This window comes from Flavobacterium sp. FlaQc-30, assembly GCF_044005885.1.
Taxonomy (GTDB): Bacteria; Bacteroidota; Bacteroidia; order Flavobacteriales; family Flavobacteriaceae; genus Flavobacterium.
The window spans coordinates 980,415-1,038,085 of sequence record NZ_JBIPCO010000001.1 but is presented as its reverse complement, the minus strand read 5'-3'; the positions used below and the strand labels follow the sequence as shown (position 1 = coordinate 1,038,085).

The window sequence follows — 57,671 nt, the reverse complement described above, 5'->3', positions numbered from 1 at the left end:
TCTTGAAAATGCTATTGCGGAAGAAAACATTGCAGATATTCGAGCAATCTCTCATCGAATTGCGCCTATGTTCAAACAGATCGAAGCACGAGAAATTGGAGTTATTCTAAAAATACTGGAACAAAATGATCTTGAAATTGAACAAGTAAAAGACATTTATCAGGATCTAAAAATCAAAAGGGATTTGCTGTTTAACGCCTTACAACAAGAAATAGTCTAATCTATATTGTATTGCTTTAATTTATTATAAAGTGTTTTTCTGGTAATTTTAAGCAGTTTTGCGGCTTCTGATTTATTGTTTTGAGTTCTATTCAGCGCCTGAATAATGGCTTCTTTTTCGTTATCTGATAATGAAAAAGAACCTCCCGTATTTTGCTGTTTTTGAGTCTGAAAGAATTCAGCCGGCAATACATCGCTTTTTATAAAATCTCCTTGAGATAAAAGTGTAGCTCGTTTAACGCAATTTTGCAATTCGCGTAAATTACCCGGCCAGTTGTAATTTTGAAATATAGTAACAACTTCTGGAGAAAATCCTATAATATCTTTGTTTAACTGCTGATTGGCTTTTTCAAGAAAATAATCAGCAAAAACCATTAAATCTTCATCACGATCTTTTAAAGAGGGAGACTGAATAGAGAATTCATTGATTCTATGGTATAAATCTTCTCTAAAATCGCCGTTTTTTACTGCTTCGCGTAAATCTTCATTTGTAGCGGTAATGATTCGGATATCGACGTTTATTTCTTTATTGCTTCCAACGGGTTTTATTTTTCGCTCTTGAAGCGCACGTAATAATTGAATTTGATTTTCATAAGAAAGATTTCCTATTTCATCCAAGAAAAGTGTACCTCCGTTTGCGGCTTCAAAATACCCCATTTTATCACTAATCGCTCCTGTAAAAGATCCTTTTAGATGTCCAAAAAATTCACTCGCTGCTAACTCTTTGGGAATAGCTCCGCAATCTACTGCAATAAAATTATTATTCTTTCGATGACTTTGCTGGTGAATACTTTTGGCAATAATTTCCTTTCCGGTACCGCTTTCGCCGATAATTAAAACAGACATATCTGTAGGACTTACTAATTGAATGTGATCCAATAGTTTTTTTGAAGCAACTGAAATTCCTTTTACAAATTCGTTTTCAGTTGATACTGACTTTTTTACTCGCTTTTTTTCTTTAACTGGTGCTTCATCTTCAAATTCAGATTCAGGAACCTGCAGTGCATTTGTAATTACAAGGAGAACCTCATCTGGATTAAATGGTTTTGAGATATAATCGGCAGCGCCATTTTTTATCGCTTTTACAGCTGTATTTACATCAGAATATCCAGTCATTAATACAACTGGAATTTGAGGATGGGAATTTTTAAATTCAGACATAAGCCCTATGCCGTCAGAATCAGGCAGGCGAAGATCTGTCAAAATTAAATCAAACGATTCAGTTTTAATTGCTGATCTTGCTTCTGCAGCAGAGAATGCTATACTTACTTCGTATTGTTTTTTTACTAGAAATTTCTCCAGCAGTTTACAAAACGAAATATCATCTTCTATCAATAAAATCTTTGGCATTTGTTTTTAGGGACTTTTTTGCTAAAATAAGACTATTAAAATTGTATTTTCACAAAGTTATGCAAAAAAAAAGAGATTGCACGCTGCAATCTCTTTTCACCAAAAACATAAATCTAATTTCACCTAATTATATTTTCAACCAGTTGCCATTGACATCTGAAAAAACAGTAGCCTTCTGGTCACCAACCGATATTTCTAGTTTGTATTCTTTTTTATCATTAACAAAAGCTTTCTCCAGTTTTGCATTTGGATAAGCGGTTTGCAGAGCAGTTTTTACAGCTGCCGGAACAGCATCTGAAGTAATCTCGGTATATTCTGTTTGTACCGAAATTGACATTTGTACTTTATTTGAAGTTGTCTCTGCTAAAGCGGGAAGTGACAAACTCGCTAAAATAATAGTTACTGCTAGGGCTGACTTTTTCATAGTGCTCTGTTTTTAATTATTTCTTAATGATATTTCCTGAAGCATCAGTGAAAAAAGTATATTTCTTACCTTCTTTTGAGATTTCAAGCTTGTACTCATTTTTATCGTTTTTGTACGCTTTTTCAAGTTTAGTACCTGGAAAAGATTTCTCGATTGTTGACTTCACTGCTGCTGGAACAGCATCTGCTGTAACTTCAGTATATCCATCTTGAATGTTTACTGTTGCAATAACAGAAACTGACTGAGTCGAAATTGCCGCCTGAGATGTCAAACCTCCTAAAATAAGTGCTGCAGATAAGATTAACTTTTTCATAATGCTTAGTTTTTATGGTTACTTTTTAATAATTTTTCCTATCGCATCTGTGTACACAGTTGATTTTTCACCTCTAACAGTGATTTCAATTTTGTACTCTTTTTTGTCGTTTACAAATGCTTTCTCCAATTTTACACCTGGATAAGCTTCGTCTAAAGATGTTTTGATTGCTGCCGGAACGGCATCAATTTCTTTATACTCGTCTTGATAATTTACTGATTGTACAGCTGATTTTGCTGCAACAGTATTTTCTGCCTGAATTGACAAACTTCCTAAAAGGATAGCTGCCGATAAGATTAACTTTTTCATAATTATATTTTTTTAAAGTTGACTTGACTTATTTTTTGATCCAAGATCCATCAGCGTTAGCATAAAGAGAACCTACTTTGTCTCCCACAGTAACATCTAATTTATACTCTGATTTTGTGTTTTTAAAAGCTTTCGAAAGTATTGCATCTGGATATGCTTTTTTAAGAGCGTCTGTTACTGCAGATGGAACTTCTTCAAGTTTAATTTCAGTGTATTCGTCTTGAATTGAAATTGTTTTTACGATTGTATTTGAAATTGGCGAAGTTGAAGCAAATGATGTTAAACCTCCCAAAACGATTGCGGCTGATAAAAATAAATTTTTCATGGTAGTGATATTTTAATATTGTTAATTTAATCTTAGTATTACTAATTCGAATTTTCAAGAGAATACTCTTTAGGGATTATTTTTTAATCCAAGTTCCGTCAGCGTTAGCGAAAAGATTCCCTACTTTTTCTCCAACTGTAACGTCTAATTTGTATTCAGATTTCTCGTTTTTGTATGCTTTTGTAATTACTGCATCTGGATATGCTTTTTTCAAAGCTTCTGTAATAGGAGCTGGAAGCTCTTCTAGTTTAATCTCTGTGTATTCGTCTTCAATTGAGATAACTTTTACAGTAGTGTTTGTAACTGGACTAGTTGAAGCAAATGAAGTTAAACTTCCTAAAACAATTGCGGCTGATAAAAATAAATTTTTCATAATGTATATATTTAGTAATTAATAGTTGTTTACACTTTAGATAAAGAAACTATCGTGCCGTAAACCAAATACCAAACCCCAAAGCACCAAAACCACTTATTATCAACAGGTTAACACTGAATATACAAAAATACAAAAAATACGAATAGTGTGTAAATCAATTATATAGTGTGTAAAAAGTAAACACTTTTTGTGTTTACTTAGCCCTATAACACAACAAAACCCGACAAGTAAACTTGTCGGGTTTATGATATAGATTAAAAAAAGCTGTCGAAATCGACAGCTTTACTTATTTATTCTTGAATTGGATTCATTTTGAAAGTATCCATAAAGGCAGTTGTGTAATCTCCTGCAATATATTTAGGATCATCCATCAATTGTCTATGGAAAGGTATTGTAGTTTTTACACCTTCAATAACAAATTCATCCAAAGCTCTTCTCATTTTACTGATCGCTTCTTCACGAGATTGTGCAGTTGTAATTAACTTAGCAATCATTGAATCGTAATTTGGCGGAATGCTGTAGCCTGAATAAACGTGAGTATCTAAACGAACTCCGTGTCCTCCTGGCATATGAAGCGTAGTAATTTTTCCTGGTGAAGGACGAAAATCATTATAAGGATCTTCGGCATTAATACGACATTCGATAGCATGTAATTGTGGTAAATAGTTTTTTCCTGAAATTGGAATTCCAGCAGCAACCATAATTTGCTCACGAATCAAATCGTAATCAATTACTTGTTCTGTAATTGGATGCTCTACCTGAATACGTGTATTCATTTCCATGAAATAGAAATTTCTGTGTTTGTCAACCAAAAATTCTACAGTTCCAGCTCCTTCATATTTAATGAATTCAGCAGCTTTTACAGCAGCTTCTCCCATTGCAGCACGTAATTCGTCTGTCATGAAAGGCGAAGGTGTTTCTTCAGTCAATTTTTGGTGACGACGTTGTACAGAACAATCTCTTTCAGAAAGGTGACATGCTTTTCCGTAAGAATCTCCAACAACTTGAATTTCGATATGACGTGGTTCTTCAATAAGTTTTTCCATGTACATTCCGTCATTTCCAAAAGCTGCCGCAGCTTCCTGACGTGCACTTTCCCAAGCTTTTAAAAGCTCATCTTCTTTCCAGATAGCACGCATTCCTTTTCCACCACCACCAGCAGTAGCTTTCATCATAACTGGATAACCAATTTCTTTAGCTATTTTGAGTGCATGTTCGTAAGATTCTAATAATCCGTCTGAACCTGGCACACATGGTACTCCTGCCGCTTTCATTGTAGCTTTTGCAGAAGCTTTATCTCCCATTCTGTCGATCATTTCAGGAGCCGCACCAATAAATTTGATTCCGTGCTCTTGACAAATTTTTGAGAATTTAGCATTCTCAGAAAGAAAACCGTATCCTGGGTGTATTGCATCTGCATTTGTAATTTCTGCAGCAGCAATAATATTTGACATTTTTAAATACGATAAGTTACTTGGAGGAGGTCCAATACAAACCGCTTCATCAGCAAATTTAACGTGCAAGCTTTCTGCATCTGCTGTAGAGTAAACTGCAACAGTTTTGATTCCCATTTCCTTGCAAGTACGAATTACACGAAGTGCAATTTCTCCTCTATTCGCAATTAATATTTTTTTAAACATCTTATTTTAATTAGATAATTAGACAATTTGATAATTAGATAATTTTAGATGTCTGTATTAATTCTGTCAGATCAATCTAAAATCTAAAATCTAAAATCTAAATTTATTTATGATGGATCTACTAAGAATAAAGGTTGATCAAATTCAACTGGAGACATATCGTCAACAAGAATCTTAACAATTTTTCCTGAAACTTCTGATTCGATTTCGTTGAATAATTTCATTGCTTCAATTACACAAAGAACATCTCCTTTTGCGATAGTGCTTCCTACTTCAGTAAAAACTGGTTTGTCTGGAGATGGTTTTCTATAAAATGTTCCAATAATTGGAGATTTTATCGTTATGAATTTAGAATTTTCAGCTGGAGCTTGTGGCTCAGCCGCTACATTTACAACTACTGGCGCTGTTACTTGCGGTGCAGCTGCTTGTGGTAATGCTGCCTGAGCTGGCAATTGCTGTACATAAGTAGTTTCTGTTACATTTCCTTCTAAAGTTGTTCTGATCGTGATTTTTACATCATCCATTTCTAACTTCACTTCTGCAACTCCCGAATTTGCTACAAATTTGATTAGGTTTTGAATTTCTTTTAAATCCATAATGACTCGTTTTTAGTTTTGATTTATTTTTTATCGTAAGCCCATTTTAGGTAAATAGATCCCCAAGTGAATCCACCGCCAAATGCAGCTAAAATAATATTGTCTCCTTTTTTGAGTTGTTTCTCAAAATCATAAAGTACCAAAGGTAATGTTCCTGAAGTTGTATTACCATATTTTTCAATATTAACTAATACTTTAGACTCTTCTAGTTCAAGTCTTCCTGCAGTTGCATCAATGATGCGTTTGTTTGCTTGATGCGGTACTAACCAATCAACATCTTGATTTGTTAGATTGTTTCTTTTCAAGATCAGCTCGCTTGCGTCTGCCATATTGGTTACAGCATATTTAAATACTGTTTTACCATCTTGCATAATATTGTGTTGTCTGTTTTTTACAGTATCTTCTGAAGCCGGGATTAAAGATCCTCCAGCTGGTATTTTAAGAAAATCACGACCTACTCCATCGCTTCTTAAATACTCATCTTGTAAACCTAAGCCTTCATAATTTGGCTCAAATAAAACAGCACCGCCTCCATCACCAAAAATAATGCAAGTTGCTCTGTCTGTATAATCTACAATTGATGACATTTTATCTGCACCAATTAATAGTACTTTTTTATATCTTCCAGATTGTACATAAGCCGCAGCAGTTGACATTCCGTATAAGAAACTTGAACAAGCTGCTTGCAAATCATAAGCAAATGCATTAGTTGCTCCAATTTCTGTTGCAACATAAACTCCTGTAGAAGCCACCATCATATCTGGTGTTGCTGTTGCCATAATAACCATATCAATTTCTAAAGGATCGATATTAGCTTTTTCGATCAAATCTTGTGCTGCTTTTATAGCAAGGTACGATGTTCCTTTGTCAGCATCTTTAAGAATCCTTCTTTCTTTAATTCCGGTACGAGTGGTAATCCATTCGTCATTGGTTTCTACCATTGTTTCCAACACTTTGTTAGAAAGTACAAAGTCTGGAACGTATCCTCCAACAGCGGTAATTGCGGCTGTGATTGTATTCATTATATTCTATTATTTCCTTTCAAATATTGTTATTTGAAAAATTTTTAAAAGACTTGAAAATTACAAAAAAAATCAAAACGAATTTGCCTGTATTTTCTTAAAAAACGAAAATTATAACCAACAAAAAAAACTCTCACTATGTGAGAGTTCTAGTATAATTTACAAAAACGTATTAAGCAACCGCTTCAGATTTATCGATAACAACTTGCCCTCTGTAGTACATTTTACCTTCATGCCAGTAAGCTCTGTGGTATAAATGTGCTTCTCCAGTAATAGGACATGTAGCGATTTGAGCTACAGTAGCTTTATAATGTGTTCTTCTCTTATCTCTTCTTGTTTTCGAGGTCTTTCTCTTAGGATGTGCCATTTTACTATATTATTTATCCGTTAATAGTTTCTTTAATTTTTCCCAACGCGGGTCAATATCTTCTTCTTGTTTACTCTCTTCCTTTTGTTCTTTTACACTTAATTCATTCAACTTTGTTAAAGCTTCGGTCTGTAAAGTCCCGTCTTTAACCCCTGGATGAATTCGTTTTTGAGGCACTGAAAGCGCTATCATTTCATAAATGTACTGTGCTACATTCAATTCATGCTCTCCATGCGGTAAAATCAACAACTCTTCATTATCATCATTGAATTCATCTCCAAAGCGAACAATCAATTTCATTTTCCCTTTTAAAGGAAGATCAAAATCTTCACTTGTTAGATCACAAGGCACATTTACGGTTCCTTTATGTTTGAATTCTAACTCTAACATGTTGCTTTTCTTTTCGAAAACCAAACTCACTTTAATTTCAGAACTTTGAAACTCTTCATAGTCAAAGTCTTTAAAGAACGTGTTATTTATTTGATACTCAAAATGGTGTTTTCCCAGCTTTAACCCTATAAAAGGAATTAAAAATTCTTTTGTTTTGCTCATTTCAACATCAATTTGTACAATTCGAATATAAAACTACATATCTGAATTGGGGTGCAAAGATATAAAATTATTATAAATCTAATAATCTTATTCACCTTTTTTTGTTTATAACTGTTTTTCTTTTATTTTAAGAGGTTTTTGGCTAATCTCCTCATACTGATTACGCGAGCGAAAAATATCAAGCGCAAGATAAACAGCCTCTTTAAACGAGTTGAAATCTGCCATGTCTTTTCCAGCAATATCATAACCAGTTCCATGATCCGGCGATGTTCTAATTTTATTTAAACCTGCTGTATAATTAACTCCTTTACCAAAAGACAATGTCTTGAACGGAATCAATCCTTGGTCGTGATAAGTCGCTACAACAGCATCATATTTCTCATATTGACCGCTTCCAAAAAATCCATCGGCAGAAAATGGACCGAAAACCATAGTTCCAGAATCGAATATTTTTTTCAAAACCGGTTTCAAAACCAAATCATCTTCTTTTCCAATCACGCCGCCGTCGCCGCAATGTGGATTTAATCCTAAAACTGCAATTTTTGGTTTTACTATACTAAAGTCTTGAATTAAAGATTTTCTGATTGTTTCAATCTTTCTTGTAATTAATTCTTCTGTTAAATGCGAAGAAACTTCACTTATAGGCACATGATCTGTCAACAAACCTACTCTTAAGTTATCCTGAACCATCATCATTAAAGCATTACCTTCTAACTCTTGGTCTAGATAATCGGTATGACCTGGGAATTTAAATTCTTCAGATTGAATATTGTATTTATTTATAGGAGCCGTAACAAGCACATCGACCAAACCTTCTTTTAAAGCTTTTGTTGCTGCTACAAATGATTTTATAGCATACTCTCCTATTTTTTCATCATTAGTCCCTAAGTTAATATCAACCCCTTCTCTCCAAAGATTAAACACGTTCACTTTTCCTGGAACAATCTGATCTAATTTATCTATTCCATGAAACTGAACGGTCGAAGTAAAACTTTTTTTAACAAAGGATAGAATTTTAGCGTTTGCAAAAATAACCGGTGTACACAATTCAAGCATTCGAGAATCCTCAAATGTTTTTAGTATAACTTCGCTTCCAATACCGTTTAAATCTCCAACTGAAATTCCAACAATTATATTTTCTGCTTTTTTATTCATGAGCTCAGCTTATTTATTACTAATTTTGATGTGCAAATTTAGTAAAATAAAACCACAATGTTCACAGGAATTATAGAAACCCTAGGAAGGATTCACGAAATACAAAAAGACAAAAACAACTTACATGTAACTGTCGACTCCTCTATTACAAACGAATTAAAGATTGACCAAAGTGTTTCGCACAACGGAATCTGCCTTACGGTAGTTGCCATAAAAGATTCATTTTATACGGTTACTGCAATTGAAGAAACTATTTTGAAGACCAATATTGGCGACTGGAAGGTTAATGATATTGTAAATCTAGAAAGAGGCATGAAACTTGGCGACCGTCTTGACGGACATATTGTACAAGGTCACGTTGACCAAACTGGTATATGCACAAAAATTGAAGAGGCTAACGGAAGTTGGAATTACACTTTCGATTACGATGCAAGTCTTAGCAATATTACAATCGAAAAAGGCTCTATAACGGTAAACGGAGTTAGTCTGACGGTTGTAAATTCTAAAACCAACGAATTCAGTGTTTCTATTATTCCTTATACTTTTGAAAACACTAATTTCAAAAACTTCAAGGTTGGCACTAAAATTAACTTAGAGTTTGATGTTGTTGGAAAATACATTTCAAGACTTTATTCAATAAACAAATAGTTTTAGAAAAAAATCAAAACGAAAAAGCTTCAAATTAATTTGAAGCTTTTTTTGTTTTATTTCGATATATAATTGTTATTCCCAGAATTAATCCGCTTGCAATTAAAAAAGAAAGATCCTCATTAATTGGCACTTTTGTTGGCGGCGGAGGCTTAGTATCTCCAGCACGTGGCGGAGGCGGCATCTCTTCAGCCAAAATATATAACGGGTTAGATACTATCAAAAAAAAGGCGAGCCAAACAGTTCTTACAATTCTCATAAATTCAAATTTCATTACAAAAAAGCAACTTTGATAAGCCAAAACAGTCCCACCTATCCAATAAAACAAAATGTAGTATAATTCTTATGTCAAATATATACCTATTTTATAAAAAACACAAAATTTTCCAACTGTTTTCCTTTTTTAGAACTTTTAAAACTCTTTTTAGCATCATGAAATTTAAAAACTTCCCACAGAATAAAGTTTCAAAAAATGTATCTTCTTTAAATAAGTCAGAAAGAACTGTAAAGTACGAGATTGAAAAATAAAATACGATTTCTTTTTAAGCCCTGACCATCATCAACTATACTCTAATTAATATATTTGCAGGAAATAATACAGAACAAAAAGCGCAAAACATCATTCCTTTAGCCAAACAAATAATGGAGAATAAATTTACAGTTGGAAGTTTGTACGCAGGTGTAGGCGGTATATGTCTAGGTTTTAAAAAAGCTGGTTTTAATCTAAAATGGGCCAATGAATTTGACAAACACGCATGCAAAACTTACAAGTCAAATTTCGAACACGATTTAATTGAAGGCGATGTAATGAACTTAAATTTAAGTTCTCTTGAAAAAATAGACATTTTAACGGCTGGATTTCCCTGCCAGCCTTTTTCGCTTGCTGGACACAGAAAAGGTTTTGAGGACAGAAGGGGAAATCATTTTTTTAAAATCCTTGATTTTATTGACGAAATGAGACCTAAGGTTGTTTTTCTTGAAAACGTTAAAAACTTAAGAGGACATGACAAAGGCAATACTCTTAAGGTTATCGAAAGTGAAATTAAAAAACGAAACTACACGTTTGACAGCGCTATCTTAAACACTAAAGATTTTGGAAACACGCCTCATAACAGAGAAAGACTTTTTATGGTTGCTTTTGACAAAAACTTTGTCAATAACAAAAAGTTTAGATTTGAATTTCCTAAAAAAGAAAATCTGACTACCACAGTAAAAGATTTAATCCTTACCGAAAAAGTACCAGATAAGTTTTATTATGGCGAGGATAAATATATGTACAATACACTAAAAGAATCTATTGTCGATAAAGGCAAAATTTATCAATTCAGGAGACATTATGTTAGAGAAAACAAAGCTGGCTTATGCCCAACTTTGACTGCAAACATGGGAACTGGCGGACATAACGTTCCAATTATTATAACAGATCATGGGTTTCGAAAACTAACGCCTCGCGAATGTTTTAGATTTCAAGGTTTTCCAGACAGCTTTAAACTTCCTTCTATTTCAAATTCTAACTTATACAAACAAGCGGGAAATTCGGTAAGCATGCCTGTTATTGAAAGATTGGCCAACGAGATTTCTAAAGTTATTGAAAAAGTCGAAAAGAAGAAAAACGCCTAAACTCTATTTCTCTTGGATTTTACTCTTTGAAAATTCTATTTCTCTTTGAATTTTCAGCAAACAAGTATCTAGTTCTTTCTGAATTTCTTTGCTCCAAAAACGTATTACTTTCCATTCTCTTGAAATTAAATAAGCATTAACCTCAGCATCGCGCTTCCTATTTCGTTCAATTTTAGGAATCCAATATTCACGATTCGACTTAATACGCTCTTGATTTAAGTCCCAATCTTTACCGTGAAAAAATTCACTGTCTATAAAAATGGCAATTTTATACTTTGCAAAAGTCAAATCAGGCTTACCAAATACCTTTTTATTGTTCTTTCTATACCTATAGCCAAGCTGCCACAAAGCCTTTGCAATCCTAACTTCGTCTTTGGTTGCGGTGCTCTTTATAGCCTGCATATTTTTTCTCCGTTGTTCAGGCGTTAAATTATCCATTGCCTTATCCTGATTAAATTTGTCTTTGCAGTATAAATTTAATTCATTTTTCGACAAACAATGAAATTTCAATGACTTACCTAAAAAACAAATCAATACATATTGTTGCGGAGGAGTATTAAAAACAAGAATTTACCGTAAAGAGCACAAAGAAAAACACAAAGGTTCACAAAGTTTTTCAATTAAACTTTACGAACCTTTGCGTTCACCGATATAGAGCTTATTCATCTTCTTATCAAACATAACCCGTGGTTTCAACTATGGGAAACGTGTTTTTAAATATATTGTGTTCCCGTGGTTGAAACCACGGGCTATATTTTAATACAATTAATGGCAAATTTTTATCAATCACCAGTTTTAGATTTGATCGTTAAAAAACAAAAAAGCCTTTACATTGCTGTAAAGGCTTTCTATTTCTAAATAAGTGGTCCCACCTGGGCTCGAACCAGGGACCACCTGATTATGAGTCAGGTGCTCTAACCAGCTGAGCTATAGGACCGGTTTAGAGGATGCAATATTACTACTATTTTTCATTCACTCCAAATATTTTAAGACATGATTTGCATTTAATTTTAATTCGAAGCCCATGTTTTTAAAACAAGATTGATTTTCAAGACATTATTAAGAATAAAAAAAGGAACTTTTTTTATCTAATTTCCTGACAAAGCTCAACCAAAACACCATTTGTATTCTTTGGATGCAGAAAAACTACCAATTTATTATCCGCACCTTTCTTCGGAACTTCATTTATCAATACAAAACCTTCGCTTTTCAGGCGTGAAATCTCGGCATGAATATCGTCAACATCAAAAGCGATGTGATGAATTCCTTCACCTTTTTTTTCTAAAAACTTCGCAATCGGACTTTCTGGATTGGTCGCCATCAAAAGTTCAATTTTATTTGTCCCGGTTTGAAAGAAAGAAGTTAAAACCCCTTCACTTTCTACCGTTTCTTCTTTGTATGATGGAACACCCAATAATTTCTCGAACAACACATTTGCATCATCCATATTTTTTACGGCAATTCCAATATGTTCTATTTTATTTACCATCTTATTTTAATTGAGTTACATAAGTATTAAAATAACCACATTCTGCAATTACATCCTGATAATATTTAGTATCCGAATATTCTTTTTGCAGCGTTTTAAATCCATTCCAAGCAATAAAGTTCACTTTATCGTCATTGGCATCCCACCAATATCTAACACTATTGTATTTAGTATTATAATATTCGTTTCGTTCGCATTTCGAAATTAAATATACACATTTTGCTTTTTGTTCTTTTGTAGATGCTGCCTGTAATGCTTTTTGATAATACATTTTAGAAACACTGCAATCTGTAATCATCTTTTTCATAGAATCTCTAAACGAATATGGACTTGAGCCGTAACCTACAATAGTAATTTCGTAAAAAGTTCTTCCGTTTCCAAAATGCGAAATATTATAAAATGCATTTCCTAACAATAAGCTATTGGTGTAAACATCTTCGTTTTTAGCCAGTTTATCCTGCATTTCTTTTATTGTATTTAAGAAATCCATTTGTGTATATTTTCTTTTTTGATAAGCGGCGTGATCACAATCGTGGCAGTCTTTTATACTTCCGTTAAACGGATTTCCTAAAAATTTAGAATTCTGAACTGAATCGGTTTGTTTTAAAAATTCAATTGCTTCTGGAATTTTGTTTTTGAAAGTTGCCTGAACTGCTTGAAAGTTATTAATATCTTTTAATTTCAAACTATAAATTCCTGCACCAATACTCTCAATTTCAGTTTTATTAGACTTAGACAAAAACGTTTTTATTCCCTGTAAATTCTTCTCATCATCGTAAAAAGCATTTCCATCATTCCAATAACTGTAACGAGATTCGCCAAAAATTTCAGCCATAACTAAATTCCCTTTTTCACGATAAAGAGTCGACAAATAACTTCTGCTCCACGAAGAAGCATTTTGATAACGAAACTCCTGTCCTTTATAGTTCTTTGGAAGTTCATAATACAACCAATTCAAATCGGCTAGAATTGTTTTCTCGTTTTTATCCGTCAGTTTATCAATTTTGCTTAAGTTGTTTACAAAACGCAATAAACGAAGCTGCATTCCTGCCAATTCGGTTTTAGGAAGTGTTTTTACCGCTTTATCAAAATTCTTATCTGCATTTGCATAATCCCCTTTTAAAGTCTGTAAATATCCAAGAGACAAATCCCATAAATAAGGTCTGTCTGTATTTCCTGCCGCCGAAATTTTAGCCATTAAATCCAGCGCTTTTTTATCAACCTTAGCTTGATTTTCGGTTTTATTTTCTGCAACAGTCAGCTTTTTTACAGGCTGATTTTCTCCGCCATCTTTCTGAAACGAGTTATTTATAGACTGTTCAAGTCCGTTTACCAATCTAGTAGCCAAATAATTTAAGTGCTCACTTTTTGGATCTAATTCGTAAATTTTCTCGATTGCCTGTTTTTCATCTTTATAATAGCCGTGAATAGCCCAAAGTGCTGCTTTCTCTTTATTGGTCTTTGCCATTGTCAGCGCTTTATTCCAATCTGTTTCATTTTTCGGAGCAAAACTATACGCTGTTACCACTCTTAATTCAGGACATTTATCAAAAACCTGCGCATACAAATAGTTCGAAACCGCATATTTCCCTTGTTTATGATTGATTCCAGCAACGTATGAAAGTGCGCGGTAATACAACGTGTTTTTAGGAACTGAGCTTTCTGTTTTATTAAAAAACTCAATTGCTTTTTGCTTATTATTACTGTAAAAACGAGCTTTCATAGTAAGAAACCAATATCTATTTTTTAAGAACGGATCAGACAAAGTATTGTAAACATTCTCGATTGACTGAATCATTTTAGCATCATTGAACGTTTTTGCCACAACGGGATCGTAACTCCAATGATCTTCACTAATTGAAACGGTTTCTATTTTTTGTGCCAAATACAAAAACTCAACAAAGTTCTTTACCTTCTCCTCTTTCAATGGCATCTTTTTTCCCCATTTTAAAGACGAAGCATTCTCTTTTTTTGCTTTATAATACACATGAAGATCTGTGATTTCTTCTTTATTCTTAATCTTATTTTTATTATCTGAATAATAATCTGGCTTCTCATCACCAATTAAAAAATAATTTACTGTTGTAGTATCGATTTTTCCTTTAAGATAAGCTGCCCAATCTGATTTTATGTCTTTATTGAAACGTGAATTATGCTGCGTATCGTAACCAATTCCGTAGAAAATACCGCCTGACAAAAAAAGCGGCGAATACGATTTATCTGCAAAAGTTTCTGGAGTAAAATTGGAGTTATAACCAAAAAAATCCCAATCGTCTCCACCTGCACAAGCATAAATTATTCCGTATGCAAAAAGGAAAGCCGCACTAAAACCAAGAAATAACTTGCTTAAAAATATTCTTCTCATAATTATTTAAATTGAATTCGTCTAAATCGTAAAATATAATTTCTTTTGGAGCCTGCGCTTTATTATCGTCTAAATCTTCAGCCATTTCTTTTAAATCTTCTGGAGAAATTGTCTCTGTTTTAAGCAGATCATTCTCTTCGTAGTAAACACCGTTTTTGTAATTAGATTGTTTTACTTTAAAAAATATTGAACTAATCTGCTCGAAGTTTTTATCTTTTTTGAGTTCGCTGCTATTCAATTTCGAACGCAAACCTAAAACCTTTTGATTCCTGATATGAATTGCCCATGAATAAATAGGAAGTGCATAATCAAGATGCAGCGGATATTTCTTTAAACTTTTAAGATATTTCTCTGAGATTTTTCTGCTGTAAATAGAGTTTAATGAATCTGGCGCTATACTTCCCATATTATAAAACATCAAAACACCGTTATCTACATTCGGAATTTTAGTTTTCTTAAAGTACTTAACTTGATGAAGTCTAATTGTGGCGGAGAGTTTTTTCTTTGAAAGCTTTTTAATCTGCTCAACAAACTTCAGATAATTGTCTTTGCTGTTTAATGTCCAATCGCAGTCAACTTGAATTTCGGTACAATTAATTTTATTCTTGCTGTTGATTTCGGTAATTAAATGAATCGTCTTTTTTGCAAGATCTTCAACATCTAAATACTTCTCAAGCATTACTTTATTTTGAATAAAAACAACTGGAACAATTTCAAATTCCTGCACATTTTCATAAAAATGAACTGGACTTACAGGAAATGGTTGTTGGGTTTGAGGATCAAGTCCGATGTCAAAATACCGAACATAAAGTTTATGAACCTCATTGTCTTTGAGAGCTGCTTTTTCTGTTTCAGAAAATTTTAGATTGGTTTTCCAATAATAAAAAGAAATTATTGGCTGGTCTTTTTTGCTGCACGCAGTCAGAAAAAGAAGTAACAAAACCCAAAAAAATCTTTTAACCAAAACGAAGTGATATTATATTTAAGATCAAAAGTAAGAAATTATCTCGTATCAGAGGTTTTAAATTCTAAAAAATGCGAAAATATCTACGGTGTGAAATCCTAATAAATGGCCAAAAAATTTCAATTAAAGCAAATATAATTGTTATTTTGTGCAATCAAATTTAAAAACCGCTATGTTTAAAAGCAAACTCAAATATATTTCATTTTTACTGGTATTATTAATGGTGAGCTGCGCCAAAAGAGGCAATATTACTGGCGGATTAAAAGACACTCTAGCTCCTATTTTAATATCCAGCACTCCTAAAAACTTAACTACAGATTTTCAGGGAAACGAGATTACACTGGTATTTGATGAATATATTAAATTAAAAAACCTCAACAAACAGCTTATTATTTCTCCTCCAATGAAATATGAGCCGCAGATTACGCCTGTTGGTGTGAGTAAATTTTTAAAGATAAAACTTAGAGATACTTTACAGCCCAATACTACTTACAGCTTAAATTTTGGACAAAGTATTACTGATAATAACGAAGGAAATCCGTTGAACCAGTTTAAATACATTTTCTCAACCGGCGCTTATATTGATTCGCTTACTCTTGGCGGAAAAATTAAAGATGCTTACGCAAAAAACGTAGACAATTTTGTTTCTGTAATGCTTTATGAAGCAAACGACAAATACAAAGATTCTGTTATTTACAAAGAATTTCCGCGATACATTACCAATACTTTAGACAGTATGAGAACTTTTAAATTTGAAAATTTAAAAGCTGGAAAATACTTGTTAGTTGCTCTAAAAGATAAAGGAAGCAATAATAAATTTAATCCAAAAGACGATAAAATTGGATTTATAAAACATTTTATTACGGTACCAAATGATACTATTTTTGAGTTAGAATTATTTAAGGAAACACTGCCATTAAAGGCTTTTAAACCAATTCAAGCTTCTGGTAACAGATTACTTCTTCCGTATGAAGGAACACAGAATTTTAAAAATTCAAAACCAAAAATTGTACTTAAAAACAATGGGCAGATTCTGGAAACTATCGTAACGCAATTTCCAAAAAAAGATTCGCTGCAAGTTTGGTACAAACCTTTAAAAGCTGATTCATTGTCGTTGGAAGTGAGCAATGACAAGTACAATAAAAAATTCACTTTTAAGGTTAAGGATCAGAAAAAAGACACTTTAAATATTAAAGCAGTTCAAAACGGTGTACTTAATTTTAGAGAAAAATTCACATTAGAAACTGAAACTCCACTCGTAAAATTTGATAAAACAAAAATTAGACTTGTAAATAAAGATTCGACTGCGGTTGATTTTACTACAGAATATGACGAGTTCGAACAGAAATTGTACGTTGATTTCAAAAAAGAGCCTTTACAAAAATATAATTTTACATTTTTCCCGGGCGCGTTAACTGATTTCTATGACAAAACAAACGATACGTTATCGTATAAGTTAACCACAAAGGAATTTGAAGATTACGGCAATCTGGTTTTGAATTTACAAAACGTAAAACGCTTTCCTATAATTGTTGAAATTACCAATAAAAAAGGCGATAATGTATATGCTTCTGAATATTCTGAGGGCAAAACAAAAATTGAATTCAACTTACTGCTTCCAGAAGAATTTACGGTTCGAGTTATCTATGATGATAATAAAAATAAGATGTACGACACGGGTAGTTTCTTAAACAAAACGTATGCTGAAGAGGTGTTTTATTATCAAAAAGGCGTAGATGTTCGATCGAACTGGGATGTTGATCAATCTATCGATTTAAATATTCCTTACAATCCTGAAGTCGAGAAAAAAGACGATGATTTAAAGAGAAAGAAGGAAGAGAAAAAAAGGAAAGCTTTTTAAACCCTAATTCAATCGCATAAAATGGATAATGAATTAATTGAGCGTAAAAACTGGTTTCAATCAAACTGGAAATGGATCATTCCTTTAGTTCTTTCATTGGTTTTAATCTCTGGCTATTTACTCTCCAGCTCTGACGAAAACATAATGGATTTTGCTCAAGCGTATAATGATACTGCATTGTATGAAAAGGCAATAGAAAAAGCCAATTCAAACAAAAGAGTTTTAGGAACTGTTGGAGAAATTCAGCCTATCGACAAATTAGCAATTCTAGAAGGTAACACGATTTATACTGACAACAATACTTCGGTTGTATTATCAATCAGAATTAAAGGCACAAAAAGCAAGGGAAAATTAGATATTACGGCTAAAAAAATGGGTTCAGAATGGGAATATAAAAAGATTCTTGTTCGCTGCAAAAACCCAAAAGAAGAAATAACGGTTGTTGGTTCAAATTAAAACATCTTGTTTCTTAGGCAAATTCAGAAGTAAGCGGGCTTTTAACCAAAAATCCACTATCTAGATAAACATAGCCTGTGGTTTCAACCACGGGGATACAGATTATGATCATGATTATGTACCCGTGGTTGAAACCACAGGCTATATTTTTAATATTATGAATAGAAAATCTTTGCGGAGTCACATACGAAGTATTATGCTTAATTTTTCCAGCTCCACAGTTTTTCGTGTTGATCCTAGATTACTTACTTAAGATTGTTTATTTAAAAATTATTCTAAAAAAATAAAAAAACCGATTTCCAGTAAAAACAGCTAAAAACGGAAGAGTTATTCAGAAGTAAGGCGATCAAAAGCCACTGTTTGCAACAGAGTTTTCAATTCTGAATGCGTCTTCTTAGTCCAAATTGATTTTAAAACTGTCTTTATCGTTTAAAAAAGCAAACTTTTTTCGAGCTTCCAGCATTGCATTTTTATCTAGTTCAAGCACAAAAACATCTTCTGTTTCCTGTGGTTCTAAAATATAATTTCCTAAAAAATCTATTGCCTGCGAATGTCCAATATGCTCAAAATTATTGGCATCAAGCCCAATTCTGTTTACTCCAACAACATAACTTAAATTTTCGATAGCACGTGCTTTAAGCAAAGTGTCCCAAGCATTTGTGCGTACTTTTGGCCAATTGGCAACATACAAAAGCAAATCATAATTTTCGACATTTCGAACAAAAACAGGAAATCTCAAATCATAACAAACTTGCAGACAAATTTTCCAATCGAGATAATCAACAATTACTTTTTGAGTTCCTGCTGTATAAAATTCATCTTCACCAGCCAATGTAAACAAGTGTCGTTTGTCATAAAACTGAATTTCACCTGACGGAAAAACAAACAGCATTCGGTTATAATACTTTTCATTTTCAACAATAACCAAACTTCCTACTATTGCACTGCTTTTAGCTTTCGCCATAGCTTTCATCCACAACACGGTTTCTCCCTGCATCGTTTCGGCAACTGCAGAAGGATTCATTGTAAAACCGGTTGAAAACATTTCTGGCAGAACAATAAGATTTACTTCAGAATCGAGCGAATTTATTTTCGCTTCAAAGCATTTTCTGTTTTCAGAAGCATTTTCCCAATATAGATCGGATTGAATTAGTGCTGTTTTCATACTTCAAAAATACGAATTTTCAGCTAAAAAAAATTTGCGTATAAAAAAGTCCGCGTTGCAAAATTTTCTCAAACAGCCTTTTAAAACTGCACTTTTTTTGGAAAACAAAAATACATCAGGAAAAAAATATGCAAAAAAAATGCATTTCTTGCAAAAAAAATGCAAATGTGAAAAATAAATATATATATTTGATCGCCAATAAAAACCAAAAAAAAACGTGAAAACCAAAAAATTATGAAAACAAAGTTAATTTCATTAGTGTTTATTGGGGGGATAATCTTCTCAGCAAACGCGAAAGAGACTGCAATTAAAAAACATCTTTTTGAGCAACAAAGCAGTCAGGTTGAAATTTCAGGCCAAGTAATTGGTCAGGATGATGGAATGCCAATTGCAGGTGCAACAATTTATGCTAAAAGCAATAAAAAAAATGCATCTATTACTGATGAAACAGGAAAATTCAAATTAAATGTACCAGAAAACGAAACTCATATTATCGTTTCTTACATGGGTTACGCAACTTTAGAATATGAATTAAATGCAGCTAAAGATTTAGTTATACGTTTAAAACCTGCAGAAAATGTTTTAGATCAGGTTTTAGTAACAGCATTAGGGGTTAAAAAAAGCAGTAAAGCTGTTGCTTATGCGGTAACTGAATTAAAAGGAACTGAATTTACAAAGGCTAAAGAAACCAATATTTCAAATGCTTTAGTAGGTAAAATTGCCGGTGTAAACGTGAGCAGTACTGCAACGGGACCAAACGGTTCGACAAGGGTTGTTATTAGAGGAAATGGTTCCTTAAACGGAAACAACCAGCCAATGTATGTGGTTAACGACTTGCCTATTGACAATACGCAGCTTAATTTACCTGGAATTGGAAATGGCGCGGGACAAACCAGAATTAATGTTGACCGAGGTGACGGAACTGCTGTTATAAATCCAGACGATATTAAAACTATTACGGTTCTTAAAGGTGGAACTGCAGCAGCATTGTATGGTGCAAATGCTGCAAATGGTGTGATCTTGATTCAGACAAAAAGAGGTTCAATTCAAAAAGGAATTGGAGTTGAATACAATACTTCTTTTACTTTCGAAACGCCTTCGATCATACCCGATTGGCAATACGAATATGGTTCTGGAGATGCCAATAAAAAACCAACTACTAAAGCAGAGGCAATAAATTATGGCCGCTGGTCTTGGGGTGCAAAAATGGACGGAACTGACGTTATTCAATTTGACGGGGTAAAAAGACCATACAGCCCTCAGAAAAATAATATCAAGAATTTCTACGAAACGGGAACAACTTTTATCAATTCGATCGCTTTATCCGGCGGAACTGAAAAAGCAACAGGACGTCTTTCGTTCTCGAATATGGACAATCAATCTGTTGTACCAAACTCTGGTTTTAACCGTAAAAGTGTAAATATTGCGAGCAATGTAAACTTAACTGATTGGTTAAAATTTGATGTGGTGGCGCAATACAATTTAGAAAAAAACAATAATAGAGTTACGGTTTCAGATGCTGAAGCAAACCCTAACTGGGGAACTTATATGATTGCCAACACGGTTGACATTAGAAATCTTGCCCCAGGTTATGATGAAAACGGTATTGAAGAAGCTTGGAACCCAGTTGCAATTGCGACAAACCCTTATTTTGTTGTCAATAAAATAAAAAACAGCGATACTAAAAACCGTTTTATCGGTATGTTGAATGTAAAACTGAACTTTACTCCTGAATTATTTCTTCAAGGTAGAATTGGTCAAGATTTTACAAACTATGATTTCTTTGGATACATTCCAAAAACAACTTTAAACAATCCTGTTGGATATGCGCAAGGTTCAAAAATGAAATTATCTAATTTAAATTCAGAAGCCATTCTTAATTATACTAAGAAAAACATTTACAACAATTTCTCTTTAAATGCATTAGTGGGTGTAAACTCTCGTACTACTTTGAGAGATGAAACAAGAATTGAAGGTTCTGGTTTTGTATTGGATGATTTTTATGCACTAAGCAACTTAGGTACAATTACCTACAGCTATCCTTACGGAAAAACAAAAACAAACTCTGTTTATGGTGCTGTAGATTTAGATTATAAAAATGTTGTGTTTTTAAACTTTACAGGTCGTCAAGATTGGTTCTCAACACTTTCACCAGACAATAATTCAGTATTTTATCCATCAGTTGGAACGAGTATTATAGTATCTGATATTGTAAAAATGCCTGAATTTATTTCATTTGCAAAACTTAGAAGTTCATGGGCTCAAGTAGGAGGAGCAACACCAGATCCTTATGCATTAAACCAATCTTACTCAATGGTTCAAGGCGGACATAATGGCGAACAATTGCAAACACCTACAAGCAACAGAGTTCCAAATTCAACTTTAAGCCCTTTAACTTCAACAACAATTGAGGTTGGAACTGATTTAGGCTTTTTCAACAATCGCTTAAATCTAGATTTTGCATGGTACAATCGTTCAACTACAAATGACATTGTCGAAACTACAATTTCAACAGGTTCAGGAGCAAACAGTGCTTTATTAAACCTTGGAAAAATGAGAAATAAAGGAATTGAATTTTTACTAAGCGGTAAAATCATCAACTCTCGTAATTTTTCATGGGATGCAAGTTTCAACGGTTCTTACAATGAGAACAAAGTTGAAGCGCTTACAGATGGATTAAATTCTATAACGATGGCAACTTCTGTAAACGGTTATGCAACTATCACAAGTGATGTTGGACATCCTTACAGCACGATAAAAGGATACAGACCTCTTAAAGATGCAAACGGAAATACTGTATATACTTTAAGCGGAGGTTCAGCTGCAATTGCAAGAGGACCACTTGAAATATTAGGAGAAGGTGTGCATCCTTGGACAGCTGGTATTACGAACGAATTCAAATACAAAAACATATCATTCAGCTTTTTAATTGATGGTAAATTCGGCGGAAGCTTATACTCTGGAACTGATTTGTACGGAACACGTATGGGATTAACTAAATTGACTCTTGAAGGTCGTGAAAATGGATTGCCTATTAAAGGTGTTGACACAAACGGAAATCCTGTTGATATGGTAATCGCTCCAGAAAACTTGAGATATTACTATGATGGTTTAAAAAGCATTTCGTCAACATTTATCTATGATGCAAGCTTTATAAAACTACGTCAAATAATATTAGGCTACACATTACCAGTTGATAAAATAAGAGGTTTATCAAAACTTCAAGGAGCTTCGATCTCATTTATTGCAAGAAACTTGTTTATTCTTTACAAGAAAACACCAAACGTAGATCCTGAATCTGTATTCAGCGCAGGAAATGCACAAGGTGTAGAACAATTTGGAGTGCCAAAAACCAGAAGTTTCGGTTTAAGTTTAAATATCAAATTTTAAACTCATTTTATCTCTAATTTTTAAATTAAAAGACATGAAAAAGATAACCCTTTTATATATAGCAGGTATCCTTTTAGGAAGCATGACAGCCTGTACGGAAGATTTTGAAGAAATCAATTCGAACCCAAATGCAGTTGAAAAACCAAATCCGAATTTTATTTTCAGCAGAGCACAGCTGGATGGCTTGGCAAACAACTATTTTTTCACCAACATACTGCAATGCGGCGGAATGCTGCAACATTATGCTACCTACAAAGAAGCTTCGGGTGTTGGAGACAAATACTTAAATAATGAAGTGTATTACTCGGCTTATTTCAACCAAGCCTACCCTACGGCATTAAACGAAACAGAAATTGTAATTAATACCGTAAAAAGCAATCCGAACGACAGTAACAAACTTAATATTGCTAGAATCTGGAAAGCCTTTTTATATCATAAAATCACCGATTTGTACGGAGATGTTCCATACACAGAAGCAGCAAAAGCCAATAGTGCAAATGTTTTTCTTCCAAAATATGATTCACAAGAATTCATATACAAAGATTTGTTGAAAGAACTTGACGAAGCTGCTATTGCATTAGATCCTGCGAAACCAAGTTTTGGCAAAGCCGATTTTATTTACGCTGGAGATGTAGCAAAATGGAAAAAATTCTCTTATTCATTAATGCTTCGTTTAGGATTAAGATTATCTAAAGTTGATCCTGCATTATCTAAAACTTGGGTAACCAAAGCGATTGCCGGCGGAGTAATTTTAAATAGCGGCGACAACGCAATTATGACATATAAAGAAGGTCCAAACAACTTTAACCGAAATCCAGTTGGTTTTGACTCTAGAAGTGAAGATTACTCAGCTGGATCGTATGGAAAAACAAATCGTGAAGGCGGTAAACTGGCTAAAACATTTATCGATTTACTAAAAAACACTGCCGATCCTAGAATTAGTGTTTACTCTGGAGTATGGCAGGGAACTGTACAAAATACAAGTGCAGCGGTACAAAAAGGTTTTCCTAACGGAATAAAAACGGCTCCATCACCAGAAGAACAACAAACTTATTCTGAACCAAATCAAAATACCATTTTAAAATACGATGCACCGCTTGTACTTATAAGCAATGCCGAAACAAACTTGTATTTAGCAGAAGCAGCAGCAAGAGGATGGTATACTAGTGAAACTGACAAGGATTTATATGAAAAAGGTGTAAAAGCATCTTTCGCAAACATGGGAATTTACGGCAGCTCGTATGCAATTGCAGACGCCACACCTTACTTAACCGCAAATCCGTATAATGCTTCAGGATCATTTGACGTAAAAATGAATCAAATTCACACTCAAATTTATGTTGCTTTATTTGTAGACGAACAGGAAATTTATGCCAATTGGAGAAGAACAGGGTATCCTGTTTTGGTTCCTGTAAACTATCCAGGAAACGTTACAAATGGCACAATTCCAAGACGTATAAAATACCCAACAGGCGAATATTCAGTGAATTCGATTAACTTAGCAGAAGCGGTTAAGCGACAAGGAGCAGATACTTTCACAACAAAAATCTGGTGGGATAAATAAAAACACAATTCATAAATGAGCATTTTAATTCTTACGGCATGCATTGCATTTTTAATCATTCAAATTGCTTGGTTTAAAATCAATCCGTTTATTGCTTTTATAATAACAGCTTTATTAGCAGGTCTATTTTTAGGCCTGCCAATAAACACATTGTCACAAACAGTACAAAAAGGTTTAGGCGAAATGCTGGGTTCAATCACATTGATTATTGTGTTTGGAACCTGTATTGGAAAACTAACCGTTTCATCAGGAGCGGCTAATGTCATTGCCAAAACAGTTATGGGATGGACAGGCAAAAAATACGTACGTTTAGGCTTAATGATTACAGGTTTTATTGTTGGGATACCTCTATTTTATAGTGTTGGATTTGTTTTGTTAGTACCTCTAATCTTTTCAGTAGCCCATCAATTTAAATTGTCAAAAGTATATCTGGGAATCCCTATGCTTGCGTCGCTTTCGGTAGCACACGGTTTTTTGCCCCCACATCCTTCTCCAATGGCGTTAAGCAGTATTTTAAATGCCGATATTGGACTGGTTTTGATTTATGGAATAATAATAGCGATTCCAACTATTTTTATAGCGGGTTTATTGTTTTCTAATTTACTTAAAAACATCAAAACCGAATCTGATCACGAAATTATAAATGTTGAAGAAGTTGCCAATCAAGGCAAACTTCCAAGCTTTTCGCTTAGTTTATTTTCTGCTTTATTTCCTGTTTTCGGATTAACAGTTACTTCTTTACTGCCGTTGATTTCAACAAATGAAAATTTAGTAAACATCTGCAAAACGATAGGAGAGCCAAGCATGATTATGCTGATTTCTTTACTTCTTTGCACCTATACACTGGGAATTAGAATGAATCGAAGTCTCGTTTCTGTAATGGATGATTATGCCATTGCCATTAAAGATGTTGCTTTGATCGTTTTAATCGTAGGCGGTGCCGGAAGTTTAAAAGAAGTTATGATTGTAAGCGGCGTAAACGATACTATTGTTGCTGCTTTAACACAAATAAACATTCATCCGTATTTATTGGCTTGGATAATGGCTGCGATCATTCGCGTTTGTGTGGGCTCTGCAACCGCTGCCGGATTAATGACAGCCAGCGTTTTATTGCCTTTATTACAACTTAATGGCTTAGATCCAAACTTACTGGTTTTATCAGTTGGTGCAGGAAGTTTAATGTGCTCGCATGTAAACGATCCAAGTTTCTGGATGTTCAAAGAATATTTTAATATCAGCCTGAAAGATACTTTTAAATCATGGACAGTCATGGAATCATTAGTATCTGTTTTAGGAATCATTTTCGTTTTTATTTTAAACTCTATAATACATTAATATCATGAATTTATTACCTCAAGAAAAATTTGACACTCTTGGTTTGTCTTTACCGCCAGCACCTCAGCCTTTGGGTATTTACAAACCCTATTTAGTTGATGGTAAATATTTATACCTTTCAGGTCATGGCCCTGTTAGAGATGACAAATCCTTAATCATTGGCCGAATTGGCGATGATATGGATATCGAAGAAGGAAAATTAGCAGCAAGACAAGTCGGACTAACTATGCTTTCTACAATTATAACCAATTTTGAAAGCCTAAACAAAGTAAAAAGAGTCATAAAAGTACTTGGAATGGTGAATTGCAATGGCGATTTTTTAAGACATCCTTATGTAATAAACGGCTGCAGCGAATTGTTTGCGGAAGTTTGGGGACAAGAAAACGGAATTGGCGTAAGAAGTGCCGTAGGAATGGGTTCTTTACCAGACAACATTCCTGTAGAAGTTGAAGCTGTTTTCGAATTATATTAAAAAAAATATGCCACAGATTACATGATCAAAAAGGATTATTTTTTTGTTTGCCGCGAATTTCACGAATTCTCACGAATTATTTTTCACGCATTCAATTAGTGTAAATTCGTGAAATTCGTGGCGACAATAAACTATGACAAAATTTTCAAACACATAGAAACATAGATTTTACTTGAATACTAGAAGGAAGTAAAAAAGCTAGCTTTTACACATAGCTATGTTTGTTAATGCAAGTGAAACGCCTTTTATACAGTTTTAAAAACTATGTTTCTATGTGTTTTAAAAAAATAAACGCTACGTTTAAAATCCTTTTAATCCATATAATCTGTGGCAAAAAACAAAAAATATGAATACAACACCACAAACTAGAATTGCAACTTTTGGAGAATTATTACTCCGAATGAATGTTGCTGATGGAAACCGATTTACGCAGGCCAATGAAATAAAAATTCACGTAGGCGGCGCCGAAGCAAATGTTTGTGTTTTACTTTCTCAACTCGGAATTCAAACCGATTATATTACCCGGCTGCCGCAAAATGATCTGGCACAATTAGCCTTAAACGAACTTCAGAAATACAATGTTAACACTTCAAAATGTGTTTACGGCGGAGAACGCTTAGGTTTATATTTTGTTGAATCTGGAAATCAAATCAGACAATCTCAGGTAATTTATGACAGAAGCAATTCTTCTTTTGCAACCATTCAAAAAGATCAAATTGACTGGAATAAAGCATTAGAAGATGTTACTCATTTTCACTGGTCAGGAATAAGTCCAGGAGTTTCAAATGAAGCTGGTTTAGCCTGTAAAGAAGCAGTTCTTACCGCACATAAAAAAGGACTTCCTATTTCTTCTGATTTTAATTATCGCTCGAAATTATGGCAATACGGAAAACATCCTTCCGAAGTTATGCCCGATTTACTTCAATACAGCACAATTACAGTAGCCGATTTAGATGCTATTGAAATTTATTTTGGAATCAAAACCGATATAAAGGAATCCGATGAAAATCGATTTCAAAAAACGTTTGAGCTGCTGAAAGAAAAAATGCCCTACTTAAAAACATTGGCAATGAGTTTTAGAAAATCAGAAGGACAAGCGCATCTGTACAAAGGCTTACTGATTCATGAAGGCAATTTTTACAAAACTCAAGAACATAAAATACATGTTGTAACGGACCAAATTGGTTCTGGAGATGCTTTCAACGCGGGATTATTATACGGATTATCCAATAAATTATCTGGGCAAGAATGCATTGAATGGGCAACAGCCTGCGGCGTGATCAAACAAAGTATACACGGTGATTTTGCAATAAGCAGCAACGCCGAAATAAGTCATTTTATTAAAAACGGCTCAAGTAATAGAATTAATAGATAAAATAAGAATATGTACAGCATTTTAAAAACGCAAGGTGTACTTCCGTTAGTAACCCAAATCGACATCGAAACTGCCCAAATAATATTGCGATCAGCGGCTGATGCTGGCATTAAAATTATTGAGTTTGCTGCGCGTTCAAATGACTCTAAAGAAGTTTTCAGCCAAATGGTAAACTTTAAAAAGGCAAACAATTTAAACATTAAAATAGCCGTGGGATCTATTTTGAATATTGAAGATGCAGAAACCTATCATAAACTAGGAGCTGATTGTATTGTATGTCCGCATACCGATTTAGAAATTGGCAATTACTGTACTAAAAATAATATTTACTGGATTCCGGGAGCGGCCACATTAAACGAAATTCTATATGCCAACAAACAAGGAGCAGAAATTGTAAAACTTTTTCCTGCTGATAAAATTGGAGGGCCGGGATATGTAAAAGCAATAAAAGCACCCTTTCCAAACTTAAAAATAATGCCCACTGGAGGTGTAACTTTAGAAGAAAGTAATTTAAAATCTTGGTTTAAATCTGGTGTTGTTTGTGTTGGAATTGGTTCAAATTTATTCTCAAAAGAAATGCTGCAGCATTTAACTTATGATCAATCACTCGAAGCATTTCAAAATTTAATTGAAGTGATCGAAAAAATAAGAAACTAGATTATGCAAAAAAAATGGTGGAAAATTAATTCCGAAACTCAACTTGATACCCCATATCTAGCAGTGTACGAAGATCGTCTCCGCTGTAATATTGAATATCTGATCAGTTTGGTAAAAGGAGACACTCAAAAACTGCGTCCTCATATCAAAACACATAAAATAGGCGAAATTCTAGAGTTGTTTAAAATTTACAATATCAAGAAAGTAAAATGCGCTACAATAGCAGAGGCAGAACTTGCTGCTATACATCAAATTCCAGATGTACTTCTTGCCTATCAGCCAGTTGGACTTAAAGCTGACCGATGGATTTCGCTTATTCAAAAATATCCAGAAGTTCATTTTTCTACCATTGTCGACAATTTAGAATCTGCAAAAACATTAAATGAAACCGCTTTAGAACACGATTTAAATCTCACCATTTATCTGGATTTAAATACTGGAATGAACAGAACAGGAATCGCCATTTCTGAAAACTGGGGCGTTTTAGCTAAAAAAATTATTCAGCTAAAAAACATTAATTTGGCTGGAATTCATATTTATGATGGTCATTTGAAAGGCAGTGTCGAGCATCGAAAAGAAGAAGCTCAAGAAGCCTTTACAAAAATCACTGATGAAATCGAAAAACTACAGCAAAATCTAGATTACGAATTAAAAATTGTTGCCGGCGGATCAAATACATTCCCATTTTATGCCCTTCAGGAAAATGTAGAATGCAGTCCAGGTACTTTTGTTTTTTGGGATGCCAATTATCAAACCAATTTACCCGAACAATTATTTAAACCTGCTCTGGTTATCGTTGGAACAATTATTTCAAAACCTACTGCATCAACTTTTTGCATTGATATTGGATATAAAGCAGTTTCTTCAGAAAACCCAATTGATAAAAGAGTAGTAATCTTAAATGATGAAGATTTAATTCCTGTTTCACATTCAGAAGAACATTTGATTATAGAAAACAAAGGCCAAAATGATTATAAAATTGGCGATACGATTTACGCACTTCCATATCATGTTTGCCCAACCTGCGCTTTGTATGATACTGTTCAGGTAATAAATAAAGAAAACCGTATTTGCGACCAATGGCAGGTTGCAGCAAGAAGCAGAACAATTAATATATAAAACTAAGTCCATACAAATATGTTTATAATAGACGCCCATTTAGACCTGAGCATGAATGCAATGGAATGGAATAGAGATTTACGAAATGATGTTACAGCTTTGCGTCATTTAGAAAAAGGAATGACAGATAAACCCGATCGTGAACGCGCAACGGTTTCATTTCCCGATTTACGAAAAGGAAACATCGGAATTGTGGTTGCTACTCAAATTGCAAGATTTGTAAAACCCGACAGTATTATTCCGGGTTGGAATTCTCCTGAACAAGCTTGGGCACAAACGCAAGGACAGCTTACTTGGTACAAAACCATGGAAGAAGCGGGAGAAATGACACAAATCACAGATAAAAAATCGCTTCAAAAACAAATTGATTTGTGGAATGACGGTACTCCAAATGACAAAAAACCTATTGGATATATTTTGAGTTTAGAAGGTGCTGATTCTATTGTTGACATTTCTTATTTAGAAAAAGCATACAATTACGGATTACGTGCTATTGGTCCCGCACATTATGGACCGGGCAGATATGCAAACGGAACAGACGCAACGGGAAAAATGAATCAAAACGGACTTGATTTATTGAAAGAAATGGAGCGTTTAAACATTATTCTGGACGCAACTCATTTGTGCGACGATGCTTTCTGGCAGGCTTTAGATCATTATAATGGCCCTGTTTGGGCAAGTCATAACAACTGCCGAAGTTTAGTTGATCACAATCGTCAATACAGCGATGAAATGGTTAAAGCTTTAGTTTCTAGAGGAGCCGTTATTGGGGGCGCTTTAGATGCATGGATGTTGGTTCCGAATTGGCAAAGAGGTGTTTCGATGCCTTTGGAAATGAATTGCAATTTAGAAACCGTTTTTAAACACATGGATCACATTTGTCAATTGGCTGGAAATGCAAATCACATCGGCGTCGGTTCAGATTTAGACGGTGCTTTTGGAACAGAACAATCTCCGTATGATTTAAATACAATAGCTGATTTACAAAAATTGGTCTTGATCTTTAAAAACAACGGATATTCTGATGCAGATTTAGATAAAATCTTTCACCAGAACTGGATTAATTTTTTAATGAAGAATTGGGATTAAACAAAAACTAAACTTGGAACTGCCTTCTTATACGCTTGTAATTTTTCGTCGTTAGGATCAACTTCTGTAACAACGTAATCTACCTCAGATAAGTTGGCAATTTTCATTTTTAGAACCGTGTCTAATTTTTCAGAAATAGTAAGAATCGCTGTTTTTTCAGAAGCCTGAATCATTGCTTTTTTTACCTGAACCGTTTCCCAGTCAGAATCTGAGAAACCACCTTCGACGTCTAAAGCATTTGTACCTAATATTAACAAATCAACTTTAATATTAGCCAATTGATTGTAGACATCGCCGCTCACACACATTTGGCTGTAAGACGAAATACTGCCGCCAATCATTATAATTTTAACATTAGGTTTGTCTAGAAGTTCAACTGCAGACAAAACAGTAACAGTAAAAATGGTCAAGTTTAAGTAGTCAGGAATCAATCGGATAAACTCTCTAATTGTTGTACCGCCTCCTAATAACAAAACCATTCCATCGCGAAGTAACCCTATTGTTTTTTGCGCAATAATTTGTTTAGACTCGCCCGCATAAACTTGATTTGATGAAGAATGATGATACGCTTTTGTCATTGCGCCGCCTTTCACTTTTATCAATAACGATTCAGATTCAAGTTCATTAACATCGCGTCTAACAGTATCTTCTGAAACAAACAATTTAACCGATAGTGTTTCAAAACTTACACGGGTATGCAGATTTATCTCTTTTAAAATAAGATTTTTACGTTCTTCCTTCGTGTAATTTACCAACTCATTATCATTATTCATGCAAATTCATTTTTATAAAAACAAAGGTAAACAATAAATGCAATATTATTGCGAAACAAATTATAACAGAAAGTAACCAAAAAGTTAATTAGCCTATTACAAAGACATTTAAACAAATTTTAGTTTTGCATTTTTTTTGCAAAAAACATTTCATAAACTCTAAATTTGTTTTACAAATCAAGAAAACAATCATGCAAAAAAGTATCTTTTTATTTTTAATGTTTTACTGTTTCTTCGGAAATGCTCAAAACCCATCCAACAACAATACAATAATCCCAGAACCAAACTTTTATAAAGTTACTGGAGACAGTATTCGAATTAACGGATTGATAAAAGTCATTTTTAAAGACAACAAATTCAGCACCAAAGAAAAAAGAACAGCTTCTATTTTTGAATCTGCCGTAAACTCTAATATGCCCAATAAAAAAAGCAGTATCGAAGTTTTATTTATTGCACAAACTCCAAGTTCATCTGAAAAAAAAGAAGCTTACAAAATCAATATAACTTCAAAAAAAATAACAGTTACAGGAAATGAAGAAGGATTGTTCTATGCTGTTCAAAGTTTATTGCAACTGCTCCCAAACCAACCCAAAAATCAGGAAATAAAACTTCCTTGCGTTACTATCGAGGATGAACCAAAATATACTTATCGCGGACTACATTTAGATGTCTGTCGTCACTTTTTTACCATTGATGTTATAAAAGATTTTATAGCACAGATGTCTTATTATAAATTAAATAATTTTCATTGGCACCTAACTGACGATCAAGGCTGGAGAATCGAGATAAAAAAATATCCAAAACTAACCGAAGTAGGATCAAAAAGAGCACAGACTTTAGTAGGCAATAAGTTTGAAAGATTCCCTTATTTTTTTGATGGAAATCCATATGGAGTTTTTTACACGCAGGAAGAAATCAAAGACGTTGTAAAATTTGCCGAAGAACATTATGTTAACATCATTCCTGAAATCGAAATGCCGGGACACGCAACAGCTGCGGTTACTGCTTATCCTAATTTGTCCTGCTTTCCTGATCGCCCATATAAAGTTGTTGAATACTGGGGTGTTTTTGAAGATATTTTTTGCGCTGGAAAAGAAGAAACTTTTACATTTTTAGAAGATGTTTTAACTGAAGTTATGGCTTTGTTTCCGAGTAAATACATTCATATTGGCGGAGATGAATGTCCAAAAGCAAGATGGAAAGAATGTCCGAACTGTCAGAAAAAAATCAAAGAATTAGGCATAAAAGACGAGCATGAATTGCAAACATACTTAACAACCAGAATCGAGAAATTCCTAAATGCAAACGGCAGACAAATTTTAGGCTGGGATGAAATGCTCGAAGGCGGACTGGCTCCAAATGCGGCCGTCATGTCTTGGCGTGGAGAATCTGGCGGTATCAGCGCTGCCAAGCAAAAACATTTTGTTATCATGAATCCCGAGCAATTTTTATATCTGGATTACAATCAAGGCTACTCTCCACAAGAACCGCTTACCGTAGGAAGACTAGTAACTGTCGAAAAAATCTACAACTACAATCCAACGCCGGTAGACAGTTTAACCATTGATGAACAAAAATATATTTTGGGAGTTCAATCTAATCTTTGGTCTGAATATTTGACGAGTCCTGCCAAATTAAATTACCAAATTTATCCGCGAGTATTTGCTTTGGCTGAAATTGCTTGGACAAAATCTCAAAATAAAAACTACAATAGTTTCATTTTAAACCGAATGCCGCATCATTTAGAAAAACTAGAATCGCAAAAACGATTGTATAAAGTTCCAGTACCATTTGGAGCAGAAGAAACGGCGTTAATCACATCAAAATATGTTTTAGACTTAAAGCCTACTATTAAAAACGGGCAGATTTTTTATACAATTGACGGTTATAATCCAGACGAAACCGCAACACTTTACGAAAAGCCTGTAACGATAAACATTCCAAAAGGAGAATATAGAACCATAAAAACTGTTCAAATAAGTCCAAGCGGAAGAAAAAGTTCTATTAATAAAATAATAGTCAAAAATCCTGATTTAAAAACGGCTCTCTCTATAAAACCAACAAAACAAGGTTTAAAGTTTGATTATTATACCGGAAAATTATTCCAGCAAGTACAAGATTTAGAATTGGCAAAACCCATTAATTCTGGAATTCTTGAAGGTAAAATCAGCAGCGAGAAATGGAAAACGAAATTGGAGCGTTATATCGGCTTAAAATTTAACGGATACATCTACATTCCAGAAACAGCAAATTATACCTTCTCAACACTTTCAGACGACGGATCGAAGCTTTTTATAGATGATGAACTAATTGTCGACAACGATGGTATCCATTGGCTACATGAAGCTTACGGAGTCGTAAAATTGGAGAAAGGTTTCCACAAAATAAACATCAGCTATTTTGACCAGATTGGAGGAACAACTTTAAACTGTTTCATGCAGCAGGAAGGAAAAGAAAAACAAGAAATAAATGCTTCACAATTGTTTTACGAATAGACCACAAAAAAACGCATCCGCCTAAGCGGATGCGTTTTCAATATAAACTAAAATTGCGTTCTAAATTATCCTTTCAAACTTGCTGCTAAATACTCACGGTTCATACGTGCAATATTCTCAAGTGAAATTCCTTTTGGACATTCGATTTCACAAGCTCCTGTATTTGTACAGTTACCAAAACCTTCTAAATCCATTTGGTGAACCATGTTTAATACACGGTCAACCGCCTCAACTTTACCTTGCGGTAATAAAGCATATTGAGATACTTTTGCAGAAACGAACAACATTGCTGAAGAGTTTTTACAAGTTGCAACACAAGCTCCACAACCAATACACGCTGCAGCATCAAATGATTTATCTGCGTCGTGTTTGTTAATTGGAATTGTATTTGCGTCAATAGTATTTCCTGAAGTATTTACAGAAATAAATCCTCCTGCGTGTTGAATTCTGTCAAAAGAACTTCTGTCAACAACTAAATCTTTAATTACTGGGAAAGCTTTTGCTCTAAATGGCTCGATAAAAATTGTATCGCCATCTTTAAACATACGCATGTGTAACTGACAAGTTGTAACACCTCTGTCTGGTCCGTGCGCTTCTCCGTTGATGAATAAAGAACACATTCCACAAATTCCCTCACGACAATCGTGATCAAATGCAACTGGCTCATCTCCTTTGTTGATTAATTGTTCGTTAAGAACATCAAGCATTTCAAGGAAAGACATATCTGGTTCGATTCCATCAATAGGATATTCTACAATCCCTCCTTTATCTTGGGCGTTTTTTTGACGCCATATTTTTAATGTAAGTTTCATTTTGTATAAGTTTTAAGTAATATGAAATAAGTATCAAGACTTTTTCAAATACTATTTATAGCTTCTTTGAACTAATTTAATGTTTTCGTAATTAAGAGCTTCTTTGTGTAATACTGCATCACTTGGTTTTCCTTTGTATTCCCAAGCCGCAACATATGCAAAGTTCTCATCGTCACGAAGTGCTTCTCCTTCTTCTGTTTGGTATTCCTCACGGAAGTGACCACCACAAGATTCGTTACGGTGTAAAGCATCTTTCGCGAACAACTCTCCTAATTCTAAGAAATCGGCAACACGAGTTGCTTTTTCTAATTCTTGATTAAATTCGTTAGCGCTTCCTGGAACTTTTACATCTTTATAAAACTCTTCACGTAAAGCAGCAATTTCTTCGATAGCTTCAGTTAAACCTTTAGCATTACGAGCCATACCTACTTTATCCCACATGATTTTTCCTAATTTCTTGTGGAAATAATCTACAGAATGTTTACCGTTGTTATTGATGAATTTGTTAATTTGATCTACAACTGCTTTCTCAGCTTCAACGAATTCTGGTAAGTCTGTAGAAATTTCTCCCATTTTAATATCCGGAGCTAAATAATCTCCAATAGTATATGGCAATACGAAATATCCATCAGCTAAACCTTGCATTAAAGCAGAAGCTCCAAGTCTGTTTGCTCCGTGATCAGAGAAGTTAGATTCTCCAATAGAGAAACATCCAGGAATTGTAGTCATTAAGTTATAATCAACCCAAGTTCCACCCATTGTGTAGTGAACTGCTGGGTAAATCATCATTGGCGTTGTGTAAGGATCCTCGTCAACGATTTTGTAGTACATCTGGAATAAGTTTCCGTATTTACTTTTCACGATTGCAGCTCCTAATTTAGTTACCAAAGCAGCATCTTTATCATCTAATCCTTTTACGTAAGCATCTTCAGTTCCGTAACGTTTAATTGCTGCTGCGAAATCTAAGTAAACAGCTTCTCCAGTTTTGTTAACTCCAAAACCAGCATCACATCTTTCTTTAGCTGCACGAGACGCAACGTCACGAGGTACAAGGTTACCAAACGCAGGATATCTTCTTTCTAAGAAATAATCTCTTTCAGCTTCAGATAAATCTGTTGCTTTTTTCTTTCCTTCACGAATTGCCTGAGCATCTTCTAATTTTGCAGGAACCCAAATACGACCGTCATTACGTAAAGATTCAGACATCAAAGTCAGTTTTGACTGGTGATCTCCTGAAACTGGAATACATGTTGGGTGAATTTGTGTGTAACAAGGATTTGCGAAAAACGCTCCTTTTTTATGTATTTTCCAAGCTGCTGTTGCGTTACTTCCCATAGCATTTGTTGAAAGGAAAAATACGTTTCCGTATCCTCCAGAACCAATTACTACCGCGTGAGCAGAATGTCTTTCGATTTCTCCAGTGATTAAGTTACGAGCGATAATACCTCTCGCTTTTCCGTTCACGATTACAATGTCTAACATTTCGTGACGGTTGTACATTTTTACTTTACCACGACCAATTTGACGGTTCATTGCAGAATAAGCTCCTAACAATAATTGCTGTCCAGTTTGTCCTTGTGCATAAAATGTACGAGAAACCAAAGTTCCTCCAAAAGAACGGTTATCTAAAAGTCCGCCATATTCACGAGCCAATGGCACCCCTTGAGCCACACATTGGTCAATAATATTTGCCGAAACTTCAGCCAAACGGTGAACGTTTGCCTCACGTGCACGGTAGTCACCACCTTTTACAGTATCGTAGAACAATCTGTAAACTGAGTCACCGTCACCTTTATAGTTTTTTGCCGCGTTGATACCTCCTTGTGCTGCAATAGAGTGCGCACGACGAGGTGAATCTTGAAAACAAAATGCTTTTACGTTATATCCTAACTCAGCCAAAGTAGCTGCTGCAGAACCTCCAGCCAAACCTGTACCAACAACGATAATATCTAAATTACGTTTGTTAGCAGGGTTTACTAAATTAATATGATCTTTATAATTTGTCCATTTGTCCGCTATAGGACCATTTGGAATTTTTGAATCTAATGCCATTATAATTGATATTAATTATTGAAATGATGAAATAATGCGATAATTACGAAAAGTGCCGGTACTATTACAGCAAACCAATAACCTACTTTACTTAAAAATCTAGAATACTTATTGTGCATCCCAACTGATTGAAGAGATGAACTGAATCCGTGCCAAAGGTGAAACCCTAGCAATACAAACGCGATACAGTACAATCCTGTACGAATTGGGTCATGAAATTTATGCACCAATTCTCCATAATATCTTGTAGCATCTGGAGCTGTTCCTGCAATATACTTGTAGGTTACTTCTGGAAACCAAAAATCATAAAAATGCAATACTAAAAAAGCTAAAATAACCGCTCCAGAAATAATCATATTTCTTGAAGTCCAAGAAGCATTTGCTGCTCCATTGTATTTTGCATACGCAATTGGTCTTGCTGCCTTATTTTGCGCGGTTAAAATAAATCCCATTACAAAATGGAAAATTACCCCGATTGCCAAAACTGGCTGCATTACATATTGAATCAGCGGATTGTATCCCATAAAGTGAGAAGCCTCGTTGAAAACGTCTTCACTAATAATAGAAATAAAATTTAAGGAAACATGCAGCGCTAAAAACGTGATTAAGAATATTCCCGAAAGAGCCATAGCTACTTTCTTTAAGATGGAAGCATTCAATAGTGCAGATTGTGCCATAAGTGTTTAAGTAGTTTGTTTTAAAAAATTATACAAAAATAACTCAAATACAAAAGAACTACAACCATTTCGTTCTTATTTATAATGATTTTAAAATAGAGCCTGAGTACGTATTTTTACGTACAAAAAAGAAGCTGCTAAAAAATAATTCCCTATAGAAGATTCCAAAAACCTACTCACAAAGGCTTAAACCCAAAAATCACTTCTACGTATATTGTCAAAAATTTATGATATTGATATTTTATTTAAAGTTTTAATCTGTTTTCTTCAAAAGTGCAACCGGAGCTAAATTTAATCAATGTAAAAAATTGCCATTCCACAACATAATTTTACCTTTATCGGCTTCAAAAAAAATGAGAATGAAAACAGGAATTGACGCTATCTCTTTTGATGTAGCAAACATACACTTACCTATAAAAACTTTGGCAATCGCCAGAAATATTGAACCAGAAAAATTAGAAAAAGGTCTTGGATTACTAAAAATGACTTTCCCAGACGTTCATCAAGATGCGGTTGTGTTTGGCGCAAATGCTTTAACCAAACTTATTACCGACAATACTATTGACCTAAAAGAAATCAGCCGAATTTATGTTGGTACCGAAAGCGGAATCGACAGTTCGAAACCAATTGCTTCCTATTTAATTAACTTAATGGAGCAAAAATTTGGAGAAGATACCTTAGCCGAATGCGATGTAGTCGATTTTACTTTTGCTTGTATCGGCGCTGTTGATGCCTTGCAAAACTGTCTTGACTTTGTAAAATTAAATCCAGAAAAAAAAGCAATTGTAGTAGCAGCTGATTTTGCAAAATATGATTTAAATTCAGGCGGAGAATATACACAAGGAGCTGGAGCTGTTGCAATGTTAATTAGTGCAGATCCAAAAATCATTGCTTTTGATGACAATTGGGCAACAAGTACAAAAGGTGTTTTTGATTTCTTCAAACCATACAGAACTATCTCAAAAGAAGAAATCACAAAAAGTAAAAACAACGATTCTTGGTTTGACAATTTAGAAGCAGAAATCGAAATCCACAAAGATCAGCCGGTTTTTGACGGACAATACTCAAATCAATGTTATATGGATCGTACGCGAAATGCTTACTTTTCATTCAAAAAATTAAAAAACACTACCGAAACATTATACAACACTTGGCATAGTATTGTAATGCACTTACCATATTCTTTTCAAGGAAGAAGAATGTTATCTGAAATTTATGCTCTAGACAGTGCTGAAAAAATTATTGCCGATGATATTGCCCCTGCAGATTATCAGACAAAAATTAAAGAAATAGCAAAATCTGATGATTACAGAAGTTTTGTAACGGAGAAATTACAACCTGCAGAATTAGCTTCTTCAATAATTGGAAATCTTTATACGGGCTCTATTTTTATGGGATTATTATCAACTTTGGCTCATTTTCATGATACAAATGCAGCAATTGCGGGAACTAAATTCGGTTTCTTAGCTTATGGAAGCGGATCGAAATCTAAAGTTTTTGAAGGAACGATTCAACCAGAATGGAAATCGGCCTTAGAAAATGTGAAACTTTTTGAAAATTTAGCCGAAAGTGTAGAAATTGACTTCAACACTTATGAAAGTCTGCATAAAAAAGAGCAAAAAGAAAGCGTGAGAACTCCTAAAAACGAATGGATTTTAGATCGAATTGAAAAAGAGATTCCTGTTTTGATTGGGGCGAGATATTATAAATGGATTGATTAATTAAATTTCAATAAATAGAAAACCGAAGCAAATTGCTTCGGTTTTTTGTTTTATATCCATACAGTTTGTCATTTCGACTGAAAGGAGAAATCACACAAGAAACTCCACAAAGATTGGCGATTTTGCATGTCGAATTACTTGTGTGATTTCTCCTCCGTCGAAATGACAAGATTGAGTAAAAACCTTTGTCAAAGTTTAAAACTTTGACAAAGGTCGCAGAACAAAAAAGAATTTTCTAATTATCAAATTGACACATTCTCTAATTAGAGAAATCAATCCTTTTTATCCTGTTGTTCTGTCTGAACAAAACTTCCGTTAATGGAACGATCTTCGGCATTCATTCCATTTGACATTCCGAGCATAAAAGCGGTTATTATAATTATAAATTTTCTTTTTATCCAATGAAGAACTGGTCGCTTAGATTGCTCCAAGCGAGATTTTTTATTTTGTTTATACATTTTGAAAATGATAAATGATTAGACATTATTATATCATCTTATGCTTTGAGACAGCATAAAGCCTCAGAAATAAATTTTCTTAAGCGTTGTATAAACTTTTACCGAAATGATTTGAAATGATTATTTCATTTATAAAAACAGACTGATTTATAAATGATGTTAGTCTTTGATGAAGCAGATTTTGCAATTTCAGCAGTTTCTTAATTTGAAAAGTAAAAACATTTTCGGTTTCAAGAAAATTCAAAACAATTGAAAATCTTGTTTTACAACAAGAAGCAACTTGTCCAAATTTATATAAACGAGAACTTTTAAGATTTAATTCCCTTCTTAAAACTACAAAGGAAGATTCGTAATATTCTGCCGATTTAGATTGAGAATACAAAATACCATCGCTCGCAATCACGACAAAAGCCAGAAAGAGTGCTATTAGATATTTTATATGTTTTTTCAATCTTTTAAGTTTTCGATTATGCAACGAAAATACAAATTCCTAATAGAAAACCGAAGCAAAATGCTTCGGTTTTCTATTTTTTCTCACGCAGTTTGTCATTTCGACGAAGGAGAAATCTTCGTTAGAAGCTCGACAAAGATTGGCTCTCGTTGCGGAGTTACTTGTGAAGATTTCTCCTTCGTCGAAATGACAAAGTTGCGCAATAACCTTTGCCAAAAATTTAATTTAAATATTGTTGCTACTACTCAATCGCTTTTCAATTCCTTTTATATAAAGCAAATACCCCAATCCTAAAACAAAAACCAGACAACTCAAAAACATATAAATTCCATCTTTCAAAACAAAAAATGAAAATCCAATTAATACAGAACTCAGAATAATCACTAAAACAATAATAAAATTCGTTTTAATAAAACCAAAAGCATGTACTGCCAAACCAATAAAAAGCAAAGATGGCCCAATGACAACAAAAGGATACAAAATACTTGGAGAATTACTAATTTGATTGCTTAATGCGGCTTTTGCAGCTTCGTCATTACCAAAGCTTGACATGATAAAATCGATGGTGCAAAGTCCGATATGCGCAATAACGCCCATACTTGTCAGCACAGAAGCCGCTGAATTTAATCTGTTTTTAGGAAAGGCATCATTAAACGATAATAACAAACAAGCTCCGATTAAATTAAACCAATGAGCAAAATCAATTGGTTTTTGAAAATTGGGTAAAATTTTAGAAAAGAATAAATAACTAATCAGGAAAAATAATAATCCGAGAAGGCAAAGATGTTTTATTTTCATAATTTATTTTTTAAATTGATGAAGCAAAACTAAAATGAAAAACTAGCTTAAAGCCCATTTTTATTGACTTAGGTACAAAACATATTGTTTTTGGTACGAAATTACAAAGCCAAAAGTGTCTCTTTATAATTTTTAGAAACAGGAAGTTCTATTTGAGTCAGAATAATTGTATTTGAGTTCCTCCAAGATTTAAAATGAGACGGATTTATTAAATGCGAACGATGTATTTGCATTAAAAAACTAAAATCTTTTTGAATGTTTTTGAGTGAACTTCGCAATAGTTTTGAAGTTAGTTTTCCATTTTCTATATAAAAAACTTCAACATAATTCTGTGCGTTTGATACGCAAACCAGATCTGTTCTCTGGATTTTTAAAATGTCTAATTTATTTTCTCCCTTAAATGTCAGAACATCCTCTTTTACGGGAATTAATTTTATCAAATATCTTCTTGCCAGAATTATTACTGGAGTCAAAATCAAAGCGACTTTTATAAATATTATCAAAAAGAATTCTGAAAAACTATATCCTCCATTTAAAATCGGGCTTTTATAATATGCATAAACCCCAAATAAATAAACCAAATAGAAGAAAATGACACTTGCTATTTCTAAACCAACATTCCACTTTGTGATTCTTTCGTAAAAACTCTTTTGAACAATCGTTAAAAGACCGTAACACAAAAATGCTGTTATACTAAAACCAAAACTAATTAAAAACCAAGCTCTAAAATTTATAGTACCGTCGTCAAAAGGCTTTATGATGAAAGCAAAAACAAAAAGCCATAACGCAATAAGCAAACCCACTATTAAATTATATTTTACAGATGTGTTTAGCTGTTTCACTTTGTGTATGAAGTTAGATATTAAAGTTTCATTTCCATGATTGGCATGAAACGATTTTTTATAGAAGTTTCGAATTCTCCAATTTTTACAAATCCCATTTTAGAATAAAAACTTTCAGCATTTGGTTCTGAATCCAGTATTATTCTTTCTACTTTTTGGTCTTTAATTCGGTTTAAAAAATCAAGTACTAAATATTTACCCAATCCTTTACCAATATATTCTGGCAAGATAAATAAATTATCAAGCTCAATTTCTTTTTCATCTCTAAAAAAATAGGAATAATAGCCAATAATTAAATTATTAATTGACAATTTATACACATTATGTTCTTTAATATAATCCTGAGAAATCGTTAAGTTTTTATCCCATTCCTGAATTTGCTCTGCCGAATATCCCCAATAGGCTTTGGATTTTTTGGTTATTGAAGTTAGGATTTCATTCTCGGTTATATTGGCTTTTTCTATTTTCATTCGTTTGAAAATTAGTTTTTATTCCTCTTTAAAATTTAACCGCAAAGTCCGCAAAAGATTTTTCATCAAAAGTTATACTGAATAAACGCTAAGGTCGCAAAGCTTTAAATACAAAACCTTGCGAGCCTTGTGTAAACCTTGGCGAACTTTGCGGTTAAAAAATATTCCTCTTACTTATAAATCGTAAACTTATTATGACTCAAATTAAATCCGAGATTCTCATAAACTGCAACATTCTCTACTCGTCTTTTATTGGTCGTTACCTCGATACTTTTTAAATTATGCTGCTCTGCAAAATTCTTGATTTCATTTATTAACAAACGTCCAACGCCTTTACCTCTATGTTTTTGATGAATAAAAAATTCCTGAATTTCACCCACTAATCCGCAATGATGTAAAAGATTTTGGGTATGAAAACTAATAAATCCTAGACCTTCACTTTCGTTTTCGGCAATTAGATATACATTTCTTGGATTAGAAATATTCTCATTGAATATTCTTTCGAAAACTTCGAAATCTAAAACTTCATTTTCGAGTTCGCAGATTGCTTTGTAAACAAAATCTAGATCTTGTTTTTCTATTTTTCTGATATTAATATGTAACACTATAATTTATTTTACCGTTTTACAAGTATTCATTCAAACCAATGCGCTCAAACTTCGGTTTGTATTTTTGAACATATTTATTCCAATCCTCTTGATTTTTATAAACCGAAAAAGCGTAATCAACTGTTTCTTTACTGAAATGATTTCCAAAAATGTTATCCAAATATTCAATTCCTGAATCGATTACTTGCTTTAAAACCTGTAATTTATCAATTCCGTTTTGCTTGCACGCTTTATCCAACCACAATCCTTTTCCAATTTTTACATATTCTGCTAGAAGATTCTCTGTAATAAATCGAGAAGGAACATCGTTGATATCAGGTTCATGTTTTCCGTTTTTAAAAACTAATAATATCAAGTCTTCAGAAAAGTATTCTTCCGGAATCAATCGCAGTATTGTACCATTTTCAGCCGCTTTAAAAGAAAGTTCCTTTGTTATAAACTGATCCGGAATTACTTGAATTGCAAAACCATCTTTACTCACTAATTTCTCGCAAAGTTCGTATATTATTAAATCCTGATTGATAAATGGCAAAGCATGAAATGTAATATTCAATGCCAGATTACAAAGTTCTTCGGTTTTAAATTGTTGTGGAACCAGTTTAAGATCTCTATAATTTGCCAAAACGCGATCCCGCCAATATTCATAAGTTTTCGCTGGTGGATTATTTTGTTTTAAAACCAATTCACCTCTTACCAAATCTCGTTCTAACTCTTCAAAAGTTTCAATTAATGGATTATCTAATAACTTTCGAAGTTCATTCGAGATAATTTCATCGTCGGTTTCGTCATCATATTCACATTCATTTTTCGGATCGACATCATCTGCTCTGTCATTATAATAAAAGAGATTGTTTTTTCTTTCTCCAAATATTGTATTATGATCATTAACAATAAAAACTGGAGAATCAATTAGACCTGTACAGTTAAAACTACCATGATTATAAAAGGTCATAACCACTTCTTTTGCTTCAATATTTCCTTTTATTTCAACATTGGCTCCGCCTAATAACAGACTTTGACAAACAACATTACCGTTTATAAAAACATAAGGTCCGTAATCGCCTTCGGCATTAATAATTGAACCGTTTACAGAGAAATTTCCATTTATCAAAACACCTTCAATTCTTATTTCTTGAGTCTTTTTTACTGGAAGATTTAACAATTTGGCAAGCCATTTTTTCTCTTTATCTTCATAAAGATCCAAGTAAAAATTCCCTTCAAAATTTACATCTTCTTCTGCGGTAAGAAAAAAATCTTCGTTTTCCCAATCATCAAAATAATCAAACTTTTCATCTTCAATTAGAAAAGGATATTTGGTTTTGATTTCGGCTATTGTAATTAATTTAAGATTAGAAGTCTGCATTTTATCTTATTAATAGAAGTTTTGTTTCTTTGGTTTTTATTCTTTTTCTACAGCAATACTAACTTTCTGCTTTTTATTCAATTTACGAATCCAATATGCGATATAAAAACCTCCTATAATTCCTGGAATAAACCAGCCATAAAAACTTGAAAAGAATTCGTTTACTACTACAAAAGCTGTTACTGCACAAATATATCCGCCAATCATTTTACCTAAATGCAGTTTTAACCAATCCTTTTCTAATTTATCTGTTTTATTAAAAAGCACTAAATCTCGCATTGAAAAACTCAAACCTACAATTCCAAAAACAATTAGAACTATATTGATTTTTTGATTTACCAAAGGATTATACAAAATCATCAAAATGGCTGTAATAACCATAATCCACGAAATTATTTTATCTGTTTTTAGATTATAATTTTTAGTTTTAAATCTCAAAGCTCTGTAACCTGTTAGAATAAAATAAGAACTGAAAACTCCAATTGAAAATAAAAAAGGATTTTCATGCCCAGGCAAAACAGAAATTACTAATGCCGTAAACGCTGACAAAAGCATGGAAAAATAAAATAGTTTCCCCGATTTTTTATGGATTATTTTTCCTTTTTCTACAATTAAAGAAACGAAACCTGAAAGCAATGCAATGCCGCCAAATAGTGCGTGACAAAAAATCAGCATTTGAATTATTTTCTCCTCTTCCACTTTATTAATACTTATTTCCCTAAATAATTAACATCTTAAAACTATCTTGTACTTAAGCTAAAATAACTTTTTTTTCATTATTAGAAACAATTAAAACCAAGAATATATTATAAAACTGACGGGAGCATGAGAAATAGATCACCAATCTTTGCAGAGTTACTTGTAAAGATTTCGATCCCGAGGCCTCGGGATCGAAATGACAAGATTGTGGTGCACTGCAACTTTTAAAAGAAAAAAATCTGCTAAATCTGCTAAATCTGCGTGAAATAAAACTGCCAATCTTTGTAGAGTTACTCGCGATCCTTCGACTTCGCTCAGGATGACAATACTAAGGGAATCTTTGTGCTCATTACGGTTAAAAAACTTTGCATCTTAGCGCCTTTGCGGCAAACTCAAAACAAATAAGAAAACTTTAATAAATCTATCATACACTACTTTGTAAAAAAATGTAATTTTGAAATTCGAAGTTCAAAAACTAAGTTATTATGAAATATCATCAAATAAACAGCGCTCTTTTTGTAAAAAACCGCAAAAAATTCACGGCAGAAATGAAACCAAACTCTGTTGCCGTTTTCAACTCTAATGACATTTACCCAGTTAGTGCGGACAGTACTCTTCCGTTTGCACAACACAGAGATATTTTTTATCTAAGCGGCGTAGATCAAGAAGAAAGTATTTTACTTTTATTTCCAGATGCGCCTTATGAAAATCAAAAAGAGATTCTTTTCCTGAAAGAAACTAACGATCACATCGCTGTTTGGGAAGGTGAAAAACTGACTAAAGAACGTGCTTTTCAGGTTTCGGGAATTAGAACGGTTTATTGGCTGCAGGATTTTCATAAAGTCTTAAACGAAATGATGACGTATGCTGACACGATGTACATCAACACAAACGAACATTACCGCGCGTCTGTTGAAACAGAAACTCGCGAAGCACGTTTTGTAAAATGGTGGAAAGAACGTTACCCAGCACATAATGTTGCAAAAAGCAACCCAATTTTGCAACGAATTCGTTCTGTAAAAGAAAGCGAAGAAATCGATTTGATTCAGCAGGCTTGTGATATTACAGAGAAAGGTTTCCGCAGATTATTGTCGTTTGTAAAACCAAATGTTACTGAATACGAAATCGAAGCTGAATTGGCTCACGAATTTATCCGTAACCGCTCTAAAGGTTTTGCTTATACGCCAATTATCGCATCTGGAAACAATGCAAATGTTTTGCACTATATCGAAAACAATCAGCAATGTAAAGCTGGTGATTTAATTTTGTTGGATGTTGCGGCTGAATATGCAAATTATTCAAGTGATATGTCGAGAACAATTCCAGTTTCAGGACGTTTTTCTGATCGTCAAAAAGCCGTTTACAATGCTGTTTTAAGAGTTAAAAACGAAGCAACAAAAATGCTTACTCCAGGAACACTTTGGAAACAATATCATATTGAAGTTGGTAAAATTATGACTTCTGAATTACTTGGTTTAGGCTTAATTGATAAAGCTGATGTTCAGAACGAAAATCCAGAATGGCCTGCTTACAAAAAATATTTCATGCACGGTACGTCTCACCACATGGGGCTTGACACACACGATTACGGTCTACTTCACGAACCTATGAAAGCTAATATGGTTTTTACGGTTGAGCCAGGAATTTATATTCCTGCTGAAGGTTTCGGAATTCGTTTAGAAGACAATGTTGTCGTTCAAGAAAAAGGAGAACCATTTAACTTAATGCGCAACATTCCGATTGAAGCTGATGAGATTGAAAGCTTGATGAATGAATAAATAAACAAAGCCCTTAATAATTTCAAATCATTAAGGGCTTTTTTAATTTTATAAATTGGGTTTACTTATCCAATTTTAGCTATTTGTATGTCTAATTGAAATTTGCCGTCAGCTGCGTTTTCGTTGATCAATTCAAAAAGCTCTAAAGCTCTTCTTGCATTTTTCTCTTCTTCTCTTTGCTCAGCCACATACCACATCATAAAATCTTCTGTAGCATAATCATTTTCAGCTCTGCATTTTGCGATTACTTTATTGACTGCCTGAGTTACTGCAATTTCGTTTTGCAAAGCAATTTCAAATACTTCTTTAAAAGAAGCAAATTCTTGCTGCACTTCTGGAACAGATGGCGTAACTGCAATCCCTCCCATATCTGTAATATATTTGAAAACTTTTAGAAAATGTTCTCTTTCTTCTTCGGCTTGCTTGTACATATAAGATGCTGTATTTGCATAACCGTTTCTATCTAACCATGCAGCCATAGCTAAATATTTATTAGAAGCATCACTTTCTAATTTTGCTTGTAAGTTCAATATATTTTCGATTCCTTCAACTAATGAAGTACTTGTTCTTAGTAAATCTTTCATAACCTTTAATTTTTATACGTGTAAAATTACAAAAATTAAAGACGGCAGCTCTAAACACCTGAAAATTTGGATTTAATCTAAGTAAGAATCTAAATAAGCTCTACATTAACAATATTGCAAAGCATAGAATGTAAAGTAAGGGTAAATTTTGTTCCGTTTAATAAATCTCTCAACTGCACTATTTCGCAGATGGTAAGATTTCTAGAAAAATTTCTTTTGGTAGTTTCAATCAACTGAGCGTCTGACTGATCAGATAAGTCATAAAGCATGTTAAGAATGTCAACGCTGTTAACCTTTCTTTGAAAAATCAAAAAATCCTGAATTCTATAACTTGACACTGTATCAACAAAATTGATGATTATACTATTGGTCAAATCACATTGATAACTGTATCCTTTTTCGGTTTCAAATAATACTTTGGTGGTCAAATCACTAACTAATGCCATTCTGATAAAATATAATAACGGTGCAAAAATATAGAATTTAAAGCAATAAAAAACATAATTAAGACTAATTTAAAATAACAAAATCATATAATGTTCTTAAAAACAGCCGAAGTGCGTTAAAGACTGTAACATTCTACGATATTTTTTGTCTAATTTTAAAAAACAAAAAACCTAGAAATTATGCAAGCACACGAAATAGATTATCAGATTTTTGGAGAAGAAATGCAGTATGTTGAAATAGAACTAGACCCGCAGGAAATTGTAATTGCCGAAGCTGGAAGTTTTATGATGATGGAAAACAATATTCAGATGGAAACGATATTTGGAGATGGTTCTCAGCAACAGGGATCTGGTTTGTTTGGCAAACTTTTAAATGCTGGTAAAAGAGTTCTTACTGGCGAAAGCTTGTTTATGACGGCATTTTTAAACCAAGGAAATACTAAAAGTAAAGTATCATTTGCATCGCCTTATCCGGGAAAAATCCTTCCGATTGATTTAACCGAATTTCAAGGTAAATTTATTTGTCAAAAAAGTTCCTTTTTATGCGCTGCCAAAGGTGTTTCTGTTGGAATAGAATTTTCTCAGAAATTAGGACGCGGTTTATTTGGAGGCGAAGGTTTTATCATGCAGAAAATTGAAGGAGACGGAATGGCATTTGTACATTCTGGCGGAACAATGGCCAAAAAAGTATTGGGTCACGGTGAGGTTTTAAAAGTAGATACTGGCTGTATTATTGGTTTTACCAAAGATGTAGATTATGATATTGAGTTTATTGGCGGAATCAAGAATTCTATTTTTGGCGGCGAAGGATTATTTTATGCTACTCTAAAAGGTCCGGGAACGGTTTACATACAGTCGCTGCCATTCTCAAGACTGGCTGACCGCATTATTGCATCGGCACCAAAATCTGGAGGAAACAGTCGTGACGAAGGAAGCTTACTTGGCGGATTAGGAAATCTTTTGGATGGCGATAATCGTTTTTAATTTTATAGAATGACTTTCAGAAATGGAAGTCATTTTAATTTATAAAAAAAGAAGGGCAGCTCTTTCGAACTGCCCAAAGCACCTAACCAAAAGTGCACTTAATACCCATTAGTACCAAATTCTTTGGCATTTGAAATTGCATCCAAAAATGATCTCGGAATTGGTCTAACAGTATGTTTGCCTTCAACAAAATTTGTTCCTGCGATTGGGTTTGTCTGATCCAAATAGGTTTTAGTTAACTTTCCGGTACGTTTTAAATCAATCCATCTTGTATGTTCGCCAGACAACTCTCTTGCTCTTTCTTTTAAAATAAAATCGATATTCATTTGAGCGCCTGAAACCAACATTTCGCTTTCTCTTGATGTTAACGCGGCTCTTTTTCTAAGAGTATTTACATAGATCAATGCCTTAGCCTGATTATCTGTTAAAATAGCTGCTTCTGCTGCTATCAAATACACTTCTCCCAAACGAATAATAGGAATATCTCCTAACCAATACTGGTTGCTTTGACAATACAATGCTGCAGAAAATTTTCGCATGGCTGGAAAAATATTAATAAGATTTGGATCGTTTGGATACATTGCAGGATCCTTATATTTATTGGTTCCCGGTTCAAAAATATCGCTTGGGTCAGCTACAAGCATTGGCATTTTGCTTTTCGCAACTGGATCGATATTCCAATTTGGAGTGAACACAGCTAAACCTTCATCATTATTCATATTAATTTGCTCCTCTATTCTTTGCGAATAAAAATTAACTGCCGGAAGTGCCTGAGCTAATGTATTTTTAATGGTATAACCAACTACCGAAGGATCTTTTTTATAAGCCGTCGCCATGGTTTGCGTAATTGTTTTATTTGCTGCCGCATAAAACTTGTACGTAAATGTTTCTGCAAAACGTGTATCTGCTGGTGATGGTACTGGCGTAAACACTTCTGTCAGCAAATATTTACTTGGTTTTAGCAAACGGCTATTGGCTCGTCCGTACAAAATACTAGTTGCTCCTGCTCCCCATTCTGCTCCTCTGGTTGCTAAATCTGGCAAATAATACTGTCTTGTTCTTCCTCTGTTGAAACCTTCTGGATTAAGACCTCCCGGATCGATTCCCTGAGTAAACAAAAATTCTGTATTTTTCTTATTATTGCTGCCTTCCCATAGCTTTTTAAATCCTGATTTAGAATTGTCACTTAAATATAAAGCAGTCTGATATTTTGTCGCATTATTAATTAATTCTTCAGCAGTTTCTAAAGCCAATTTAGCATATTCTGGAGCGTCTCCTAATCTTGTTCTCTGCAGATATACTTTTGACAATAATCCATAAGCCGCTTTCTTAGCCACTCGTCCTTGTAAAGTCTGCTGCACTGGGAGATTTGCACAGGCAAATTTTAAATCTTCAATAATTAAGTCGTAAAACTCTTTCTCGGAACTACGCACTGGGGCGTTATCTGCTCCTTCAATAATAGACGATTTTGTTCTTAAAACTACACCTCCAAATTGTTCTACCAACGTAAAATTACTAAAAGCTCTCAAGAAATAAGCTTCTGCCAATTTTGCATTCAACTCTTCTGTAGAAGCATAACCTTTTACATCTTTTGAATAATAAATTGCAGTATTGCATAGATTAATAGTGGTGTAAGCTGTACCCCAAATTACTTTAATATTTCCATCATCAGGATTTAATTGACTGGCGTATTGCGTAAAACCAATTCCACTATTACTCACGTTTTCCCAAGAATCGGTTCCTGCTTCTGTAGGCGCTATATAATCGACCTTTCCGTGCAGGAAATATAAATTCTCGTAACAACTGTTGATTAATCCTTCGAATCCCGGCCTTTCGCTATAGGATTTATCCAAAGAAACAGTTGTAAGATTTTTTTCGTCTAAACTGCATGACTGAGTTAATCCAGCCATAAAAAACATTAAGACAATTACTGATTTTAATTTTATATATTTTTTCATGATACTACAATGATAAATTAAGACCGAAAACAACTTGTTTAAATAATGGGAATGAATCTGATCCTCCACTTTCTGGATCTACATTTTTCAACAAATGACTACGGCTAAAAACAAAAGGATTATAAGATGTTATATAAAGTCTCATATTGCTTAGACCTGTTTTTTTAAGAAAATCTTCGGGCATAGAATAACCAAGAGTAATATTCTTGATTTTTATATATGATGCATCTACAAGCTCTAATGACGATTGAAATTGTGTATTAAAACTACCTCCTGGTCTAGGAAAATCATTTGTTGGATTATCTTGCGTCCAATAACTATACGTTTCCGGCTGTGCTTCTTTGTTCCAATAACCTAAAACCTGAGCACGCATCATACCGCCTTGTCTTCCGTTTACAAATATTGTAAGATCAAAATTCTTGTACTTAAATGTGTTTTGGAAACCAAAGAAATAATCTGGAACATTGTTTCCTACAATCATTCTGTCTTTTGTAGAATAAACGTGTACTCCATTATCAGAAACTCCATTAGCATCAACTTGCGGCACTGTCTGCAATTTTATGTCTCCAGGTTTGGCACCATACAAAGCAGCTTCGGTTTCTTGACCCAATTGCCAGATTCCTATTTTTTTATAATCATAAAACACACCACCTGATGCTGGAGTCTGCCCAATGAAAAGACCTTCTGAAATTAATTCATTCACGGTTAAGTTCCCTAAATCAATATTAGTCAGCTTTTCTGTGGCATGTGTAAAGGTGAATGATGTATTCCATTTAAAATTTTCGGTATCAATATTTTTAGTATTTATAGAAAGTTCAAAACCTCTGTTTTGAGAAGTTGCAATATTAGAAGTCTTTTTATAAGGTGTTTTAGCATCGTAACCTCCTGAACTTGTAGGCAGACGACGATCCCATAAAATACCATCTGTATTTGTCCAATAATATTCAGCTACAAGATCAATTCTATTTTTCAAAACAGAAACATCTAAACCTAAATTAGTATTTGTAGAACGTTCCCAAGTTAAATCTGAATTTGAAATATGCTCAGTAGGAACATACATTGGTAAAGCTGTACCTCCGCCAAGAGAAAGACTGCTTGTTTTAGTAGAGGTACGAGTCAAACTAGAATAAGGATCAATATTTGCCGATCCCGAAACACCATAACCTAGTCTCAGTTTTAAATTATTCAGCCATGAACTCGTTCCTTCCATAAAACTTTCATCGCTGATACGCCAAGCCAATGATGCAGATGGAAAAGATGCCCATTTATTGCCTTCCGCCAACGGAGAAACTCCATCCCAGCGATTGGTTAATTGAAATAAGTATCTTCCTCTAAAGCTGTAATTAAAACGACCTGCAAATGACATTCTGTTAAACTGGCTGTAAGCATTCATTCTAGTAGTTAGATTTTTTACCGCCCCCATATTATAAAACTTAAAGTCATCGTAATCTATACCATTACCGCCTAAATAAGCTCCTTCTGATCTGCTGTCTGCCCAAGAAGTAATTCCTGTTAAACCAAAATCATGATCTTTACCAATTTTAAAGTTATAGCTCAAAATATTTTCCCAGATGTAACTATAAGCCAGTTCATTATTATAAGTGGCTTCGCTAGCAGTTCTACCTTCCGTTAACAGATTGTATGAATTTTTGTTTTGAAAAGTCCCTGCTCTGCTTCCTGAAAATCGAGTTCCTAAATTAGATCTTAACTTAAAATTTTTAGCAAATTCAAATTCCAGATAAGGATTGAATTGTACATTATAACTTAATGATTCATTAGCAAAAGCTCCTGGATAATTATTTGCCAAAATACTAATGTTGTTTTGATCTCCTTCGATTGGATAAAGATTCACAACACCATTTTCATCAAACGGAACTCCTAAAGGATAAACGCTGTATGCTTTATTAATTCTACTGTTGGTTGTGCTGTTTTTACGATAGTTTAAAATCAATTGGAAACCTGTTTTAAATTTATTACTAAATTTAATATCAACTCCTCCTCTGGAACTAAAGCTGTTTACTTTATCATTTTCATAAATTCCTTCTTCACCTATATATCCTAAAGAAAAATACCCTTGTACTTTTTCAGATCCGCCTCTCATAAAAAGATTATGGTTTTGCTGCGTTCCTACTTGTAAAGTTTTATCGATCCAGTTTACATATTGTCCTTTTTCAATCGCGGCAACTGCAGATGCGTTTAACCCTAAATCTGTTAAATTTGTTGCTTGGTAACCATTGTCTAAGTAAAATCGGTCTTTTTTATAATTTAACCATTTCTCTCCTGTAAGGGGGGCAGGAAAAGAAGAAAATCCATTTAGTCCAAAATAGCTGTTAAAATCAATTTGCGTTTTTCCAGCTTTTGCTTTTTTAGTGGTAACAATAATAACTCCATTCGCACCCGAAGAACCATAAATTGCAGTAGACGAAGCATCTTTTAAAACATCAATACTTTCAATGTCATTCGGATTCAAATTATCGATGCTTGAAGGAAGTCCGTCAACAATATACAACGGATCCTGACTTGCTGTCAAAGATCTATTTCCTCTTAATAAGACTTTTGGAGATGTTCCTGCTTTTCCAGATCCACGTTGAATATCCAGACCCGAAACTCTCCCTTGAAGTGCTTCCATCGGACTTAAAACTGGACTTAAAGCAATATCCGTTGATTTCACTGTTGCTACAGCTCCTGTTAAATCTTTTTTCTTTACCGCGCCGTAACCAACAATTACAACTTCATTTAAAGCTGCATTTTGCTCGTTTAAAATCACGCTCAAAGACTTACTTTGACCAACTGTTACTTCTTTATTCTCAAATCCTATAAAAGAAAAAACTAAAACACTATTGGCTCCATTTATACGAATTATAAACTTTCCGTCTAAGTCGGTTTGTACTCCATTTTTAGTTCCTTTTTCAATAACATTCGCTCCTGGTATGGGCATATTCTTCGAGTCGGTTACAACTCCTGTAACTTCAATACCTTGTTCGATTACAACTTTCTGAACTGTATTCTTTTCCTGAAGATGTACTTGCTGTTTTTTCTTTACCAAAATAATCTGGCGATCATTTATCGTATAAGAAATATCGGTTCCTTTAAAAACCTCTTCTAATATTTCGGTTATCCCCTTTTTCTTTACATTAACTGTCACCTTTCTGTTCAGGTCAATGATACTGCTTTCAAAAAGAAATCTGTATTCTGAAACAGATTCTACTTTGTTAAACAGCTTTTCGACCGGTGCATTCTTTATGTTAAATGTAAGCTTTGTATTTTGCGAATAGACACTTGCTTGAATTTTCATCAAAGAAAGTATCAGTAATAATGTGGTTAGTTTCATTCTTAGACTAATTTTAGGCAAATAAGGACTAAGCCAATTCCTCTTAATTATTTTTTTCATAATTTTGGATTGATTTTAAATGATTTAATTTCGATACGTCGTTTGAAACACTTAAATCGGGAAATACTGGTACTATTTTCCGATTTTACTTCTTATGTTTCTCAAAAAATTACATCCTCTTCATAATTTCTTTTTTTGGTTGGTTAGTAAATAGTTAGTTTATTTTTATAAGCTTTCCTTCTATTTTATAAGTAAAGCCTTGAATTTTACTCATTGTTTCTAATACCTTTTCAATACTTTCAATATTCTTATTGAAACTGGCATTGAATTTTTTATCTAAAATATCTTTCCTGTTATTTTCAATAGTAACATTGTAAGTCCTTTCTAATTTTATTATAATGTCTTTAAAAGCCGTTTTTCTAAAAACAATTTCTCCATTTATCCATTCTGTATAAAAACGGGTATCTACTTTCTCTTTAGCTATCTCTGTATTTCTACTATTCCAAGATCCTTTTTCCCCTGGAATCAGCGTTGTTTTTGTATTTGCATTAGCAGCATCAGACAAACTCACCGAACCTTCGACTAAAACTGTATTGATATCTGTATCTTCTTTATAAGAACTCACATTAAACTTTGTTCCCAAAACTTTCACATTTACACCTCTTGTTTTAACAATAAATGGATGTGCTTTATCTTTTGCAACATCAAAAAAAGCTTCTCCGTCTAAAACAACTTCTCTATTATGTCCCTTAATAAATTGAACTGGATATTTTAGAGAAGAACCAGCATTCATATTGACCAATGTTCCATCCGATAATGTTATTTTAAAAGTCTTACCGTACGGAATTTTAATTTCGTTGTAAACCAATTTGTTCATTGATTTAGCTGATTTATAATTAATCTCATTTTCTTTTTGAGAAGCCACTACTTCTCCATTTTTCTTGATAATCTGTTGTTCTCCATTCGGATTTAAAACCTGAATATCTCCATTTTCTAAAACCAATTGAATTGCATTAGGAGAAACTGCTGCTTTATTTTGTTGACCCGCTTTGTATTGAAAAACATACACCAAACCTAATAAGCAAAAAAACATTGCGGCATATTGAAAAATATTCCTCCAATTGATTACAACTGATTTTTTCTCTAGATTCAGTTTTACTTGTAATTCTTCCCAATTTTTATCAGCGTCAATAGATTCCAAATACAACAGCGCCTCTTCAAGCAAACCATTACTCTGAAGATTTTTTATCAATTCCTGATCTTCTAAGGGCAGTAATTCAATTTTAGACGTATCAAAGTTCTTTTTCGTCACTATTTCCCTAAGGATATCAAGCAATTGTGAGTTTCTATTCATTGTTTTATATAAGTGGTTATTTGTATAGGTTAGAAAAAAAGCTTTTTAGGGTGACAACTAATCAAAAAATTTTGATTTTTTTTACACTTTGTTGAAAATAAATAACTTTTTATTTTACATTTGACACCTTGTAATCCATTACAGAACGAATAAATGCAATTCTCAGATGTTTAATTTTAAGGATTTAAAAGTATTTGAAGCCTTGTACAAAGAACATTTTGCTTTTTTTTCCTTAGTCTCTTTTAGCATAGTTAAGGATAAAGATGTGGCAAAAGATCTAGTACAAGATTTTTTTATGTACCTATGGGAAAAAGAGGAAACATTAAACTTCACTATTTCATTTAAGGCTTATGGCACAAAAGCAATCAAAAACTTAAGCCTGCAGCATTTAGAAAAAAACAAAACGATCAGTCTAAAAAACGCAAAAATTGCCCTTCCAAAATCTGAAGAAGAACCTGCATTTGAAAATACAGAAGAAAACAAAAAACCTAAAATTCAAACGTTAATCGAAAAGATTCCGCAGTCGAGAAGAGAAATTCTTATATCGCATGTAGTCGAAGGATTAAGTTACGCAGAAATTGCCGAAGATCAAAACATCTCAATAAATACGGTAAAAACACAGATGAAAAGAGCGTATGCCACTTTAAGAGAATCTCAAAACACTTCGAACTTAAAATTCATCCTATATTTCGTATGGCTTATAAAATAACTTATTTTTGCTATATAAAATTTACATTTTGAATTACACTTTATACAAAAACACAAAAATATCTTACTCCGATACTGGAAAAGGAAATGCAATTGTTTTACTTCACGGTTTTCTAGAAAATAAAAAAATGTGGAAAGACTATATTACTCTTTTCTCAGAAAAATATCGCGTAATAACTATCGATTTATTAGGTCACGGCGAATCTGATTCGCTAGGTTATGTTCACGAAATGGAAGATAATGCGAATGTTGTTCATGAAGTTTTACAACATTTAAAAATTGAAAAAGCAACTATTCTTGGACATTCTATGGGCGGTTACGTTGGTTTGGCTTTCGCCGAATTATTTCCAGACAACATTAAAAAACTAGTTTTACTAAATTCAACTTCTAAAGAAGACAGCGCTGAAAAAAAAATAAACAGAACTCGCGCTATAAAAGCGGTAAAACAAAACTACGCCAACTTTGTAAGTTTAGCCATTGCTAATTTATTCAGCGAAAACAATCGCGCTCGATTAGTAAATGAAATTGAAAACGCAAAAGAACAAGCTCTAAAAACGCCGTTACAAGGAATTATAGCTTCTTTGGAAGGAATGAAAATACGAAAAGACAGAGAAGCGCTTTTACACGAAAATCGTTTTCCTGTTTTATTAGTTTTAGGCAAAAAAGATCCCGTTTTAAATTATGAAGAAAGTCTTTCTCAAATTAATGACACGACCGTTGAATTAGTTTCGTTTGAAGACGGACATATGAGCCACATCGAAAACAAAGAAGAATTAAAAACAATCCTGCTTAATTTTTTCAATTAAAAAAAACAAATTCACTTATTATTACCGAATAAAATTTTCAAACAATTTTACGATTGCTTAACTTATCTTTTCTTCAAAAGGAATAGTAACGTCTAAGATTTCCTTCAAAAGCAAAACGATTTCCTCTAGGTAATTTTTCAAAATTTCGTTAGTCACTGTCAAATTCAATTCTTTATCTTCTTTGAAACTAAATGGCAAAAAGCCCGATTTCAGGTTTTTAAACGAAATAATTCCAACTTCCATAGGAATATCTCCTGCTTCATTTTCAAACATGAAAGCATAAGCTAAAACTTGAATAATTTTATCGTTTTTAAGCTCTTGCGTCAAGCCGTTCCATGATTTTAGCACGACATTAGCCTTTTCAACTTTTCCTGTCTTATAATCAATAATTCGTATTCTTCCGTTTCGGAGTTCAATACGATCCACATTTCCTTTAATTAAAACCGGGAACGGAAGATTCGGGTGATTCAATTCACGCTCGAATGTTTTCTCTAAAGCTATAATCTTAACCGCATCTCCATTTTTCACAGAATCCAATTCCATTTTCAAAAAATTAGAGACATTTCGTTTAGCTACTTCAAAAGCCAAAAGATTGCGGCCTTTTTTAATTTCACCTTCTTTATAAACTAATTTAAACTGCTTTAAAACTTCATCATCCAGCAAATTGAAGCAATTTTTAATATCCGTCTCCGAAATAAACTTATCTATAAAAGGATCGTACAACGCTTTTAAAGTTTCGTGAATAATAGTTCCAAGCGTATTTAAAGCAATATTCTCTTCTACCTCTTCAACTTCTCTAATACGAAGTATCTTTTGAAAATAAAAATCAATTGGATTTCTAATATAACTTGTCAAAGCCGAAGGTGAAAAACCTGCAACTGCAATTTCTTTCAAACGTTCTAATACCGCTTCTGATTTTGGAACCACCATTGGTTGATACGCCGTATCTGGTAAAACAGGATTATATATGTCAAAAGTCAAATTGTGCTTAGACTGTTTTTCAACTTCTAATTGAGTGATAAAACGACTTCTTTCCCCAGCATCTAAACCATCATTCTCTGTATTGTAAATCAGATAAATATTTTTTGCTCTTTGCAATAAATGATAAAAGTGATAGGTATAAATTGCGTCTTTCTCTTTAAAAGTCGGTAATCCAAGTTCTTTTTTAACATCGTAAGGAATAAAGGAATTTTGAGATTTTCCCGCAGGAAATTTCCCTTCATTCATCGAGGTTACAATAACAGTCTCAAAATCTAAAACACGACTTTCAAGAACTCCCATAAGCT

55 protein-coding genes and 1 tRNA gene (2 of these 56 cut by a window edge) are annotated in these 57,671 nt (G+C 33.5%); 19 read left to right on the top strand and 37 right to left on the bottom strand.

Annotated elements, in window-relative coordinates; translation table 11 throughout:
* Positions 1-220 carry the 3' end of a hybrid sensor histidine kinase/response regulator gene (locus ACHRV0_RS04575; RefSeq protein WP_395440046.1) on the top strand. The gene continues 2,225 nt to the left of window position 1, outside the view, so 220 of the gene's 2,445 nt are visible here — the last part of the coding sequence; its start codon lies beyond the left edge, outside the window; its stop codon occupies positions 218-220.
* Here the strand turns inward: ACHRV0_RS04575 and ACHRV0_RS04570 are convergent.
* The 12 genes from ACHRV0_RS04570 to pdxA form a co-directional block, all read right to left on the bottom strand.
* On the bottom strand, positions 217-1,569 hold the full coding sequence (locus ACHRV0_RS04570) for a sigma-54 dependent transcriptional regulator (RefSeq protein ID WP_129025058.1): 1,353 nt from the start codon (positions 1,567-1,569) through the stop codon (positions 217-219). The two genes, ACHRV0_RS04575 and ACHRV0_RS04570, sit on opposite strands and share 4 nt — an antisense overlap.
* A gap of 127 nt (positions 1,570-1,696) precedes the next feature.
* Positions 1,697-1,993 carry a hypothetical protein gene (locus ACHRV0_RS04565; RefSeq protein WP_089054356.1) on the bottom strand — a complete coding sequence of 99 codons (297 nt, stop codon included), beginning with the start codon at positions 1,991-1,993 and terminating at the stop codon, positions 1,697-1,699.
* A gap of 16 nt (positions 1,994-2,009) precedes the next feature.
* A complete protein-coding gene (locus ACHRV0_RS04560; protein WP_129025060.1) occupies positions 2,010-2,306 on the bottom strand; it encodes a PepSY-like domain-containing protein in 297 nt (98 codons plus the stop codon).
* 18 nt (positions 2,307-2,324) lie between these two features.
* Positions 2,325-2,615, bottom strand: coding sequence for a hypothetical protein (locus ACHRV0_RS04555; protein WP_395440045.1), 291 nt, complete (start codon positions 2,613-2,615; stop codon positions 2,325-2,327).
* 28 nt (positions 2,616-2,643) lie between these two features.
* Complete coding sequence (locus tag ACHRV0_RS04550) at positions 2,644-2,940, bottom strand: hypothetical protein (RefSeq protein ID WP_395440044.1); 297 nt, start codon at positions 2,938-2,940, stop codon at positions 2,644-2,646.
* Between the two features lie 76 nt (positions 2,941-3,016).
* Positions 3,017-3,313, bottom strand: a complete 297-nt coding sequence (locus ACHRV0_RS04545) for a hypothetical protein (protein WP_129025066.1) — start codon at positions 3,311-3,313, stop codon at positions 3,017-3,019.
* A 293-nt stretch (positions 3,314-3,606) separates the two neighbouring features.
* Entirely contained in the window at positions 3,607-4,956 is a 1,350-nt protein-coding gene (accC, locus tag ACHRV0_RS04540; RefSeq protein WP_089054361.1) for an acetyl-CoA carboxylase biotin carboxylase subunit, read from the bottom strand.
* A 107-nt stretch (positions 4,957-5,063) separates the two neighbouring features.
* On the bottom strand, positions 5,064-5,552 hold the full coding sequence (gene accB, locus ACHRV0_RS04535; RefSeq protein WP_089054362.1) for an acetyl-CoA carboxylase biotin carboxyl carrier protein: 489 nt from the start codon (positions 5,550-5,552) through the stop codon (positions 5,064-5,066).
* 23 nt (positions 5,553-5,575) lie between these two features.
* Positions 5,576-6,574 (bottom strand): beta-ketoacyl-ACP synthase III, encoded by a 999-nt coding sequence (locus ACHRV0_RS04530; protein ID WP_129025070.1) that lies wholly within the window; start codon positions 6,572-6,574, stop codon positions 5,576-5,578.
* A gap of 172 nt (positions 6,575-6,746) precedes the next feature.
* Complete coding sequence (gene rpmF / locus ACHRV0_RS04525) at positions 6,747-6,941, bottom strand: 50S ribosomal protein L32 (RefSeq protein WP_008465217.1); 195 nt, start codon at positions 6,939-6,941, stop codon at positions 6,747-6,749.
* 9 nt (positions 6,942-6,950) lie between these two features.
* Positions 6,951-7,493: a DUF177 domain-containing protein gene (locus tag ACHRV0_RS04520; protein WP_129025072.1), complete on the bottom strand. Its 543-nt coding sequence runs from the start codon at positions 7,491-7,493 to the stop codon at positions 6,951-6,953.
* Positions 7,494-7,598: 105 nt separating this feature from the next.
* A complete protein-coding gene (gene pdxA, locus ACHRV0_RS04515; protein WP_089054365.1) occupies positions 7,599-8,648 on the bottom strand; it encodes a 4-hydroxythreonine-4-phosphate dehydrogenase PdxA in 1,050 nt (349 codons plus the stop codon).
* Between the two features lie 57 nt (positions 8,649-8,705).
* Between pdxA and ACHRV0_RS04510 the strand changes: the two genes are divergently transcribed.
* Complete coding sequence (locus tag ACHRV0_RS04510) at positions 8,706-9,296, top strand: riboflavin synthase (RefSeq protein ID WP_395440043.1); 591 nt, start codon at positions 8,706-8,708, stop codon at positions 9,294-9,296.
* A gap of 34 nt (positions 9,297-9,330) precedes the next feature.
* On the opposite strand, the gene ACHRV0_RS04505 is transcribed toward ACHRV0_RS04510, so the two are convergent.
* A complete protein-coding gene (locus ACHRV0_RS04505; RefSeq protein WP_395440042.1) occupies positions 9,331-9,555 on the bottom strand; it encodes a hypothetical protein in 225 nt (74 codons plus the stop codon).
* 383 nt (positions 9,556-9,938) lie between these two features.
* On the opposite strand from ACHRV0_RS04505, the gene dcm reads away from it, so the two are divergent.
* A complete protein-coding gene (dcm, locus tag ACHRV0_RS04500; RefSeq protein WP_129025078.1) occupies positions 9,939-10,916 on the top strand; it encodes a DNA (cytosine-5-)-methyltransferase in 978 nt (325 codons plus the stop codon).
* Between the two features lie 3 nt (positions 10,917-10,919).
* Here dcm and ACHRV0_RS04495 read toward each other — a convergent pair whose 3' ends face one another.
* From ACHRV0_RS04495 to ACHRV0_RS04475, 5 genes are all read right to left on the bottom strand, one after another.
* Positions 10,920-11,354 (bottom strand): very short patch repair endonuclease, encoded by a 435-nt coding sequence (locus tag ACHRV0_RS04495; RefSeq protein WP_395440041.1) that lies wholly within the window; start codon positions 11,352-11,354, stop codon positions 10,920-10,922.
* A 425-nt stretch (positions 11,355-11,779) separates the two neighbouring features.
* Positions 11,780-11,853 (bottom strand) — tRNA-Ile (locus ACHRV0_RS04490).
* Between the two features lie 147 nt (positions 11,854-12,000).
* Complete coding sequence (gene mce, locus ACHRV0_RS04485; protein WP_395440040.1) at positions 12,001-12,405, bottom strand: methylmalonyl-CoA epimerase; 405 nt, start codon at positions 12,403-12,405, stop codon at positions 12,001-12,003.
* Position 12,406: 1 nt separating this feature from the next.
* Positions 12,407-14,770: a hypothetical protein gene (locus tag ACHRV0_RS04480; protein WP_395440039.1), complete on the bottom strand. Its 2,364-nt coding sequence runs from the start codon at positions 14,768-14,770 to the stop codon at positions 12,407-12,409.
* Positions 14,730-15,710, bottom strand: a complete 981-nt coding sequence (locus tag ACHRV0_RS04475) for a hypothetical protein (RefSeq protein ID WP_241686599.1) — start codon at positions 15,708-15,710, stop codon at positions 14,730-14,732. Before ACHRV0_RS04475 ends, ACHRV0_RS04480 begins: the two co-directional genes overlap by 41 nt.
* A gap of 196 nt (positions 15,711-15,906) precedes the next feature.
* Here ACHRV0_RS04475 and ACHRV0_RS04470 point away from each other — a divergent pair, with 196 nt between their 5' ends.
* Both ACHRV0_RS04470 and ACHRV0_RS04465 read left to right on the top strand, forming a co-directional pair.
* Positions 15,907-17,595 (top strand): Ig-like domain-containing protein, encoded by a 1,689-nt coding sequence (locus ACHRV0_RS04470; RefSeq protein ID WP_395440038.1) that lies wholly within the window; start codon positions 15,907-15,909, stop codon positions 17,593-17,595.
* Positions 17,596-17,616: 21 nt separating this feature from the next.
* On the top strand, positions 17,617-18,051 hold the full coding sequence (locus ACHRV0_RS04465; RefSeq protein ID WP_395440037.1) for a cytochrome c oxidase assembly factor Coa1 family protein: 435 nt from the start codon (positions 17,617-17,619) through the stop codon (positions 18,049-18,051).
* A 394-nt stretch (positions 18,052-18,445) separates the two neighbouring features.
* Here ACHRV0_RS04465 and ACHRV0_RS04460 read toward each other — a convergent pair whose 3' ends face one another.
* Complete coding sequence (locus ACHRV0_RS04460; RefSeq protein ID WP_395440036.1) at positions 18,446-19,216, bottom strand: nitrilase family protein; 771 nt, start codon at positions 19,214-19,216, stop codon at positions 18,446-18,448.
* A 234-nt stretch (positions 19,217-19,450) separates the two neighbouring features.
* Here ACHRV0_RS04460 and ACHRV0_RS04455 point away from each other — a divergent pair, with 234 nt between their 5' ends.
* The 8 genes from ACHRV0_RS04455 (at position 19,451) to ACHRV0_RS04420 (ending at position 30,217) form a co-directional block, all read left to right on the top strand.
* A complete protein-coding gene (locus ACHRV0_RS04455; protein WP_395440035.1) occupies positions 19,451-22,606 on the top strand; it encodes a SusC/RagA family TonB-linked outer membrane protein in 3,156 nt (1,051 codons plus the stop codon).
* Positions 22,607-22,640: 34 nt separating this feature from the next.
* Positions 22,641-24,170 (top strand): SusD/RagB family nutrient-binding outer membrane lipoprotein, encoded by a 1,530-nt coding sequence (locus ACHRV0_RS04450; protein ID WP_395440034.1) that lies wholly within the window; start codon positions 22,641-22,643, stop codon positions 24,168-24,170.
* Positions 24,171-24,185: 15 nt separating this feature from the next.
* Complete coding sequence (locus tag ACHRV0_RS04445; protein ID WP_395440033.1) at positions 24,186-25,505, top strand: GntP family permease; 1,320 nt, start codon at positions 24,186-24,188, stop codon at positions 25,503-25,505.
* Between the two features lie 4 nt (positions 25,506-25,509).
* Entirely contained in the window at positions 25,510-25,977 is a 468-nt protein-coding gene (locus ACHRV0_RS04440; protein ID WP_395440032.1) for a RidA family protein, read from the top strand.
* Between the two features lie 346 nt (positions 25,978-26,323).
* A complete protein-coding gene (locus ACHRV0_RS04435) occupies positions 26,324-27,352 on the top strand; it encodes a PfkB family carbohydrate kinase (RefSeq protein WP_395440031.1) in 1,029 nt (342 codons plus the stop codon).
* Between the two features lie 9 nt (positions 27,353-27,361).
* Positions 27,362-28,009 carry a bifunctional 4-hydroxy-2-oxoglutarate aldolase/2-dehydro-3-deoxy-phosphogluconate aldolase gene (locus tag ACHRV0_RS04430; protein ID WP_129025152.1) on the top strand — a complete coding sequence of 216 codons (648 nt, stop codon included), beginning with the start codon at positions 27,362-27,364 and terminating at the stop codon, positions 28,007-28,009.
* A gap of 3 nt (positions 28,010-28,012) precedes the next feature.
* Positions 28,013-29,128: a D-TA family PLP-dependent enzyme gene (locus tag ACHRV0_RS04425; RefSeq protein WP_395440030.1), complete on the top strand. Its 1,116-nt coding sequence runs from the start codon at positions 28,013-28,015 to the stop codon at positions 29,126-29,128.
* A gap of 18 nt (positions 29,129-29,146) precedes the next feature.
* Positions 29,147-30,217, top strand: coding sequence for a dipeptidase (locus ACHRV0_RS04420; protein WP_395440029.1), 1,071 nt, complete (start codon positions 29,147-29,149; stop codon positions 30,215-30,217).
* On the opposite strand, the gene ACHRV0_RS04415 is transcribed toward ACHRV0_RS04420, so the two are convergent.
* Positions 30,214-30,990, bottom strand: a complete 777-nt coding sequence (locus ACHRV0_RS04415; RefSeq protein WP_129025146.1) for a DeoR/GlpR family DNA-binding transcription regulator — start codon at positions 30,988-30,990, stop codon at positions 30,214-30,216. The genes ACHRV0_RS04420 and ACHRV0_RS04415 overlap by 4 nt on opposite strands.
* A 191-nt stretch (positions 30,991-31,181) precedes the next feature.
* On the opposite strand from ACHRV0_RS04415, the gene ACHRV0_RS04410 reads away from it, so the two are divergent.
* Entirely contained in the window at positions 31,182-33,485 is a 2,304-nt protein-coding gene (locus tag ACHRV0_RS04410) for a family 20 glycosylhydrolase (protein ID WP_395440028.1), read from the top strand.
* Between the two features lie 65 nt (positions 33,486-33,550).
* On the opposite strand, the gene ACHRV0_RS04405 is transcribed toward ACHRV0_RS04410, so the two are convergent.
* Genes ACHRV0_RS04405 through ACHRV0_RS04395 form a run of 3 tightly spaced genes read right to left on the bottom strand, consistent with a single transcriptional unit; the run spans position 33,551 to position 37,026 of the window.
* Positions 33,551-34,297 carry a succinate dehydrogenase/fumarate reductase iron-sulfur subunit gene (locus ACHRV0_RS04405; protein ID WP_129023402.1) on the bottom strand — a complete coding sequence of 249 codons (747 nt, stop codon included), beginning with the start codon at positions 34,295-34,297 and terminating at the stop codon, positions 33,551-33,553.
* 51 nt (positions 34,298-34,348) lie between these two features.
* Entirely contained in the window at positions 34,349-36,349 is a 2,001-nt protein-coding gene (locus ACHRV0_RS04400) for a fumarate reductase/succinate dehydrogenase flavoprotein subunit (protein ID WP_129023401.1), read from the bottom strand.
* 11 nt (positions 36,350-36,360) lie between these two features.
* Entirely contained in the window at positions 36,361-37,026 is a 666-nt protein-coding gene (locus tag ACHRV0_RS04395; protein ID WP_089054676.1) for a succinate dehydrogenase cytochrome b subunit, read from the bottom strand.
* Between the two features lie 359 nt (positions 37,027-37,385).
* Between ACHRV0_RS04395 and ACHRV0_RS04390 the strand changes: the two genes are divergently transcribed.
* Positions 37,386-38,747: a hydroxymethylglutaryl-CoA synthase family protein gene (locus tag ACHRV0_RS04390; RefSeq protein WP_395440027.1), complete on the top strand. Its 1,362-nt coding sequence runs from the start codon at positions 37,386-37,388 to the stop codon at positions 38,745-38,747.
* A gap of 272 nt (positions 38,748-39,019) precedes the next feature.
* Here the strand turns inward: ACHRV0_RS04390 and ACHRV0_RS04385 are convergent, their stop codons facing one another.
* From ACHRV0_RS04385 to ACHRV0_RS04350, 8 genes are all read right to left on the bottom strand, one after another.
* Positions 39,020-39,205, bottom strand: a complete 186-nt coding sequence (locus tag ACHRV0_RS04385; protein ID WP_129023399.1) for a hypothetical protein — start codon at positions 39,203-39,205, stop codon at positions 39,020-39,022.
* Between the two features lie 79 nt (positions 39,206-39,284).
* A complete protein-coding gene (locus tag ACHRV0_RS04380) occupies positions 39,285-39,656 on the bottom strand; it encodes a hypothetical protein (RefSeq protein ID WP_395440026.1) in 372 nt (123 codons plus the stop codon).
* A gap of 225 nt (positions 39,657-39,881) precedes the next feature.
* Positions 39,882-40,454, bottom strand: coding sequence for a hypothetical protein (locus tag ACHRV0_RS04375; protein WP_395440025.1), 573 nt, complete (start codon positions 40,452-40,454; stop codon positions 39,882-39,884).
* A 101-nt stretch (positions 40,455-40,555) separates the two neighbouring features.
* Positions 40,556-41,296 (bottom strand): LytTR family transcriptional regulator DNA-binding domain-containing protein, encoded by a 741-nt coding sequence (locus ACHRV0_RS04370; protein ID WP_395440024.1) that lies wholly within the window; start codon positions 41,294-41,296, stop codon positions 40,556-40,558.
* Positions 41,297-41,316: 20 nt separating this feature from the next.
* Positions 41,317-41,766, bottom strand: a complete 450-nt coding sequence (locus ACHRV0_RS04365) for a GNAT family N-acetyltransferase (protein WP_395440023.1) — start codon at positions 41,764-41,766, stop codon at positions 41,317-41,319.
* A 170-nt stretch (positions 41,767-41,936) separates the two neighbouring features.
* Entirely contained in the window at positions 41,937-42,371 is a 435-nt protein-coding gene (locus tag ACHRV0_RS04360) for a GNAT family N-acetyltransferase (protein WP_395440022.1), read from the bottom strand.
* A gap of 19 nt (positions 42,372-42,390) precedes the next feature.
* The gene (locus tag ACHRV0_RS04355) at positions 42,391-43,737 is read right to left on the bottom strand and encodes a polymer-forming cytoskeletal protein (RefSeq protein ID WP_395440021.1); all 1,347 of its coding nucleotides are present in this window, start codon (positions 43,735-43,737) and stop codon (positions 42,391-42,393) included.
* A 36-nt stretch (positions 43,738-43,773) separates the two neighbouring features.
* Complete coding sequence (locus ACHRV0_RS04350; RefSeq protein ID WP_395440020.1) at positions 43,774-44,412, bottom strand: DUF2306 domain-containing protein; 639 nt, start codon at positions 44,410-44,412, stop codon at positions 43,774-43,776.
* A gap of 509 nt (positions 44,413-44,921) precedes the next feature.
* On the opposite strand from ACHRV0_RS04350, the gene ACHRV0_RS04345 reads away from it, so the two are divergent.
* The gene (locus ACHRV0_RS04345; RefSeq protein WP_089057083.1) at positions 44,922-46,214 is read left to right on the top strand and encodes an aminopeptidase P family protein; all 1,293 of its coding nucleotides are present in this window, start codon (positions 44,922-44,924) and stop codon (positions 46,212-46,214) included.
* Positions 46,215-46,279: 65 nt separating this feature from the next.
* Here ACHRV0_RS04345 and ACHRV0_RS04340 read toward each other — a convergent pair whose 3' ends face one another.
* Entirely contained in the window at positions 46,280-46,798 is a 519-nt protein-coding gene (locus ACHRV0_RS04340) for a ferritin (protein ID WP_129023390.1), read from the bottom strand.
* 89 nt (positions 46,799-46,887) lie between these two features.
* Positions 46,888-47,244, bottom strand: coding sequence for a hypothetical protein (locus tag ACHRV0_RS04335; protein WP_129023389.1), 357 nt, complete (start codon positions 47,242-47,244; stop codon positions 46,888-46,890).
* A 180-nt stretch (positions 47,245-47,424) separates the two neighbouring features.
* On the opposite strand from ACHRV0_RS04335, the gene ACHRV0_RS04330 reads away from it, so the two are divergent.
* Complete coding sequence (locus tag ACHRV0_RS04330) at positions 47,425-48,228, top strand: TIGR00266 family protein (RefSeq protein ID WP_089054662.1); 804 nt, start codon at positions 47,425-47,427, stop codon at positions 48,226-48,228.
* Positions 48,229-48,326: 98 nt separating this feature from the next.
* Here ACHRV0_RS04330 and ACHRV0_RS04325 read toward each other — a convergent pair whose 3' ends face one another.
* From ACHRV0_RS04325 to ACHRV0_RS04315, 3 genes are all read right to left on the bottom strand, one after another.
* Positions 48,327-50,186, bottom strand: coding sequence for a RagB/SusD family nutrient uptake outer membrane protein (locus ACHRV0_RS04325; protein WP_395440019.1), 1,860 nt, complete (start codon positions 50,184-50,186; stop codon positions 48,327-48,329).
* Positions 50,187-50,190: 4 nt separating this feature from the next.
* On the bottom strand, positions 50,191-53,517 hold the full coding sequence (locus tag ACHRV0_RS04320) for a TonB-dependent receptor (RefSeq protein WP_395440018.1): 3,327 nt from the start codon (positions 53,515-53,517) through the stop codon (positions 50,191-50,193).
* A 214-nt stretch (positions 53,518-53,731) separates the two neighbouring features.
* Positions 53,732-54,871 (bottom strand): FecR family protein, encoded by a 1,140-nt coding sequence (locus ACHRV0_RS04315; RefSeq protein WP_395440017.1) that lies wholly within the window; start codon positions 54,869-54,871, stop codon positions 53,732-53,734.
* 166 nt (positions 54,872-55,037) lie between these two features.
* On the opposite strand from ACHRV0_RS04315, the gene ACHRV0_RS04310 reads away from it, so the two are divergent.
* Both ACHRV0_RS04310 and ACHRV0_RS04305 read left to right on the top strand, forming a co-directional pair.
* Positions 55,038-55,580: an RNA polymerase sigma factor gene (locus ACHRV0_RS04310; RefSeq protein ID WP_395440016.1), complete on the top strand. Its 543-nt coding sequence runs from the start codon at positions 55,038-55,040 to the stop codon at positions 55,578-55,580.
* Positions 55,581-55,608: 28 nt separating this feature from the next.
* Positions 55,609-56,385: an alpha/beta fold hydrolase gene (locus tag ACHRV0_RS04305; RefSeq protein ID WP_395440015.1), complete on the top strand. Its 777-nt coding sequence runs from the start codon at positions 55,609-55,611 to the stop codon at positions 56,383-56,385.
* Positions 56,386-56,442: 57 nt separating this feature from the next.
* On the opposite strand, the gene ACHRV0_RS04300 is transcribed toward ACHRV0_RS04305, so the two are convergent.
* A protein-coding gene (locus ACHRV0_RS04300) for a PD-(D/E)XK nuclease family protein (RefSeq protein ID WP_395440014.1) crosses the window boundary here: on the bottom strand, positions 56,443-57,671 show its final stretch. 1,537 nt of this gene lie beyond the right edge of the window; the window shows 1,229 of its 2,766 coding nt (coding positions 1,538-2,766); the start codon falls outside the window, past its right edge; its stop codon occupies positions 56,443-56,445.

Excerpts from the sequence above, each read along its gene's own strand:
- ACHRV0_RS04530 (WP_129025070.1), bottom strand. The coding sequence starts at position 6,574 with ATGAATACAATCACAGCCGCAATTACCGCTGTTGGAGGATACGTTCCA.
- ACHRV0_RS04565 (WP_089054356.1), bottom strand. The coding sequence starts at position 1,993 with ATGAAAAAGTCAGCCCTAGCAGTAACTATTATTTTAGCGAGTTTGTCA.
- ACHRV0_RS04560 (WP_129025060.1), bottom strand. The coding sequence starts at position 2,306 with ATGAAAAAGTTAATCTTATCTGCAGCACTTATTTTAGGAGGTTTGACA.
- ACHRV0_RS04510 (WP_395440043.1), top strand. The coding sequence starts at position 8,706 with ATGTTCACAGGAATTATAGAAACCCTAGGAAGGATTCACGAAATACAA.
- pdxA (WP_089054365.1), bottom strand. The coding sequence starts at position 8,648 with ATGAATAAAAAAGCAGAAAATATAATTGTTGGAATTTCAGTTGGAGAT.
- ACHRV0_RS04325 (WP_395440019.1), bottom strand. The coding sequence starts at position 50,186 with ATGAAAAAATATATAAAATTAAAATCAGTAATTGTCTTAATGTTTTTT.
- ACHRV0_RS04480 (WP_395440039.1), bottom strand. The coding sequence starts at position 14,770 with ATGAGAAGAATATTTTTAAGCAAGTTATTTCTTGGTTTTAGTGCGGCT.
- dcm (WP_129025078.1), top strand. The coding sequence starts at position 9,939 with ATGGAGAATAAATTTACAGTTGGAAGTTTGTACGCAGGTGTAGGCGGT.
- ACHRV0_RS04520 (WP_129025072.1), bottom strand. The coding sequence starts at position 7,493 with ATGAGCAAAACAAAAGAATTTTTAATTCCTTTTATAGGGTTAAAGCTG.
- ACHRV0_RS04330 (WP_089054662.1), top strand. The coding sequence starts at position 47,425 with ATGCAAGCACACGAAATAGATTATCAGATTTTTGGAGAAGAAATGCAG.
- accC (WP_089054361.1), bottom strand. The coding sequence starts at position 4,956 with ATGTTTAAAAAAATATTAATTGCGAATAGAGGAGAAATTGCACTTCGT.
- ACHRV0_RS04355 (WP_395440021.1), bottom strand. The coding sequence starts at position 43,737 with ATGCAGACTTCTAATCTTAAATTAATTACAATAGCCGAAATCAAAACC.
- ACHRV0_RS04395 (WP_089054676.1), bottom strand. The coding sequence starts at position 37,026 with ATGGCACAATCTGCACTATTGAATGCTTCCATCTTAAAGAAAGTAGCT.
- ACHRV0_RS04390 (WP_395440027.1), top strand. The coding sequence starts at position 37,386 with ATGAAAACAGGAATTGACGCTATCTCTTTTGATGTAGCAAACATACAC.
- ACHRV0_RS04495 (WP_395440041.1), bottom strand. The coding sequence starts at position 11,354 with ATGGATAATTTAACGCCTGAACAACGGAGAAAAAATATGCAGGCTATA.
- ACHRV0_RS04410 (WP_395440028.1), top strand. The coding sequence starts at position 31,182 with ATGCAAAAAAGTATCTTTTTATTTTTAATGTTTTACTGTTTCTTCGGA.
- ACHRV0_RS04425 (WP_395440030.1), top strand. The coding sequence starts at position 28,013 with ATGCAAAAAAAATGGTGGAAAATTAATTCCGAAACTCAACTTGATACC.
- ACHRV0_RS04545 (WP_129025066.1), bottom strand. The coding sequence starts at position 3,313 with ATGAAAAATTTATTTTTATCAGCCGCAATTGTTTTAGGAAGTTTAACT.
- ACHRV0_RS04385 (WP_129023399.1), bottom strand. The coding sequence starts at position 39,205 with ATGTATAAACAAAATAAAAAATCTCGCTTGGAGCAATCTAAGCGACCA.
- ACHRV0_RS04375 (WP_395440025.1), bottom strand. The coding sequence starts at position 40,454 with ATGAAAATAAAACATCTTTGCCTTCTCGGATTATTATTTTTCCTGATT.
- ACHRV0_RS04450 (WP_395440034.1), top strand. The coding sequence starts at position 22,641 with ATGAAAAAGATAACCCTTTTATATATAGCAGGTATCCTTTTAGGAAGC.
- ACHRV0_RS04340 (WP_129023390.1), bottom strand. The coding sequence starts at position 46,798 with ATGAAAGATTTACTAAGAACAAGTACTTCATTAGTTGAAGGAATCGAA.
- ACHRV0_RS04345 (WP_089057083.1), top strand. The coding sequence starts at position 44,922 with ATGAAATATCATCAAATAAACAGCGCTCTTTTTGTAAAAAACCGCAAA.
- ACHRV0_RS04335 (WP_129023389.1), bottom strand. The coding sequence starts at position 47,244 with ATGGCATTAGTTAGTGATTTGACCACCAAAGTATTATTTGAAACCGAA.
- ACHRV0_RS04460 (WP_395440036.1), bottom strand. The coding sequence starts at position 19,216 with ATGAAAACAGCACTAATTCAATCCGATCTATATTGGGAAAATGCTTCT.
- ACHRV0_RS04555 (WP_395440045.1), bottom strand. The coding sequence starts at position 2,615 with ATGAAAAAGTTAATCTTATCGGCAGCTATCCTTTTAGGAAGTTTGTCA.
- ACHRV0_RS04435 (WP_395440031.1), top strand. The coding sequence starts at position 26,324 with ATGAATACAACACCACAAACTAGAATTGCAACTTTTGGAGAATTATTA.
- ACHRV0_RS04365 (WP_395440023.1), bottom strand. The coding sequence starts at position 41,766 with ATGAAAATAGAAAAAGCCAATATAACCGAGAATGAAATCCTAACTTCA.
- ACHRV0_RS04505 (WP_395440042.1), bottom strand. The coding sequence starts at position 9,555 with ATGAGAATTGTAAGAACTGTTTGGCTCGCCTTTTTTTTGATAGTATCT.
- ACHRV0_RS04315 (WP_395440017.1), bottom strand. The coding sequence starts at position 54,871 with ATGAATAGAAACTCACAATTGCTTGATATCCTTAGGGAAATAGTGACG.
- accB (WP_089054362.1), bottom strand. The coding sequence starts at position 5,552 with ATGGATTTAAAAGAAATTCAAAACCTAATCAAATTTGTAGCAAATTCG.
- ACHRV0_RS04470 (WP_395440038.1), top strand. The coding sequence starts at position 15,907 with ATGTTTAAAAGCAAACTCAAATATATTTCATTTTTACTGGTATTATTA.
- ACHRV0_RS04550 (WP_395440044.1), bottom strand. The coding sequence starts at position 2,940 with ATGAAAAATTTATTTTTATCAGCCGCAATCGTTTTGGGAGGTTTAACA.
- ACHRV0_RS04405 (WP_129023402.1), bottom strand. The coding sequence starts at position 34,297 with ATGAAACTTACATTAAAAATATGGCGTCAAAAAAACGCCCAAGATAAA.
- mce (WP_395440040.1), bottom strand. The coding sequence starts at position 12,405 with ATGGTAAATAAAATAGAACATATTGGAATTGCCGTAAAAAATATGGAT.
- ACHRV0_RS04445 (WP_395440033.1), top strand. The coding sequence starts at position 24,186 with ATGAGCATTTTAATTCTTACGGCATGCATTGCATTTTTAATCATTCAA.
- ACHRV0_RS04400 (WP_129023401.1), bottom strand. The coding sequence starts at position 36,349 with ATGGCATTAGATTCAAAAATTCCAAATGGTCCTATAGCGGACAAATGG.
- rpmF (WP_008465217.1), bottom strand. The coding sequence starts at position 6,941 with ATGGCACATCCTAAGAGAAAGACCTCGAAAACAAGAAGAGATAAGAGA.
- ACHRV0_RS04420 (WP_395440029.1), top strand. The coding sequence starts at position 29,147 with ATGTTTATAATAGACGCCCATTTAGACCTGAGCATGAATGCAATGGAA.
- ACHRV0_RS04350 (WP_395440020.1), bottom strand. The coding sequence starts at position 44,412 with ATGCTGATTTTTTGTCACGCACTATTTGGCGGCATTGCATTGCTTTCA.
- ACHRV0_RS04465 (WP_395440037.1), top strand. The coding sequence starts at position 17,617 with ATGGATAATGAATTAATTGAGCGTAAAAACTGGTTTCAATCAAACTGG.
- ACHRV0_RS04320 (WP_395440018.1), bottom strand. The coding sequence starts at position 53,517 with ATGAAACTAACCACATTATTACTGATACTTTCTTTGATGAAAATTCAA.
- ACHRV0_RS04430 (WP_129025152.1), top strand. The coding sequence starts at position 27,362 with ATGTACAGCATTTTAAAAACGCAAGGTGTACTTCCGTTAGTAACCCAA.
- ACHRV0_RS04570 (WP_129025058.1), bottom strand. The coding sequence starts at position 1,569 with ATGCCAAAGATTTTATTGATAGAAGATGATATTTCGTTTTGTAAACTG.
- ACHRV0_RS04455 (WP_395440035.1), top strand. The coding sequence starts at position 19,451 with ATGAAAACAAAGTTAATTTCATTAGTGTTTATTGGGGGGATAATCTTC.
- ACHRV0_RS04440 (WP_395440032.1), top strand. The coding sequence starts at position 25,510 with ATGAATTTATTACCTCAAGAAAAATTTGACACTCTTGGTTTGTCTTTA.
- ACHRV0_RS04415 (WP_129025146.1), bottom strand. The coding sequence starts at position 30,990 with ATGAATAATGATAATGAGTTGGTAAATTACACGAAGGAAGAACGTAAA.
- ACHRV0_RS04310 (WP_395440016.1), top strand. The coding sequence starts at position 55,038 with ATGTTTAATTTTAAGGATTTAAAAGTATTTGAAGCCTTGTACAAAGAA.